The organism is Stenotrophomonas sp. S41, assembly GCF_016624625.1.
GTDB lineage: Bacteria > Pseudomonadota > Gammaproteobacteria > Xanthomonadales > Xanthomonadaceae > Stenotrophomonas.
In genome coordinates, this window is the sequence record NZ_JACVTV010000024.1 from 1 (window position 1) to 43,741 (window position 43,741).

Here is a 43,741-nt window from a genome sequence, read left to right on the forward strand (position 1 = left end):
GGGACGGCGGGGATCAAGTCGTTTGTGCACAAACGACTTGATCCCCTCCGTCCCCTTTTTTCAACCGAAGATGAAGCTGCCCTTCATCATCGCGAAGTGGCCGGGGAACGAGCAGAAGAAGGTGTAATCGCCGCCCTTCTGCAGGCCCTTGGTCGAGAAACGCACGCGCGCGGTTTCGCCGCCGCCGATCACCTTGGTGTGCGCCAGAACGCGCTTGTCGGCCTTGGGCAGGTAGCTGTCGGCCAGGGTCATGCGCATGCCGGCCATCGCCACCGGCTGGTAGTCGGCCGTGCGGGTCAGCACCCAGTTGTGGCCCATCGCCGTGGCCGCCAGCTTGCCGGTGTGGCGCAGGGTCAGGTCCACTTCGCTGCAATCGGCGGCCACCTTGATCTGGCGCGTGCTGAAGCTCATCTGGTCGGTGCTGTCGATGCTCACCGCACACACGCGTGCCATCGCTGACGGCGCCAGCATCAGCGCACCCAGTCCCACTGCCACCATCCAAGCCTTCATCGTTGCGTCTCCTGCGGGTTCACCGACCATTCTAGGCAGGGCCATGCGCCACCGGCTGCGACCGTCTGTCGCATGCGCACGGCAGGGTGTTCGCGCTTCCACGGCGATGGCATGCTCAGGCCATGCGGATCGACCTGTTGCTGCTCGATGTGGATGGCGTGCTGGTGCAGTACCAGCGCGCGCAGCGCGTGCTGCATCTGGCGCAGGCGCTGGAGGTGAGCGCCGATGCCGTGCAGGCGGCGCTGTATGACAGTGGGCTGGAAGCGGCACACGACAGCGGCGCGCTGGATGGCACGACCTATCTGGCGCGCCTTGGCGAACTGCTGGGCCACACCGTGGATGCGCAGACCTGGACCGCCGCACGCCAGGCCGCCAGCCATCCGCAGGACGCGGTGCTGCAGCGCCTGGAGCACCTGCAGGTGCCGCTGGCGGTACTGACCAACAATGGCGCGCTGATGGTGCAGGCGCTGCCCCAGCTGCTGCCGGGCCTGTTTCCTGCGCTGCACGGGCGGGTGTTCTGCAGTGCCGATTTCGGCCTGCGCAAACCGCAGCCGGCGGTGTTCCAGCGCGTGCTCGAGGTGCTGCAGGTTGCGCCTGCGCACACGTTGTTCGTCGATGACCTGTTCGCCAACGTGCGCGGCGCACGCGCCGCCGGCCTGCACGCGGAGACGGTGCGCGACGGGCGTGGGTTGGGGAAGGTGTTGAAGCGCTACGCGGTGCGGTGACCACCCTCTGCGCCATGATCGGGGTCAGAGCCCTCTCCGTGGGAGAGGGATCCGACCCCGGCGCCGGGATCAGCGCGCGGCCACGAACGCGGCAACCGCCGCGCGCAGGCGCTTGAGGCCTTCGGCCACTTCTTCGTCGGTGATGTTCAGCGACGGCACGAAGCGCAGCACGTCCGGGCCGGCCTGCAGGGTCAGCAGGCCCTGGTCGGCAGCATGGTCGAGGATGGCACCGGCCTGGCCGGCGAAGGCCGGGCTCAGCACCGCGCCCAGCATCAGGCCGCGGCCACGCACGCCACTGAACACGCCGAACTCTTCGCTGATGCGGTCAAAGCCATCGCGCAGCGCCTTCGACTGGCGGCTGACGTTGGCGGCGATCTCCGGCGAGGCCAGCTTGCGCAGGGCCACGCGGGCGACGGCCGCGGCCAGCGGGTTGCCACCGAAGGTGGTGCCGTGGGCGCCGAACTGCATGGTTTCGGCCACCTTCGGGCCGGCCAGCATCGCGCCGATCGGGAAGCCGCCGCCGAGGGCCTTGGCCAGGGTGACCATGTCCGGCACCACGTCATCCTGCCAGTGCGCGAACAGGGTGCCGGTGCGGCCCATGCCGGCCTGGATCTCGTCCAGCACCAGCAGGGCATCGTGCTGGTCGCACAGCTCACGCACGCGCTTGAGGAAGCCGGACTTGGCCGGCATCACGCCGCCCTCGCCCTGCACCGGCTCGAGCATGACGGCGGCCACGTCGCCGGCGGCCATCGCGGTTTCCAGCTGCACTTCATCGTTGAAGTCGATGTAGCGGAAACCACCGGGCAGCGGCTCGTAACCTTCCTGGTACTTCGGCTGGGCGGTGGCGGTCACCGCGCCCATGGTGCGGCCGTGGAAGCTGCCGCGGAAGGTGATGATGACGCGCTTGTCGGCCGGGCGACCCTTGCTGGAGGCCCACTTGCGGACCATCTTGATCGCCACTTCGTTGGCTTCGGCGCCGGAATTGCACAGGAACACGCGCTCGGCGAAGCGGCTGGCCTGCACCAGTTCCTCGGCCAGGTGCAGCGGCGGTGCGCTGTAGAACACGTTGCTGGTGTGCCACAGCTTGCCGGCCTGCTCGACCAGCGCGGCCACCAGGTCCGGGTCGTTATGACCCAGGCCACACACGGCAATGCCGGCGGCCAGGTCGATGAACTCGCGGCCCTGGCTGTCCCACACGCGGGCGCCCTGGCCTCGCTCCAGCACCACCTGGCGGGGCTTGTACACCGGCAGGTAGTAGTGCGACAGGGAGATCAACGGATCGGTAGCGGCGGTCATGGCAGTGGAGTGGGTTCAGGAACCCCCATTCTCGCCCCCCAGCCCCTGCGGCACAATGTGCGGATGCGCCCGTTTTCCGCCCCCCAGCTGAACCCCGCCACCGCTTCCGGCTGGCGCCGGACCTGGTTCGACATCATCTACCGCCACGACACCCGGCCGTCCCGCAATTTCGACCTGATCCTGGTGGTGGCCATCATCGCCAGCATCCTGGTGGTGATGATCGACAGCGTGCAGCACCTGCACGTGGCGTGGTCGGACTGGCTGTACGTCATCGAATGGGGCTTCACCGCCCTGTTCACGATCGAGTACCTGCTGCGGCTGGCGGTGGTGAAGCGGCCGCTGCGCTACGCGGTCAGCATCTGGGGCATCATCGACCTGCTGTCGATCCTGCCGGCCTATCTGTCGCTGTTCATCCCCGGCGCGCAGAGCCTGCTGGTGGTGCGCGCACTGCGCATGCTGCGGGTGTTCCGCATCCTCAAGCTGACCCGCTACATCGAGGAAAGCGGCGTCCTGCTGCAGTCGCTGTGGCGCAGCCGGCGCAAGATCCTGCTGTTCCTGTTCACGGTCATCACCATCACGATCATCGCCGGCACCCTGTGTACATCATCGAGGGCCCGACGCATGGGTTCAGCAACATCCCGGCCAGCATGTACTGGGCGGTGGTGACCATGGCCACGGTCGGCTTCGGCGACATCGTGCCGCAGACCGTGCTCGGCCGCTTCGTCACCTCGGTGCTGATCCTGATCGGTTACAGCATCATCGCCGTGCCCACCGGCATCTACACCGCCGAGCTGGCCAGCACCATGCGCGAGGCCGACATGGCCGCGCGCCGGGATGCACGCGGCTGCCCGCAATGCGGGCTGGAAGGCCACGAGCCCGACGCGCGCCATTGTCGCCGGTGCGGCAGTGCCCTGCCGGATACCTTCAACAAGTAGATCCACGCCGTCCAGACCCAGTAGATCCACGCCATGCGTGGATGAGCAACTGCACAGTGCGGACCAACGGTCCGCACCCACCAGAGTCAGTAGATCCACGCCATGCGTGGATGAGCACCCACCAGAGTCGGTACTCGTCAACGCATGCGATTGCTGGTGGTCACCAGGTCGTTGTACGCGTCCAGGATGTCCGACTGCGCGCCTTCCGGGGCCGAAGTGAGCCAGCTGCCCGAAGCCTTGCGCTCGGCGGCCAGGCCCTCGGCGCTGATCGGCTTACCCTGCTCGATGCGTTCGATGCCACGGCCGGCCTTGCGGATCAGCATGTCGGCCGAGCGCTGCACATGGCCCCACATCGGGTCGTCCTTGCCGATGCCGGCGGCCTGCATTTCCTTCACCAGCGCCTCGTAACCCGCCAGGCGCGTGCGCAGCGCGGCGACGTCCGGCTTTTCATCCTGGAAGGCCACCGCAAGCTGCTTGCCATCACCCACCAGACGCAGGTGGTAGTACGCCGGCGAACGACCCTCGCTTTCTTCGATCTGCTTCAGCTGCGCGGCACGGCGGTCTTCCTCGTTCTTTTCCAGCGCCACGTCCAGTGCGTCGCTGGCCTTGAAGAAGGCCGCATAGGCCTGCATCAGCGGTGCGTGCTGGCTGCGCATGCCTTCGCCGCCATCGCGACGGAACTCCTCGCGGCTGAAGTAGCCATCGGCCTGCTCGATCTTCGCGTACAGGGCCTGGAAGGCCTGCTGGTAATCACGCACCGGCGCATCCATCGGGATCGCCGGTGTCATCGCCAGCGCGTCGGTCAGCGGCTGGCCGCAGTACTCCACGCGGTGCGACAGCACCTTGCCCGGCGAACGCGGCTGCGCTTCCTTGCCGGTCGGGCCGGCCTCGACATCCTTGATCCAGCCGGTGTACGTCTCGAAGCCCTCGTGGATGGGCTGCTCGACGCCGTTGTAGCACTCGATGTAGGCGTTGACCTTGGCCAGGCTGGGATCGGCCAGCGACAGGCCGGTGGATTTGTTGCAGCCGACCAGGCCGGCCACGGCGCCCAGCAGCAGCACCGGCAGTACACGTACAGAAGCGTTCAATTCAGTTCCTTGCAGAAAAAAAAGAGCACCGCCTTATTGGCGGTTGCTCTGGAATACCAGTGAGTTGTATTCCTGCATCAGCTTGCCCGGCGAGCCATGCGGTGCCATGGTGGTGTCCAGCATGCGCCGCTCGATATCGCTGTACGGTGTCTTCTCCGCAACGCGCTTCAGGCGCTCCTTGCTCTCACGGCGGAAATTCTCGGCGGTGCGCTCGAAGCTGTTCCAGTCCAGCTTGCCCGGCTCCTGCTCGGCCACCTTGGCATGGGCCTCGTCGGAGATCGCGTTGAACGCATCCAGGCGCCGGCGCGCTTCGGCCACGTCGAAGCTGTCTTCAGCCATCAGGTCCATCAGCGCCTTGGCATCGCGCATGATCGCCAGGCGGTAGAAATTGCGGGTGCGGCCTTCCTGCGCTTCCACCTTGGCCAGCTGCGAATCCTGCAGGCGATCGTTCTCGGCATCCAGCGCGTCGCTGAACACGCTGCTGGCTTCGACGAAGGTACCGAATGCAGACATCAACGGCGCATGCAGCGCCTTGCCGCGCGCGAAGCCATCGTCTTCGTAGTCATCACGCTGGTAGTAGTCGGCCGCTTCGTGGGTGATCGGCTGCAGTGCATGCAGTGCATCGAGATAGCCCTGCGCGGCCTTGTCCAGCTCCGGCAGCGACGGCTGCGCGGCGATGGCTTCCGGCAGCGTCTTGTCGCAGCCTTTGAGGTCGCTGGCGGTCAGGTCCGGCGGACCGATCGGGCGTTGCTCGCGACCGGTCGGGCCGGCCTTGGGGTCCTTCATCCACACCGTGTACGGGCCGATGCCCGCGTGGATCTTGCGGTCCACATCGTTGTAGCACTCGATGTAGCCGTTGAGCTTGCCCATCAGGGCCTGGTCGCTGTCGGTGTCGACGGCGGCGGTCTCGCCCTTGCCTGCAGTGTCGGCGGCATCGGCCGGGGCCGCAGGCTTGCCACCACAGGCGGCCAGGACAAGGGACAGCGAAGCAGCCAGGGTGGCCGCACGAAGCATCGGTCGCATAGAGAAACTTCCTTGTTGAGAGAGTTGATGAAAACGATTCCAGCCACCCATTCTACCCAACCCGGGCAGTGGCCATCCTTGACCACTGCCTCAGAAGCACGCGCCGCCGATCAATCCAGGAACAGGTCCGGCAGCAGCGGACGCGACGCGTCCACGGCGTACCCGGACAGATCGGTCACCCCGGCTTCGCCCAACACCTCGTCATCGATCAGGAAGCGGCCATGGAAACCGGCGGCCTCGCGCACCAGTACCGCATGCGCGGCATCGGCCATGATCTGCGGCGTACGGCAGCCCGCCGCATCGACGCCGGGGATCATGTTGATCGCATCGGTGGCGATGACGGTGCGCGGCCACAGCGCATTGACCGCCACGCCCTGCGGGCCGAACTCCGCAGCCAGGCCCAGGGTGACGAAGCTCATGCCCATCTTGGCCAGCGTGTAGCCGGTATGCGGGCCCCACCACTTCGGTTCCAGGCTGGGCGGCGGGGCCAGGGTGAGGATGTGCGGATTGGGCGCCTGCAGCAGGTACGGCAGGCACGCCTGCGCGCACAGGAAACTGCCGCGCGAATTGACCTGCTGCATCAGGTCGAACCGCTTCATCGGCGTATCCAGCGCGCCGCGCAGCCAGATCGCGCTGGCGTTGTTGATGAGGATGTCGATGCCACCGAAGGTATCCACCGTCGCGGCCACGGCGGCCTTCACCTGGTCCTCTTCGCGGATGTCGCACTTCAGGGCGAGGCCCTGGCCGCCGGCCGCGGTCACGGCTTCGGCGGCGCTGTGGATGGTGCCCGGCAGCTTCGGGTTGGGCACCGACGACTTCGCGGCGATGGCCACGTTGGCGCCGTCGCGCGCCGCGCGCAGTGCGATGGCCAGGCCGATGCCACGCGAGGCACCGGTGATGAAAAGGGTTTTGCCCTGCAGACTGCCCACGTTCCACACTCCAGCGTACAATGAGCCGCTAGTATGCCGCGCCGACGCGGAGTTCACCGCGCGTTGACGATACTGGCCCCCCCGGTCACACGCACGAGGTACACGCCATGCGCCGTTCCCGTCTGCTGCTGCCTGCCCTGGGCCTGGCCCTGCTCACCGCCTGCCAGGGCCGTGCGCCGGAACCCGGCACCGAACCTGCCACGGGTGATGCGCCCGCCGCCAACAAGGCCGCCGATGGCTCACTGCGCTGGAGCGAGTCGGTGGTCTGGGATGGCGACCTCAACGCCTGCCGCCAGGGTGAGAACAGCGCAACGCGCGAGTGCCTGGCCGAGACGATGAAGTCCGCCGGCGCCAGCGCCGATGCCGTGGCCGCTGCAGACCAGCTGTCCACCGGCGGTGAGTTGGCCTACGTGACGGCCTGGCATGAACACGATGGCCTGGGCGTGGCCACGGTGGAGTATCCGTTCCGCGCCAACACCAATGAAGGCACGCGCCTGGTGGATGCCGGTGGCAAGCGCATCGATGTCGACGCGGTGCAGCTGGACGACACCCTCCGCGCCGACCCGGGCGTACAGGCCGTGCTGGCCGCGCATCCGCAGGCCACGCCGTTCGCGCCCGCACAGGCAGCAGGCACGGCACCGCTCGATGGCGGCGGCATCCGCCTGCTGTACCGCACGCCGCTGCGCGACTGCCATGCCTGTGCGGATGTCGGCCAGCTGCAGATCGGTTATGACTTCGACGACAAGCGCAATTTCATCGGCCAGCAGGTGGTGCCGGCGGCGCCGTGATGCCATAACGTTGCGTACCCGCCGGGCATGGCCCGGCGCTACCGATCCGGAGCGTGCCCTTGAGGTAGCGCCGGGCCATGCCCGGCGACAGGCAAGACGTGGCACCTGCCGTAGAGTCGAGCTTGCTCGACTGCTCCTGGCGCCTCAGTCGAGCAGGCTCGGCTCTACTCCTGGCCCTTCAGTCGGGCAAGCTCGACTCTACTCCTGGTACAGAACCTCGATGGCATCACCACGGGCAAGACGTCTCACCTGATCCAACGTATCCACCGCCATGACAGAGTACGTAACCTCCACACCGGAGTGCAGGCGTCCCTCGGCAGTGTCCTCATCAGTCTCTACTGATATCAGCTTGCGGATTCCGGCGAATCGATAGAGGGACGGTCTACCGTCTTCACCCATCAGGCGGCCGCTCAGATCCTCATAGTCAGAGGCAAGCGCTTTCGCATTGTCGAGAGCTTGCTCTTCGCTATCCGCACTGAGGAGATAGACGTTCTCATGGACAAGAATCGAGTCCTGCCCTTCGCATTCGTAGTAAAAAATGGCGTGCGCGCAGTACCACATGGATCACCCCAATCAATTGCCTGATGCGGAAATCAGCGCGTCGGGCCGCGAGAGGCCCGCATCATCCAGCGCTATCCAATCAACCCCAACTCTCTCCGGAACAGCACCAGCAGAATCCAGACGATGTAGTAGGGAAACAAGACCGTAACGTAAGCCCGCAAACGCCTGGCACGCGCTCGCTGCGTCGAAGAAAGCAACGCGAACTGCTTCAATTCCCCCAGCACAAGAGGAATGACAACACTACGCGACGCGTAGCCCAGAGTCGGCGACCCCATATTGCGCCACGCGTCCGGCAGCTCCAACCGCAGCCTTGCAAGGAACACCCTGAGCTCGACCAGATATATGAAATTGAAAACAACGGCAACGGGCGCTGAGAGAACCAGAAAATCAATCACCATTACTTTATTCCTGATGCCCAGATGAATTGATTGCAGGGCCTATCCGAGGTATCGGCAGGACGCCATCCGAGTAGGAGATCGAACAGTCTTTGTACTCGGCACAGAATTCACGCATGCCTGTGAGCGTTCGCAACCGCTCCACATTTTCCAGGCCTGCGAATCTTCCAGCGACGACATGCTCGGGAACAACGCCGTCACCGACAACGATCTTCGGCGAGCGCTGGAAGATGGCCTCGACGCGATAGTAGCCCGCTTCAAGCAACGGCTCCTGCTCGTCCGCCCCCCTGGAAAAAACGATGGCTGAAGCCAGGTCGTTGATCTCTGCGGAATCGCGGCTTGCGAACAGAACCTTGGCACCATGACCAGGATGGAAGAGAACGACCGAGACGCTGCGCCCTTCAAATGCATCTGGAGCAGAGAACAACTCGACCGCGGAGACCACACAGGCCCCAACCGACATGCGATGCGCGCAGCGGTCAACGGGCGCGGCAGCAACGTTGTCATGGCTACTGCCCTTGCAGGCAATCAACACTCCGCACAGCACAACGGCCATGATCCATACGCGCCCCCTCATGTGATCTTCCTTGATGAGTCATTCAGCAAACGATGCACAGGCACCCCCTTCATCTATAGCGGGTGCCTTCCCGAGTACACAAGACGATCAGTCGGCTTCTTTTCCGCCGAAAGCAGAAAGGCATCAAGATAGTCCGGCACATACCAATCATCCCAAGGCGCAAGACCATAGAAGGCATTTGCAAACTCTTCCACGATCCCCGAGCCTCGAATTCTGGCGCCAATGAATCCGCTCCTGCGCAGCGTCTCATAGGGGGCCGCGTCGACCACGCCCCCTGTATCGCGAAGATCGACCACCTTCCAACGACCCGAATCCAGCAGATCGCGGGTTACAAAAACGGCCGAAAACAGTGCATCCAGGCCCAGAGGGGGGATGTCCCCACCGGCCCAAGCGCCTTTGAAATCAAATAGAGCGATCACCGCACTATTCAAAACGTGCGCCTCACGCCCGATGACCTGGCCAACACACAAATCACCATCCTCAAGCGGAAGCAGAAAGACGCTTCCGATGTCCCACTTCTGCTTTGCACGGACTGACACCCCTCCCCCTCCTGGGCCGCGCGGCCCTGCCAGACAATGAATTGATTCACGCCATCCCCTTGCGTCCGCATGCGCACCCGCACCACGCGGGCCGGCTCGACGCTTCGCAACAGATCCCGTCTTCAGTCGTAGGCCTGCACCTGCTTCTTCAGAAGGTGCGGTACGATCCATCGATGCACCGGCGCCACCGGCAGCATGTACACCCGCCCAAACGCGTTGTGGGTATGCACGATGGTGGCCACTTCCAGCACGTCGCCCTGCCACTGCAGCGCCAGCTGCACACGCAGGTGGCGGTCGTTGTCCTCCAGCACGATGGCGTCCTCATCCAGCGACTGCAGGGTGAAGATGCCCAGCCGCTGGCCCGGTCGCGGTGCGATGGTCTCCTGCACCGCGCGCAACGAGCCCAGGTCCTTCATGCCGAGCAGGCGCATGCCGCGGTTGCGCAGCGCCATCAGGCCATCGAACCAGCCGGGGATGGTCGCGGCCATGTCCCTATAGGCCTGCAGCGCGCTGCGGCCATCGCGCCGGGTGCTGGCCTGGCAGGCGTGCACGAAGCTGGCGCCGGGCAGCTGCGCGCGCAGCACGCTGGCCGCACTCGGCGGCGCGGTCACCACCTGCGCGGCGGTCACGGCTTCGGCCCCTGCCCTTCGTTGTCTTCCCAATGCAGGATGCGGCGGGTGACGAAGCGGTAGACCGGCTTGCCGGTGGCGAACCACAGCTCGCGCACCCAGGAGGTGCGCTTGAGCACGCGCTTCTCCACCGGGGTGAGCGACTCGCGGCAGTACATGCGCTTGTGCTTGAGCAGGTGGCGCAGGTCTTCGCGGGCCAGCAGGCGCATCCAGCGCGAGCGCGGGTTGCCGATCACCGCCAGCTGGAAGTCGATCAGCGCCGGGCGGCCGTCCTCGGTCACCAGCCAGTTGGCTTCCTTGGCCAGGTCGTTATGGGCCACACCGCGCCGGTGCAGCTGCTGCAGCAGGCGCCGCGCGGCACGGAACCAGGCCAGGTCGCCCCGCGGCGGACGCTGGTACATGGCATCGCCGGCCATGAAGCTGCGGTCGAGATGGCGGCCATCCCAGTCCAGCAGCTGCGGCACGTCGGCCATGCCCTCGATATGTCGCAGCGCGCGTGCTTCGCAGCGTGCCAGCCACCACGCCGGCACGCGCAGCCACAGCGGCGTTGCGCCCAGGTCGCGGCGTACGAAGGGGCCCTGCGGCCCCTGCACAAGCAGGATGCGGCCGAAGCTGTCGGCCTTCAGGGCATGCGTTGGAGCGTCGGTCGAGTGCGGCATGCGCCCATTCTAGGCGATGGCGCTGGTTGCAAACGGTCACCAAGCCGCTGGGAACCAGTCACCTTCACGCCTCTATAATCGGGCAATGGACTCTTCATGGATCGACGCCACCCTCGCGTGGATTGCCGCCCATCCCGTACTCGCGGGCGCGGTTATTTTTCTGATCGCCTTCTGCGATGCGGTCATCATTCTCGGCGCCATCGTGCCGGCGCTGCCCCTGCTGTTCGCGGTGGGCGTGTTCATCGGCCTGGGGCAGATCTCCGGGCCGTATGCCGTGGCCGCGGCGGCGCTGGGTGCGTTTGCCGGTGATGGCATCAGTTACTGGATCGGCCGCCGCTGGGGCGACCGCCTGCGCGGGGTCTGGCCGTTCAGCCGCTATCCGCAGCTGCTGGACCGCGGCGAGAACCTGTTCCGCCGCAATGCCTTCAAGAGCATCCTGATCGCGCGCTATGTCGGCGCCATCCGGCCGTTCGTGCCCGCCATCGCCGGCATGCTGAAGATGCCGGCCAGCCGCTACGTGCAGGCCAGCGGCATCGCCAGCCTGTCGTGGGCGGTGCTGTTCCTGGCGCCAGGCTGGATCCTCGGCGAAGCCTATGACGCCGTCGCCGCGGTTGCCGGGCGCCTGGTCGTGGTGGTCGGCCTGCTGGTGGTCATCCTCGGCCTGGTCTGGGCCATCGTGCTGTACGGCTACCGCTGGTCGGCCGCGCGCATGGACCACTGGCTGGCGCGCCTGCTGGACTGGTCCAACCGCCACCCCACGCTGGGCCGCTACACGGTCGGCGTGCTCGATCCGAAGCGCCGTGAATCGGTGCCGCTGGCGATGCTGGCGCTGATGCTGCTGTTGCTGGGCTGGGGCTGGTTCGCGCTGCTGACCGTGGTGGTCGCCCATGGCGAACCGCTGGCCATCGACCTGCTGGTGCACCAGGCCATGCTGGCCCTGCGCAACCCGTTGGCCGACTACCCGATGGCCGCACTGGCCTCGCTGGGCGCGTGGCAGGTGCTGATGCCGGCCACTGCGGCGGCGATGGGCTACCTCGTCTGGCGCCGGCGCTGGATGGCGGCCGCGCACTGGCTGGCCGCACTGGCCTTCGGCTTGGCCCTGACCAAGCTGCTGGGCACCACCGTGGACGTGGTGCGCCCGGTCGATGCCAGCAGCGGCTTCGGCTTCCCCTCGGTGTCGGTGACCATGGCCACCATCACCTTCGGCTTCTTCGCGGTGCTGATCGCCCGCGAAATGCCCGGCCGCACCCGCGTCTGGCCGTACCTGGTGTCGGGCATCGTGGTCAGCCTGATCGGCTTCTCGCGCCTGTACCTGGGCGCGCACTGGCTGAGCGACGTCATCGGCGGGATGCTGTTCGGCACGTTCTGGCTGCTGGTGCTGGGCATCGCCTACCGCCGCCGCTTCAACCGCTCGTTCTGGGTGAAGCCGGTGGCGTGGCTGTTCTACGGCGTCTTCGCAGTGGCGGCGATGTGGTACGCGCCGCGCAACATCCCGGTGAAGCTGGAACGCTTCGAACCGACCCTGCCGGCACCGGTGGCCATGGACATGCAGGCCTGGTGGCAGCACGACTGGGCCAAGCTGCCGGCGCGCCGCAATGAGTTCGACGATGACCAGCGCTGGCCGCTGGATGTGCAGGTGGCCGGCCCGCTGGCACCGCTGCAGGCGCAGCTGGAAGCGCGTGGCTGGACCGTGCAGGCGCAGGCCGGCTGGGAAGAAGCCCTGCTGATGCTGGACAAGAACACCGGCGCCGACGAACTGCCGGTGCTGCCGGCCACGCTGGAAACGCGCGTGGAAGCGCTGTTGATGGTGCGCCAGGGTGCCAAGCCGGATGAGCGCTATGTGCTGCGCCTGTGGCCGGCACCGGGCCAGCTGCAGCCGGGCAACGTGCCGCTGTGGCTGGGCAGCGCGCAGAGCCTGCGCTACGAGCGCCACTTCGAGTGGATCGGCATGTGGCACCCGGTGCGCGGCATCGACCCCGCGTTCAACGCGGTGAAGGACGCCGTGCGGGACATGCCGCAGCACGAGGACGTGCACGCCGAAACCGGGCTGCCGGTGCTGCGGTTGAAGACGCAGCCGTGATGGATGCGCCGGGCATGGCCCGGCGCTACCGGAACGTGGACGTCAACGTGATGCATCCGCCGGGGGGGGGGCCCGGGGGCCCGGGGGGGGGGGGGGCCGGGGGGGCCCCCCCCCCCGCGGCGTAGATCCACGCCACGCGTGGATGGCTGCTTACGGCATCCACCCCAGCAACTGCTGCAACCGCTGGTGCGGGTCGTCCATCTGCAGCAGCTGCAACCGCTGCTGCTCACCCAGCGGCAGCAGTTCGGCCAGCCGCCAGCCGACCCAGCTGGCCTGGTCCAGCAACGCCGGGTTGGCCGGCGCGTAGGCTTCACCCGCCTGTTCGATGATGTGCCCCAGCACCGTGGCCAGCAGCGCATGCTGCGGCTTCAGTTCGTCATCGGGATCTTCCTCGCACCAGCGCACATCGGCCACGACCAGGCCGTTGTCGCGCACGCGGGTACGCTCGACATGGAAACGCCGGGTGCCGCGCAGGCGCAGCTGCAGCACGCCATCGGCGCCGACATCGAAGTCCTCGATGCGGACCTGCACGCCGTAGGCCGCCGGGATGGCCGGCTCCCCTACTTCCTGCCCCTCCAGGATCAGGCAGACACCGAAGCCCTCGCCGCTGCGGCCGGTGTCGCGCACCAGGTCCAGGTAGCGGCGCTCGAACACGCGCAGGCCAACCGCCGCGCCGGGCACCAGCGTGGTGTGCAGCGGAAACAGCGGCAGCGAAACGTCGGTGCTCATCGGGCCTGCAGGGCGGCGAGGAAGCGGCGCGGCGCGCCGTCGAAGCCACCGTTGGACATGAACACCACGTGGTCACCGCTGCGCACGCTGGACTGCAGCTGTGCCAGCAGCGCATCGGTATCGGGCACGGCATGGGCCTGGCCACGCACGGCGGCGATCACCGAAGCGGCATCCCAGGCCAGTTCCGGCCGATGCAGGAACACCACTTCGTCGGCCAGCGCCAGCGACGGTGCCAGCGCCTGGGCGTGTGCGCCCAGCCGCATCGAGTTGCTGCGCGGTTCCATCGCCACCACGATACGCGCGTCGCCGACCTTGGCGCGCAGGCCGTCCAGCGTGGTCGCGATCGCCGTGGGGTGGTGGGCGAAATCATCGTAGACGGTGATGCCGTCATGGCTGCCGATCACTTCCATGCGGCGCTTGACGCTGCGGAAGCGGGCCAGCGCGGGGATCACCTCGGCCGGGGCCACGCCCACCGCATGCACGGCGGCCAGCGCGGCCAAGCCGTTGAGCACGTTGTGGCGGCCCAGCAGCGACCAGTGCACATCACCCAGCGCCTGCCCACGGTGATGCACGCGGAAGGCGCTGCCATCGGCGGCCAGCAGCTCGGCATGCCATTCCAGCGACGGGTCGAAACCGAAGCGCTCGACCGGGGTCCAGCAGCCCATCTGCAGCACCTTGGCCAGGTGCGCGTCCTCGCCATTGACGATCAGGCGGCCGCGCGCGGGCACGGTGCGTACCAGGTGGTGGAACTGGCGCTCGATGGCTTCCACGTCCGGGAAGATGTCGGCGTGGTCGTATTCGAGGTTGTTGAGGATGGCCACCAGCGGCCGGTAGTGCACGAACTTGCTGCGCTTGTCGAAGAAGGCGGTGTCGTACTCATCGGCCTCGACCACGAACTCGCGGCCTTGGCCCAGGCGGGCGGAGACGCCGAAATCCTCGGCCACGCCACCGATCAGGAAGCCCGGCGAACGCCCGGCGCTTTCCAGCAGCCAGGTCAGGATGGTGGTGGTGGTGGTCTTGCCATGGGTGCCGGCCACGGCCAGCGTGTCGCGGCCCGGCAGCACCTGCTCGGACAGCCACTGGGCACCGGAGATGTAGCGCTGGCCGGCATCGAGCACGGCTTCCACGGCCGGGTTGCCGCGCGACAGGGCGTTGCCGATCACCACCTCGGCGGTGCCCGGTGGCACGCTGTCGGCACGGTAGCCCTGGTCCAGGACGATGCCCAGCTGCTCGAGCTGGGTGGACATCGGCGGATAGATGGCCTGGTCGCTGCCACTGACCGTATGGCCCAGTTCCCGCGCCAGGGCGGCCACGCCACCCATGAAGGTGCCGGCGATTGCAAGGATATGTACGCTGCTCATGACCGGGGATTGTGACCGATCACGGCTGTATAGGGCCATTGTCGGCAGCGGGGTCAGACAACTCCTACACCGCTTGTGAGAAAAGTCCAATCGTCTGTCAGGGAATTCCTGATAGCGCAGGTATGTGAACCCGTACACAATTCTGGAAGCCAGCCGTAGTACCCGAACCGGTCCTACTCCCCAAGAGGCCATCCCCAAGGGAGCTCATGCTGCGGAGCCCTGAGCAAGCTCATCGCTGGCACCTATGAAACGAAACAGGCCTGGTCCGCGAGGATCAGGCCTGTTTCGTTGTCGCTGCACGGCGGCCGGCGCAGGGCCGGCCAACCGCCATCAGCCCTTGATCGCCGCCAGGATGCGGGCTTCGATCTCGTCCAGGTCACCGACGCCATCGACGCGGGCCAGGGTGCCACGGCCGGCGTAGAAGTCGACCACCGGGGCGGTCTGGTCGTTGTAGACCTGCAGGCGCTGGCGCACCGCTTCCGGGTTGTCGTCGGCGCGGCCCTGTTCCTGCGCGCGGCCGGCGATGCGCTCGACCAGCAGCTCGGTGGCCACGTCCAGCTGCACCACGGCGTCCAGCGGCTGGCCGATCTTGGCCAGCAGGCCGTCCATCGCATTGGCCTGGGCCACGTTGCGCGGGTAGCCGTCCAGGATGAAGCCCTTGGCGACATCGGCCTGGGTCAGGCGCGACTCCAGCATGCCCAGCAGGATGTCATCGGACACCAGGTTGCCGGCATCCATCACCGCCTTGGCCTGCTTGCCCAGCTCCGAGCCCGCGGCGATTTCCGCGCGCAGCATGTCACCGGTCGAAATATGGGCGATGCCCAGCTTTTCCTTCAGGCGCGTCGCCTGCGTCCCCTTGCCCGAACCGGGCGGTCCCAACAGAACCAATCGCATTGACCTGACTCCAACGTGTTGAAAACAAAGAAGGTTCGCGCCCCGGACGGACCGGTATCGCTGCACCGCAATAGCGCCACTTTAGCGCATACGGGTAATGTCTCTGCAATGTCCCCCTCACCGAGCAGGTAGAAGCATGCGCAACGGCACCCTCCTCTACGCCCAGTCCGGCGGCGTCACGGCGGTCATCAACGCCACCGCGGCGGCGGTCATCGAGCAGGCCCGCGCCAAGGGCATCAAGGTCCTGGCCGCCCGCAACGGCATCCTTGGCGCCCTCCGCGAGGAGCTGATCGACACCAGCAAGGAGAGTGCCGCCGCCATCCGCGCCCTCGCCCACACCCCGGGCGGCGCCTTCGGTTCGTGCCGGGTCAAGCTGAAATCGCTGGAGGCCGACCGTGCCCGTTACGACCGCCTGCTGGAGGTGCTGCGCGCCCACGACGTGCGCTGGTTCCTCTACAACGGCGGCAACGATTCGGCCGATACCGCGCTGAAGGTGTCGCTGCTGGCCAAGGCGTCCGGCTACGACCTGACCTGCATCGGCGTGCCCAAGACCATCGACAACGATTTGGCCGTGACCGACACCTGCCCGGGTTTCGGCTCGGCGGCCAAGTACACCGCGGTCTCGGTGCGCGAGGCCGCGCTGGACGTGGCAGCGATGGCCGAGACCTCCACCCGCGTCTTCATCTACGAGGCGATGGGCCGCCACGCCGGTTGGCTGGCCGCCGCCGCGGGCCTGGCGGGCAATGGCGAGGACGAGGCTCCGCACATCATCCTGCTGCCCGAGCGTGCCTATGACGAGGCGACCTTCCTGGCCAAGGTCAAGGCCGTGGTCGAGCGCGTCGGCTACTGCGTGGTCGTGGCCTCCGAGGGCATCGCCACCGCCGATGGCCGCTTCGTCGCCGATGCCGGTGGTGGCAAGGATTCCTTCGGCCATTCGCAGCTGGGCGGCGTCGCCGCGCATCTGGCCGGCCGGGTCAAGGACCAGCTGGGCCTGAAGGTGCACTGGGCCCTGCCCGACTACCTGCAGCGCTCGGCCCGGCACCTGGCCAGCAAGACAGACTGGGAACAGGCGCAGGCGGTGGGCAAGGCCGCCGTGCAGCTGGCGCTGAAGGGCCAGAACGGGGTGATGCCGGTGATCGTGCGCAGCAGCGACGCGCCCTACCGCTGGAAGATCGAGGCCGCACCGCTGGCGAAGATCGCCAACCACGAGAAGAAGATGCCGGCCGGCTTCATCCGCCGCGATGGTTTCGGCATCACCGCCAAGGCACGTGCCTACCTGTCGCCGCTGATCAAGGGCGAAGCCCCCCTGCCCTACGGTGCTGACGGCCTGCCGAAGTACGTCACCCTGAAGAACGTGGCGGTGAAGCAGAAGCTGCCCGCGTTCGAGGGCTGAGCCACGGTCGGGGCGAGGGAGGAAGGCGATGGCACTGCGCGTTGTTCGACTCGGCAGCCCGCGCGCGCCCGGCGAGGGCCTGCGCATCGGCACGGTGCGGCGGCCGCCACGGGGCGTGCCGCGCAGCGAGTTCGCCCGCCAGGATTGGTATGACGTGTGGTTCCCGACGCTGTCGCCCAGCCCGGCGCTGGTGAAGCTGGCGCACGGGGCGAAGACTGCGGCGGACTGGAAGGCCTTCTTCCGCCACTTCAAGGCCGAGATGAAAGCGCCCGAGGCCGCCCATGCGCTGGATCTGCTGGCGGCACTGTCGCAGCACAGCGACATCGCCGTGGGCTGCTACTGCGAAGAGGAGGCGCATTGCCATCGCAAGGCGCTGCGCGAGCTGCTGGTGGCACGCGGAGCGAAGCTGGCCGAGGGATGATGGCGCGCTGCGGTAGATCCACGCCATGCGTGGATGCGACATCGGTGCCGACCAACGGTCGGCACCCACCGGGCAGGTTCCGTCATCGGTGCCGACCCAAGGTCGGCACCCACCCGTATCAATTACAGGCCTTGCCTTCCACCTGCAGCTGCGCGGCGAACATCGTCACCTGCGGGATCTTGCCGGCGGCCGCCTGCTTCTTCGCTTCTTCCAGATAGATGCGCGACTGGCCCTGGCCATCCAGCGCCTGGGTGTTGTTGACCGGCAGGCGCCACACCCGCACCACCGCCTGCTGTGCCGGGCAGGCGGCATTCGGCACGCGGATCACGTCGTTGAGCTTCCAGCCCTTGTCGGCACTGGGCTGTGCCTTGGCGTAATCGACGAAGCGCGCACGCGGCTGGCACTGCTCGCTGGTGCGCACGGCGGAGAAGCGGTACGGCTCGGCGGCCTGGCCGGTGAACACGCCTTCCAGGCGTGCACAGGCCTCGGGAATCTGCCGCAGCGTATGCACCGCACCTACGGCCTGGGGGGCGCCGACCGCCCGCTGCAGTTCGGGGGTTTCCGCAGCCAGGGCCGGCAAGGCCGGGACCAGGGCGGCAAACATCAGCAGGGACAGGCGCATGGGGAATCTCCGTCAGGACTGTGCGCAGGCTTGCAGAGGGTGGCTTAACGGGGTGCAAAGGGTCTGTGGCTCTCAAAGCATGCCGCTGCGCTCGCCGGGGCATGCCAGTCGAGCAAGCTCGACTCTACGGGGGCCGGGACGCATACTGCGGGCACCAGGGAATGCTGAACACCGCCATACGTCGGACGACCGTTTCGGTCGGCACGGGTTGGTTCCAGGCTGCAACCCGTCGTCCCCCTCGTGGTGCCGTTCATCGCCACTGGATGCTCACCATCCATTCTGCGGAGGGGTCTGATGCTGGAACGTCATGGGCTGTCACTGGCGCTGGGCTGCGCCATTCTCGCGATCCTCTACGGGATCATCTCGGCGCGCTGGATCCTGCGCCAACCCACCGGCAATGAACGCATGATCGCGATCGCCACCGCGATCCAGGAAGGCGCGCGCGCCTACCTCAACCGCCAGTACCTAACCATCGGCGTGGCCGGCGTGGTGCTGTTCGTGCTGGTCGGCGTGTTCCTCAGCTGGTACACGGCCATTGGTTTCGCGGTCGGCGCGGTGCTGTCCGGCGCGGCCGGCTACATCGGCATGAACGTCTCGGTACGCGCCAACGTGCGCACCGCCGAGGCCGCGCGCAACGGCATCAGCGCGGCGATGGACGTGGCGTTCCGCGGCGGCGCCATCACCGGCATGCTGGTGGTCGGCCTCGGCCTGCTGGGCGTGGCCGGCTACTACGCACTGCTGCTGCGCATGGGGCTGCCGATGGAACAGGCGCTGCACGCGCTGGTCGGCCTGGCCTTCGGCTCCTCGCTGATCTCGATTTTCGCCCGCCTCGGCGGCGGCATCTTCACCAAGGGTGCCGACGTCGGCGCCGACCTGGTGGGCAAGGTGGAAGCCGGCATCCCCGAGGACGACCCGCGCAACCCGGCGGTGATCGCCGACAACGTCGGTGACAACGTGGGCGACTGCGCCGGCATGGCCGCCGATCTGTTCGAAACCTATGCGGTCACCGTCATCGCCACGATGCTGCTGGGCAGCCTGATGCTGAGCGAGGCCGGTGCCAATGCGGTGCTGTACCCGCTGGTGCTGGGCGGGGTGTCGATCATCGCCTCGATCATCGGCGCGCTGTTCGTGAAGGTGAAGCCGGGCGGCTCGATCATGGGCGCGCTGTACAAGGGCGTGATCGTCTCCGGCGTGCTGGCGGCGATCGCGTTCTATCCGATCACCACCGGGCTGATGAGCGACAACGTGCATGGCCCGCTGGCGCTGTACGGCTGCGCGCTGATCGGCCTGGTGCTGACCGGCCTGATCGTGTGGATCACCGAGTACTACACCGGCACCCAGTACAAGCCGGTGCAGCATGTGGCGCAGGCCTCGACCACCGGCCACGGCACCAACATCATCGCCGGCCTGGGCATCTCGATGAAGTCCACCGCGCTGCCGGTGGTGGCGGTGTGTGCGGCGATCTGGGGGGCGTATGCGCTGGCCGGCCTGTACGGCATCGCCATCGCCGCGACCGCGATGCTGTCGATGGCCGGCATGATCGTGGCGCTGGATGCGTACGGCCCGATCACCGACAACGCTGGCGGCATCGCCGAAATGGCCGAGCTGCCTTCGGACATCCGCGACATCACCGATCCGCTGGACGCCGTGGGCAATACGACCAAGGCGGTGACCAAGGGCTATGCGATCGGTTCGGCAGCGCTGGCCGCGCTGGTGCTGTTCGCCGACTACACCCATAACCTGCAGGCGGCCAACCCCGGCCAGGAATTCCGCTTCGACCTCAGCGACCACACGGTGATCATCGGCCTGCTGATCGGCGGCCTGATTCCCTACCTGTTCGGCGCGATGGCGATGGAAGCGGTCGGCCGTGCGGCCGGTGCGGTGGTGGAGGAAGTGCGGCGCCAGTTCCGCGAGATCCCCGGCATCATGCAGGGCACCGGCAAGCCGCAGTACGACAAGGCCGTGGACATGCTGACCCGCTCGGCCATCCGCGAAATGATCGTGCCTTCGCTGCTGCCGGTGGCCGTGCCGGTGGTGGTGGGCCTGCTGCTGGGACCACGCGCGCTGGGTGGCCTGCTGATCGGCACCATCGTCACCGGCCTGTTCGTGGCCATTTCGATGACCACCGGCGGCGGTGCCTGGGACAACGCCAAGAAGTACATCGAGGATGGCCACTTTGGCGGCAAGGGCAGCGAGGCGCACAAGGCCGCGGTGACCGGCGACACCGTCGGCGACCCGTACAAGGACACCGCCGGCCCGGCGATCAATCCGCTGATCAAGATCATCAACATCGTGGCGCTGCTGCTGGTGCCGCTGCTGTAGATCCACGCCATGCGTGGAGGGGGTTGTCGCCACGCCCCGTAGAGTCGAGCTTGCTCGACTGCTTTTGGCCTGCACCGCAAGAGCAGTCGAGCAAGCTCGACTCTACGGCCTGGAACCCCGCATCCGCAGGGCGACAATCACCACCACGGCAATTCCCCAGCACACGTAGATGGGCGTATCCCACCCGTCATAGGTGCTGTGTGGGCTGGAGATGAAGGCCAGCGACGCCAGCCACGCGCAGAGCACGCCGGGCAGGCGCGCGCCACGCCAGATGCAGAACGCAGCAAACACCAGCAGCGGCCAGGTAAAGATGACGGCGGCCGTGAACGGTGCCAGCGAGACAAAGGCCACGCAGGCGGCGAAGACCACGCTGCACCAGGCAAGCACCCGCAGGGTCCGTGTTGTCACTGCAGCCTCCGGTCATCCATTGACGGTCGTGTCGATGATAGCGATTCCCGCTGGGGTCGGAGCCCTTTCCTGCGGAAAGGGATCCGACCCCGTTGCCGACCCCGCTGCCGGTCAGCGGCCGCGCAGGTAGAACGCGACCGGCACCATCACTTCCACCGGGTCGCCGGCCACCTCGGCCGGCGGCGCCGGCACGGGGCTGGCGCGCTGCACGGTCTCCAGCGTTTCCTGGTCCAGCAACGCGAAGCCACTGCCGCGTTCGATGCGCGCGCCGGATACGCGCCCATCGCGGTACACGGCGAACCGTACGTAGACCACGCCCTGCTGGCGCAGCCGTTCGGACTGGCGCGGATAGCGCCGGTGCTGCTGCAGATGGCCCAGCAACCGGCCCTGCCAGGTGGCGTTGGCGCGGCTGCGCTCGCCGGCCGTGGTCTGCTGCGCTGCGTAGCGCTCGCTGGCTTCGGCGGGAACCTCCGGTGGTGCCGTGCTGCGCTCGACAGTGGCGTCCGCGCTGTCCTGCGCGGTGCTGGCCGGCACCTGCGGCTTCGGCACCACGTCGCCCTTCGGCTGCGGCGGCACCTTCGGCGCGGGCGCGTGTTCGCGAACGGTCTCGCGCTTCTGCTGTTCCTGCTGCAACGGCCCGGTCGGCAGCGCGCGCGGCGGTGCCAGCGGTGCCTGCACGGTCGGCGCAAGCTCCAGCATCAACGCGGCCGGCGGCGCCACCGGGGTGACCGGTGCCGCGCGCGCCTGCCACCACCACACCCCGCCAATCAGCACGGCGTGCACCAGCAGCACGATCGCCAGGCTGGTCGCCCAGCGCCGCAGTGTGTTCATCGCGCGCCCTGCTCCAGGCCGACGAGGGCCACCTTCAGGTAGCCCGCCGCGCGCAGTGCATCCAGGGTCGCCATCAGTTCGCCATAGGCCACGCGCTGGTCGGCACGCAGGTAGATGCGCTGCTCGGCGTCACCCTGCGTCGCCGCCTGCAATGCGGCACCCAGCCCGTCGCGCGCCACCGGCTGTTCGCCCACGCGCAGCGACAGGTCGGCCTGCACGGTCACGTACACCGGCGCCTGCTCGCTGGGCGTGGCCTGTGCGCTGCTGGCCGGCAGCTGCACCGGTACCGAGACGGTGGCCAGCGGTGCGGCCACCATGAAGATGATCAGCAGCACCAGCATCACGTCGATGAAGGGCGTGACATTGATCTCGTGCGCTTCTTCGGGCGTGTCGTCGCGGTCGGACGCGGTCCTGATCGCCATTCAAAGCACCGCGCGCAGGGCGCTGGCCGGTGCACGCGTGGCGGCACGGTCCAGGTCGCGCGACACCAGCTGCTGCACGGCCGCCGAGAGATCGCCGAGCAGACCACGCAGGCCGGCCAGCACACGGCTGAAATGGTTGTAGACCAGCACCGCCGGAATCGCCGCGACCAGGCCCAGCGCGGTGGCCAGCAGCGCCTCGGCGATGCCCGGCGCAACCACGGCCAGATTGGTGGTGTTGCTGTGGGCGATGCCGATGAAGCTGTTCATGATGCCCCACACGGTGCCGAACAGGCCCACGAACGGCGCCACCGCCCCGATGCTGGCGAGCACGCCGATGCCACGCCGCTGCACGCGCGCGGTCTCCAGTTCCAGCCGGTCCAGGCGCGAGGCGACGCGCTCCTTTATGCCGTCGCGGCTGTCCAGATCCTGCGACAGGCGCAGTTCGCTGCGGGCCGCGTGCAGCATCGCCGCAGCAGTGCCTTCGGCGAGCGCGGCATCCGCATCGTCAGCGGGCAGGCTCGGCGTCTCCAGCAGCCGCGCACGTGCCGCACGCAGCGCGCGCGCCTGCCGTGACAACTCCCAGCCCTTGGCCAGCAGCACGGTCCAGGTGGCCAGCGAGGCGACGGCCAGCGCGATCATCACGGCTTTGACCACCACGTCGGCGGCCAGGTACATGCCCCACGGAGTGAGGGCGGGAGCGGCCAGGGGCGCAAGGTCAGCAGGCAGCATCGTCGGGGGTTCCATCAGAATCGGGAGTAGACGCGCGGCGGCGGGCCGCACGCGTTTCGGCATCGCCCACGTCCACCAGCGGTGTGGGATCAAGCCGTGGTGCCGGCCGGCTCAGCACGTAGCCGGCGCTGGCCGCGAAGAACAGGCCCACGCCCAGCAGCAGGCGCCAGGAGGGGTGCGCACCCCAGCAGAACAGGACGAAACCCACGGCCATGCCGGCGCTGGCAAAGGCCTTGCCCTTGCGCGACACCGCGCCCTGCTCGCGCCACAGGCGCAGCGAGGGGCCATAGCGCGGATGGGCAAGCAGGCGCTGCTCGAACTTCGGCGAACTGCGGGCGAAGCAGCCCACCGCCAGGATCAGGAAGATGGTGGTGGGCATCACCGGCAGCAGTGCACCGATCACGCCCAGGCCGACCATCAGCCAGCCCAGCGCGAACCAGAGCCAGCGCATCAGCGGTGGCCGCTCATGCGCCGAATTCCACTTCAACGTGGCCATGCACGCTGCGGAAGGCGGCGTCGGCCGCATCGATCACCTGCTGTTCCTCTTCGGCCGACAGCGGCACCGCGTCCAGCGCCGCGGTGAACTCGCGCCAGTGGCGGGCGGCACCATCGGGGTGCGCGGCCAGGTGGCGGGCGCCGAAGTCACGGTCCAGGCCCAGCGCGGCGGCCATCTTGTACAGCACGGTGCCGCCCAGGTTGGAGCCTTCGGCCACGTACAGCCAGCCCAGCGCGGCCGGCAGCGGCAGGTCGGCGGCCAGCGGCGCCATGTCCTGGCCGGGCAGGCTCTGTTCCAGGTCCTGCAGGTCGCTGCGCACCTGCTGCAGGCGGCGGCGTTCATGCAGGGCCGGCAGCAGTGCGTCCAGCGCAGGGCTGGCATACAGCGCGTCGATGCTGCGATGGAAGCGGTACTGCACGCGCAGGAAGCGGGCGAAGTTGCCGCGGTCGGCGAAGATGTCGCCGGCCATGATGCGCTTGTCGAGGGCGCCATGGCTGTCACGGGTGGCGGCCTTCAGGCGCACGCTGCGGCTGTCGTCGGGGGAAGTTGTCGCGGTCATCGGGGAGTGCCAGGGGGAAGCGTCGATCATGAGACGTGCCGCGAGGGGCTTCCCCCAAGACGGCATGCGTCGATAATGCAGCTTACCTTTCCCCTGCCAGGCAGTTTCCGATGATCACCACCGAACCGAGCATGACCAACCTGTTCCTGCAGCTGGGCCTGGACGCCAGCGCCGAGGCCATTGCAGGGTTCATCGCCCAGCACCAGCTGGCCACGGAAGTGGAAGTGGCCGATGCGCCGTTCTGGAGCGATGCGCAGCGTCAGTTCCTGGCCGAGTCGCTGCAGGCCGATGCCGCCTGGACCACCGTGGTGGACGAGCTGAATGAGGCGCTGCACGAAGATGCCGTGAAGGCCGCGCGCGGGCTGTAAGCGCTCGGGAAGAAACGCCGGGCATGGCCCGGCGCTACCGACGTGCCGGGGTCAGAGCCCTTTCCGCTGGAAAGGGATCCGACCCCGGTCTGTCAGTACTTCCAGGTGATGGCCAGGCGCGCGGTGCGGCCCGGTGCCGGCATCACGCCCAGGGCCAGCGGGTCCAGGTAGTAGCGGTCGGTCAGGTTGTCGACGTTGGCTTCTACCGACAGCTGGTCGTTGAAGCTCCAGCTGGCGAACACGTCCACCAGGGTGGTCGGGCGGTACAGCTGCTGGATCGCCGACAGGCCGACGTTCCATTCCTTGTCCAGCTTGCTGATCGGCCCGGCGTTGTGGACCACGCGGGTGCCGAAGGTCAGCCGCTCGTCGAACAGGCGCGAGCCGACGGTCAGGTTGACCATGTAGCGCGGCGGGTTCTGCGTGTTCGAGTACGAACCTTCGAAGCCACCATCGACGCAGTCAGGCGTATTGGCCAGCTCCTCGATCTTGCGCTGCACGCCGTAGGCACGACGCTCGGCGGCGACGTCCGGCGCGCAGGTCTTGGCCTTGAAGTAGTAGTGCGCCGACAGGTCGGCGAACAGCTTGCCGCTGTCATAGCTGGACTGGAACTCCATGCCCGACACCTTGAACTGGTCGACGTTGCGGATCAGGCCGGCCGACAGCGTGCGGTAGTCGCGGGTGATCAGGTCGTCGATACGGGTATCGAAGTAGGCCAGCTTCAGCGCCAGGCGATCGCCGGCAGTGAACAGGTCGTGGCGGATCGTGCTGGCGCCCAGTTCCCAGCTGCGCGCACGCTCGGGCTTCAGTTCGGACACCGGCTTGGCCGCGGTGAACAGGCCCAGGGTGGTCTCGAACAGGCTCGGCAGCTTGGTGCCTTCGGCGTACTTCAGGTAGACCATGCTGTCTTCGCTGAAGCGGAAGGCAACGCTGGCGGTCGGCGAGAACGCGCTGTCGCGGCGGCGGATCGGCTTGGACCAGGTCCAGCTGACCGGCACTTCCAGGTCTTCGGCAGCATCGGCGTCGTAGAAGTTCCAGCCGCCGATGTCGGCCACCGTGCCACGCTCGTACGGCGAGGCCAGCAGCGAGGCCTGGGTGAAGTCGCCGTTGGCGTCCGGGTACCAGTTCAGCAGCGCGATGCGCTTGGCCCGCCACGACGGCAGGTTCGGGTCGCCGTTGAGCAGTTCGGTGTAGCGGTACTGGCCCTGCACCTCGTACTTGTCCGGGGTGGCCAGGCGGTTGCGGTCGTGCACGTCCACGCGGTTCCAGCGGCCACCGGCCTGCACTTCCCAATGCTCGTCCGGCGCCCACTTCAGCGACGCCACGGCGCTGTATTCCTTGCGCTCGGCGTTGCGCAGGAAACGGTTGTTGACCAGATCGTCGTGCATGATCGGCGCGGAACTGCCCGGCGCGATGTCCTCATCGCTGTAGGACAGGCCGTAATCCAGGGTGAAGCGGCCGGCATCGGTGTCGAAGATCGAGGTGTTGCTGGCATCCAGGCCGAAACGCTTCTGCCGCAGCGGGTTACGGTAGGCGTCCTTGTAGCCGGGGTTGCCGCTGAAGCTCGGCGCGTCGTACCACTCGGTGCGGCGGTCGTAGTACCACGGGGTGATGCCGGTCAGATTGTTGTACATCACGCTGTCGGTATCGGTGTACCAGGCGTTGATGCGCAGGTCGACCTTGTCGCTGTCCGGGTTGAAGCGGTAGCGCGCGCTGTAGCTGTCCATGTCGACGTGGCCCGGATCCCACTGCGGCACGCGGTCGCGGTCCACGCGGATGATCTGCGAGGCCATGATCTCGCCCGCCGTGCCTTCATAGCGGCGGTAGCCCAGCTCCAGGGTCTGTACATCATCGATGCGCCAAGTGCCCTTGAGCAGCGCCGACTTCGACCGCGAGGACGTGTTGAACACTTCCGTGCGCGGCGGGTTCAGCGGTGCCAGCGTGCGCCGCGTCTGCGGAAAATCGTCGTAGCCGTGCTTGCCCGAGAAGTAGTTGCCGTTGTCGCGGTACGCATAGGCGGCGACCAGATCGAAGCGATCCCAATGGCCGGCGGCGGCGACGTTGAAGAACTGGCTGCCACTGGCGCCACGGTCGGTGCGCGGTGCGGCGTCGTAGCCCGGCAGGTTGTTGGCGCTGTTGTTGGCCAGGCCACCACGCACGCGTACGCCGACATCGCGGCCTTCGCGCAGGATGTCATCGACGTTCAGCGTTTCCATTTCCACCACGCCGCCGATGCCGCCGGAGGCGTTGGCCTGCAGGCTGGGGCCCTTGGTGATGGTCAGGCGCGAGATCAGGTCCGGGTCCAGGTAGGTCCGCTGCGACTGGCCGGCGTAGCCACGGTAGGTGTCCATGCTGGACTGGCCGCCGTCGATGATGACCGGCACGCGGCTCTGCCCCTGGATGCCACGGATGTTGACGTCGAAGCCGTTGCCCACGCGCGGGTCGCCAGCGGTGACGCCAGCCACGCCCTTGACGATGTCGCCGTTGGACGTGCCGCGGAAGCGTTCCAGCTGGGTACGGTTGATCGTGGTGGTGGAACCGACGCTGCGGTAGCTGTCGAGCAGGCGCGCTTCATCGCTGACCGCACCTCCTTCGATGTGCTCGCCGGACACGCTCAGCGTGTCGGTGACGATGACGCCGCTGCCGGCCTGGGCCGGCGCTGCTTCCAGGGTCACCGCATCGCTGCCGACGCGACGCGCGACCAGGCCACTGCCCTGCAGCAGCCGCGACAGCGCATCACTGGACGACAGCGTGCCACTGACCGCCTGCGAGGTGACACCGTTGCCGAGCGTGGCCGGATAGGCCACCTGCACGCCGGACTGGCGCATGTAGGCGCGCAGCGCGGCATCCAGCGGCTGAGCGGGAATGTCGAAGCGCAGCAGCGCGGCAGGTGCGGCCGTGCTGGACTGGGCCAGCACGGTCGGCGCGGTGCCGGCCAGGCCAGCGGCGAGCAGGGCGATGCACAGACGGGACGGGCGCAGTGCGCGGCCCGGACGACGGAAGTCGGACATGGGAAACCTGTGAGGGGAACGGAGCCGCGGGCGCGGCGTCATCCGCGCCAGGCGCGGACACAACGACGTACGTGGCGGCGGCGGGTACGTTCGTGGGGTAAGACGAATGGGGTGGTTGGAACCCCAAGGTGAATTCATCCACGCATGGCGTGGATCTACGGGTGGACGATGGCCACGCCCCACGGCAGGCGGGTGACCTGCAGGCCGGCGGTCGCGGCAAGCGCATCAAGCGCCTGTTCCGGTTGGTCGATGCGCAGCGCCGCGCTGACCGCCGGCAGGCGCGACAGATCACCGCGCACGAACGTCGGGCCACGGCGATAGCGCCCCACTTCCTGCACGGCCTCGGCCACGTTGGCCTGGTCAAGCAGCAGCTCGCCCTGGCGCCAGGCACCGACACGGTCGGCTGCCACGTCGGCCAGGCGGGTGACGCCGCTGTGCGCGCCGTAGCGCGCGCGCTGCCCCACCTGCAGGTAGGTCCAGCCGCCATCCACCGGATTGGCGACGCGCACACGACCCTGCCCCACTTCGGTTTCCACCGTGTCGTCGAGACGGGCCACGGTGAACGCAGTGGAGATGTCTTCGACCACGCCGTTGCCGGCGGCCACGCTGAAGCGTCGCTGCGCATCGGCGGTCACCTCGAACCAGGCGCGCCCCTGCAGCAGCTCGATGCGGCGCGCGTGTGCATCGAAGTGCACGGCGATGGCGCTGTCGGCATCAAGCACCGCGCGGCTGCCATCGGGCAACTGCACCGCCTGCACCTGATGGTTGCTGCGATGGTCGGCCTGCAGCCGCAGCCATGCGTCAGGTGCGGTCACCAGCAGCGCCACGGCCGCGGCGGCAGCGGCCGCCCAGTGCAGGCGACGCTGGCGTCGACGCGCACGCGCGCGGACCGGGGAACACGGTGTGGCGGCGGCCGATGCCACCGGTGCCGGCGCAAGGCTGCGCCACAGGCGCCGCTCGTGCTCAAAGGCACGGCGATGCCCCGGCTGTGCCAGCCATGCCTTGAAGTCCCGCATGCGCGCATCGCTGTGCTCGCCGGAGGCCAGGAACACGATCCAGTCCCGGGCCTGTTCGGCCACGGGGTCGTCTGCGCGGGCGCTGGAAGGGGAATGCGGGCTCATCGGCTGGCAGGCGGTCGCGGTCAGGCGCGGTGGAAAGGACGGGACCGCAGTGCGGCCCATGGATCAAGACGTGTGAAGCGCAGCGGGCCCCAAGGGCGATCGATCATCGGCCCTCGCGGGCCCAGGCCAACCGCGCCAGGGCGCTGCGTACGTGGTTCTCAACCGTGGTCACCGAGACACCCAGCCGGCGCGCGATCTCGGCCTGGGTCAGGCCCTGCAGCCGGTTGAGGCGGAAGATGCTGCGGGTCGGCTCGGGCAGGTGACCGGCCGCGTCCAGCACCCGCTGCAGCTCGTCCTGGGCCATCACCTGTTCCTCGGTGGACACCTCGTCCTCCTCTTCCCACAGGTAGTGCTCGGCCAGCAGGCGGTTGCGCCGCGTCGACTCGCGGCCATGATCGGTGGCCAGGTTGATCGCCAGGCGGTACAGGTAGGCCCGCGGGTTGTCGATGCTCTGCTGGTTGTCGACGCCACGGGCCTTGAACCAGACCGCCTGGATCACGTCCTCGGCACCACTGTCGCCGCCCAGGATGCGCTGCACCCGGCGTAGCAGCGCCGGCCGTTCGCGGATCAGCAGTTCGGTGAGGGTGGCGGCATTGGAAGGCATGCGCGAGGACGGGACGGACGGGGGCGGCGCGCATGCTACTCCGTAAATGCGAATCAGTCACGTTTGCGTATGATGGATCGCCTCAGAGGCAGTCAGTCAGCCCGTCGTAGACGCTGATCGAGGTGCCGGGCAACGGCACATCGATGGCATCGCGCGGAGGCACGGCTTCCAGCGCCTGCAGCAGGCTCTCCAGCGGCGTGCCCGCGGCCAGCGGCAACGCGCAGGCATAGCTGCGCAGGTCGACGTCGATGCTGCCGTCGCCGAGCACCGAGCTGTTGCTGCCGGCAAAGGTCCACATGCAACCGGCCACCTGGCCGCTGGCCCGCTCCACCGAGCAGCGCAGGCGCATGGCCTGCAGGTTGTAGTACTCGCCTTCGCAGAAGGTGTCGCCGCAGACGTCATCGAAGCCGGCCACCAGCGCGCGCTCGACGCTGCGGAAACGCTCCCAGCCGCTGGCCGGGTCCGGGTAGAGGCGCGCATCCACGTAGCGATCAGCGGCGAGCGCGGGCACGCTGGCCAGGCACAGCAGTAGTCCCATCATCATTCGTGGCGCGCGCATCATCCCTGCCTCCCAGCGTTGCCCGGCCCCTGCAGGCAGCCCAGCAGGCCATCGAACAGGCCCCGCCCCAGCCCCGGCAACGGGGCCTCCACCCCGTCCGGGCCTGACAGCGCCGCATGGAACTGCTCCACCGGCACGCCTGGCAGCAGATCGACCGGACAGACCCAGCGGCCGTTGTCCACCTGCACCTCGCCGGTGGCGGGCTGCACGCGCAGCTCGCTGGCCGCCACCACCCAGGCGCAGCGGGTGACCACCGCCGCCGCCAGCTGCACGGCGCAGCGCACCTGCATGACCCGGTAGTTGCTGTAGTCGCCCGCGCAGATCGTGTCGGCGCAGAGGTGGTCGAAGCCCCGCATCAGGGCCGCTTCCAGGTCGTAGAAACGGTCCCAGTTGGCTTCGCTGGTGGGGAAATCGACCAGGTCGACATGGCTGCCGGCCACCGCCGGCGGGGCAACGGACAGCAGTACGGCAAGGCCACAGCAGCGTATCCAGGTCATGACGGTACTCCTCGGGAATGAGGCTCCAGCCTGCGCCGCCCCACGCTCCGCCCCCATCGGGAAACCCCGCGGCAGCCCCTCCGCCGGGGGCCACGACGAAGGTCGGCCCCGCCCTACCCTGCACAGCGCCCGTCAAAGGCATAAAATGGTGGGCTATCCGTCCACATCCCCCACCTGGAGCACACCATGGGTCTGGAACTCGTCTCGCCCGGCAAGAACCCGCCGGAAGAAATCAACGTCATCATCGAGATCCCGAAGGACTCGGAGCCGGTGAAGTACGAAGTGGACAAGGAAACCGGCGCGATCTTCGTCGACCGCATCCTGTCGACCCCGATGCGCTACCCGTGCAACTACGGCTACGTGCCGAGCACCCTGTGTGGCGATGGCGACCCGGCCGACGTGCTGGTGGTGCTGCCGCTGCCGCTGGTCCCGGGTTCGGTCGTGCGCTGCCGTCCGGTCGGCGTGCTGAAGATGAGCGATGAGGCTGGCAGCGACGAGAAGATCCTGGCCGTGCCGGTCTCGAAGATCTTCAGCGGCTACGCCCACGTCGAAGACATCGCCCAGGTGTCCAGCCACTGGCTGGAGCGCATCGGCCACTTCTTCGAGCACTACAAGGACCTGGAAAAGGGCAAGTGGGTCAAGCTGGACGGTTGGGGTGGCGCGGCCGAGGCCAAGCAGATCCTGATCGAGGCGCACCAGCGCCACCTCGACAGCAAGGCCTGAGTCTGAACAGGATCGCTCCGGTGCCACGCGCCGGAGCGATGCTGGTCACGTTTCAACACTGCGGCCCATCACTGTTGGCGCCGTATTAGGTAAATTGCGTCACTTCACACGTCATCGACGCGCGCCGTCGAGACAGCCAGGGGAATGTGTCGTGCGTATTCTGCTAGTTGGGGATTCAGCCAGCCTGCCGGCTGAGCTGAGCGAGTTCATTGCCGATCTTGGGGAAGAATGGCAGCCGCTGACCGCCTTCGATGGCCACACTGCGATGTCCGCGGTGGCAGCGCAGGGCGTGGATGCGGTGATCGTCTGCCCGCAGCTGCCCGACCTCAATGCAACCACGTTGCTCGGTCAGATCCGCACGCTGCGGCCTGAAACCATCCGTATCGCACTGGTCGATGCCCAGCACGGCAACCGGCCGCCGCCGGCGCGCCTGATCGGCGTGGCCCACCGCTTCCTGCCGCTGCCGCTGGCGCCGGAAGTGCTGCTGGAAGCACTGACCAGCCTGGAAGAGCTGCGCGAGGTGCTCGACAGCCCGCGCCTGCGCGATGCCATCGGCCGTATCGAGAAGCTGCCCTCGCCGCCGCACCTGTACCTGAGCCTGACCCAGGCGCTGGAGCATGACGACGACACCGACAGTGCCGACGTGGCCAAGCTGGTGGCCGCCGATCCGGCGATCGCGGCCAAGGTGCTGCAACTGTCCAATTCGGCGTTCTTCAGCCAGGGCCGCACCATTGCCGACCTGCGCACTGCGGTGACCCGCCTGGGCCTGGCCACGCTGCGCGACCTGGTGCTGGCCAGCGAAGTCTTTTCCGCGCCGACGCTATCGGCTGCAGAGCGCAATTCGCTGCAGCAGCGTGCGCTGATGGCCTCGCGCCTGGCCGCGCGCCTGCTGCCCGAATCCAGCGCGGAGCTGGGTGCGACCGCCGCCCTGCTCGCCGATATCGGCCTGCTGCTGCCGGGCGTGCGCAATGAGCGCAGTGAACCGGCGCTGGCCGACGATCCGCGCCCGGGCCATGCCGAAGCCGGTGCCTACCTGCTGGGCCTGTGGGGCCTGCCGATGCCGATCATCGAAGCGGTGGCCTTCCACCTGCAGCCGCAGCGCGCCAACACGCGCAGCTTCTGGGTGACCGGTGCGGTGCACGTGGCGCTGGCGCTGGTCAACGGCGACCCGGTGGACGAGGACTACCTGCAGCGTGCCGGCGTGCTGAACAAGCTGCCGCAGTGGCGCGAGCATGCCAACAGCCTGATGGGGCTGGTACCCACCGAAGCCTGATTCTGCCCTCGCGGCAGATCGATGGCGCGCCCGGTTGGGCGCGCCATCGGCGGATCAGCGCTGCGGGCAGGCGTCAATCACGCAGCGGCGCCATTGCGCCTCACAGAACCATTCCTTGCCGCCGGCCGCCAGGCACTCCTGGCGGACCTGCGTGCAGTACACGCCACCGCCACAGATGATGATGGTGTTCTGCGCCGAAACGGCGCCGACCAGGGTGGCGTACATCAGGACCGCGGCCGAGATCTTGCGGATGAGCGTCGACTTCATGGCCATCTCCAGGCGTCCGTCATTGGACAGGCCTGACTGTGCTGATCGCGACAGCACGAGACCGTGACTCACTGCTCTCTCCGGGTCTGTTGGGATTTCCCCTACTGCAGATTCAGAAAAACCCCATGCGCAAATGAAAAGAGGGCGGACCTTTCGGTCCGCCCTCCCGTGTTGCGTGTAGCGACGCTTCGATGGATCAGAAGCGCTGGGTGTACTTCATGTACAGGAAGCGACCCACGTCGAAGCCACCGTAGTAGGCGAACGCCGAGTTCGGGGCCGAGTACATCAGCGGACCCTTGTGATCGAACACGTTGTTGGCGCCCAGGGCGATGGTGGCATCCCACGGTGCCTTGTAGCTCACCTGCAGGTCGTGGAAGGTGTTCGAACCGGTCTTGCGCAGCGGGTCAGCCTCGCCGTTGGCGAAGTGGTTCGGCGCATTGCACCAGAACTCGCCGGTGTCGATGCAGCCTTCCTTCATGCCGGAGTAGTAGCGAGCGGTGTAGTTCACGCCGAAATCGCCGTACTGCCAGTTGACACCGAGGTTCGAACGCACGCGGAACAGGCCGGGTTCACCGACGCGACCGATCATGATGTTGTCGCCGTCGCTGTTCTGGCCCTGCTCGTCGTACTTGGCCGTGTAGCTGGTGGTCCAGTCGATGTTGAACTGACCGATGGCCAGTTCCGGCAGACGGTACTTCACGCCCAGGTCGTAACCTTCGGTTTCCATCTTGCCGAGGTTGGCGGTGCCGTAGGTGATGGCGCTGACGTGGCCGTCGTCGGCACGGACAACGTCCGCACAACGGGCCGAGTTGCCCAGCACGTAGCAGTCGCGCAGGATGCGGTCGACGCTGTCAGCAATGATCATGTCGCTGATTTCGTACTTGTACCAATCCAGCGACAGGTCCAGGCCCTGCACGAACTGCGGGCTCCACACCAGACCGAAGGTGGTGCTCTTCGAGGTTTCCGGCTTCAGGTTCGGGTTGGCACCCGAAATGAACTGGTCACCCGACTGGCACGGCAGGGTCGAGCAGACCTTGCCACCCTGGCCGACCTGGGTGTAACCGACCGGCACGCCGGCGGTGGTGCACGGGCCGTTGCCGTTGACCGAACCCGGTGCGGAGACACCGCAGGGATCGATGTACGACTCGAAGCTCGAGCTCAGGCCACCGTACAGGTCGCTGATGGTCGGAGCACGGAAGCCTTCAGCGTAGGTACCACGGACCAGCAGGCCGTCCATCGGACGCCAGGTCAGGCCGAACTTGCTGTTGGTGGTGCCACCGAAGTTGCTGTAGTCCGAATAACGGCTGGCAACGTTCAGGGTCAGTTCCTTGGCGAAGGCCACGTCGGCCAGCAGCGGCACGTTCAGTTCGAGGTAGACCTCGTTCAGATCGTACTCACCGCGGGTCGGCTTCTGGCCCAGGCCGGTGGACTGGCCCGACTGCGCGAAGGCGTCCGGCACGTAGCTGCCTTCTTCCTTGCGGTGCTCGACACCCAGGGCGAAGCCCAGGTCGCCGGCCGGCAGGGTCACGATGGAACCGGCCAGGTTGGCGGTGAAGCTGGTGGTCTTGGTGATGCCGCGGGTGGTGAAGGTCGGGAACAGGAAGTCCTGCAGGTCCTGGTTCGCCAGCGAACCCTGGCCGTCGACGCCGTAAGGCAGCAGCGGGTTCCACGGGCGGCAGGTGCCCAGCGCGATCGGGTTGGCAGAGGTACCGCACTGTGCCACGCCATCAGCGTTGATGAAGGACGGGCCCAGCGCCTGCTTGGCGGCGATCAGGCTCATGTCACCGCGGTTGGTCTTGATCGACTCGTTGCGGTTCCACAGCGCGCCGACGTCCCAATCGAAGGTCTTGCCGGCGAAGTCGAAGTAGCCGCTGACGGTCGGCGCAAAGCGCAGGGTCTTCAGCTGGCTGTCGGTGGTGCGCGGCACTTCCCACAGGCGACGGCGGAAGCTGACGTCCTGGTTGACCGGGTTGAAGGCGCTGCTGCCGCTCAGCGGGGTGTTGATGTTGCTGGCAGCGGACTGGTACGGGTAGCCGGCGATCTGCTGGAACGTCTGACGCTCGTTGTAGAGCAGGTCAGTGTTCAGGCTGATCGAATCGGTGAAGTCGTAGGTGCCGTTGATGTAGACGGACTTGCGCTTGACGCCGGTCAGCAGGGTCATCTGCTCATTGGCGTTGGCGTATTCGTCTTCGGTCAGCTCGTGGTAGTCAGCTGCGTTCTTCGGGTTGCCGCCCTGGTTCAGGGTCTGCCACACCGCATCCTTGCTGCTGCAGTTGTACAGGGTCGGGTTGCACCAGCTGCTGTTCTGGCTGATCGGGCTCCAGTCAGCCGAGGTCGAGTTCGGACCCAGCGCGCCATCGCGGCTGTACCAACGGTCCTTGGCCCACACCGGATCCTGCTTGTTGTACTCGGCCGACAGGGTCAGGCTGCCACGCTCACCGCGGGCACCGAGGGTCATCGAGTAGGTTTCGGTGTCGCCGTCGCCGTTGCCGTACTGGCCAACGTAGACCTGGGCTTCGCCACCGTCGAAGTTCTTGCGGGTGATCACGTTCACGACGCCGGCGATGGCATCCGAACCGTAGATCGAGGAGGCGCCGTCCTTCAGGATCTCGATGCGCTCAACGGCCGACATCGGGATCTGGCTCAGGTCCTGCAGACCCGAGGTGGTCGCGCCCAGGCGCTTGCCGTTCATCAGCACCAGGGTGCGCTCGGCGCCCAGGTTGCGGATGTCGACGTAGTAGCCGCCGACGTTTTCGCCCGAAGCCAGGGACTCCGAACGCGAGATTGCCGGCGAACCCGCCGAGGTCAGGTTGTTCAGCACGTCAGCGACGCTCGAGAAGCCCTGCTTTTCCAGGCTTTCACGGGTCATCGTCAGGATCGGCTGCTGGGTCTCCATGGCGGCGCCGCGGATGCGCGAACCGGTGACCGAAATACGATCGAGGTCGGTGGTGCCAGAAGCCGCTTCCTGAGCGGAAGCAAACGCCGGCGTCAGCGCCAGCGCAATGCCGGCCGGCAGGAGGCCGAGCCGCACTGCGGGATTACGGAAGTTCATCAATCTCTCCAAGGTACGTGTTAGCAGCGTGTTAAAACACCCCAGCACGTTACGATTGCGTTGCAGCGCTGTATTTGCGCGACACACCCGGAGACTTTGCCGATTGTGGCGGAAGCTTCGCGCCGTTTTCACGAAAACGCGAAGCGGAGGTGCCATAGCGCGCACGGAAGGCACGGGCGAAGCTGCAGCAGTTGTCGAAGCCACTGGCCGCAGCCACTTCGCCGACCATCATGTCGGTGTCGCGCAGCAGATCCGCCGCACGCTCCAGCCGCAGGCGTGCCGACAGCGACTGCGGGCTTTCCTCGTACAGGCTCTGGAAGGTCTTGGAGAGATACCAGCTGGAGAAGTTGGTCAGCTCGGCCAGTTCGCCGATGCGCACCACGCGGTGACTGTTGCCTTCCAGGTACAGGCGGGCGCGCTGCATGCGACCGAACACCTGGCGCTTGCGGCTGCGCGAGCGGCCCGGGCAGCGCTGCACGTTGTCCGCCAGGCTGCGCTGCAGGCCGGCCAGGTGCAGCAGCAGCGGACGCAGCGACGGCGCCGGCAGGCCATTGGCCAGTGCCTCACGCCACAGGCGCAGGCCGACGCGGGCGTCGCTGCGGCTCATCCGGCCACGGCCGGCGTACAGACCGCAGTCGGCCAGCTCGGCCAGCACCCGCAGCGCCTCCGGATTCAGGCTCAGGCCCACGCACAGGCCATTGCGGCCGGCCTGCACCAGCGGGCGCGATTCCTTCTCGAACGCGATCCACTCACCCTGGCGCAGCCGGAACCGGCCTTCCTTCGCTTCCACCCAGGAGGTGCCACGCACCTGCATCCAGACGGTGAAGTTGACGCCGGCGGTCTGCAGGCTGCCCAGGCGGGCAACGCCCAGGCAGGTCGGGGCTACATCGTCGACGGCCTTGTCGAGGGACACGGTTTGGCCGCGATCGGCCAGGGAAAGTTGACGCATGTGGGCACCACGGATTTGCCAAGTACAGGCCTCCGTTTTGCCCAATCAGGTGCTTCCGCGTCAGGAAAGTCTGACGAGATCGCCACGAATTCGCGACGAGAGCGTCACGAAGAAATTACGAAGGCCCATTGTCGTTGAAGATCAACAACTTGCTGAAGGCAGGGAACAGCGACGGCGCCGCCTTGGGCAGGTGCATGACGCCGATGTCCGCCCCGTCGGTGACCGCCAGGGCCAGATACAGGTCGTTTCCATCGGCGCTGGCGCTCAGGCCGTTGCCGGCACTGAGCCGCTGCGCATCCAGGCAGCGCTCCGGCTCCTCGTGATTGCCGCGCAGGCGCACCAGGGTGGTGGCGCAGGCATTGCTGGTACCGAGGTAATCCACGCCGCCCTGCCCGGCCACGGTCCAGGTCCGGTAGCGCCAGCGGCTGGGCCGGTCCTGGCTGATCTGCTGGACACTGGCCTGGTCCAGGGCCGGATCGATCGACCACAGCCCGCTGGCCGCCAACCGGGTGAACACCACCCGCCCGCCGCTGCGGTCGAAACGCGCCTGGGAGACGCCTTCCACGCTGGCCAGGCGCCGCCACGGCTGGCTGCTGCGGTCGAACAGGCTCAGGCGGGTGTGCTGGTCCGCGTCGCGCTCGAGCACCAGCAGCTGGTCCGGGTTCGCCCCGTACAGCACCTGCAGGGGTTGCTCGACCGGCACCGGAAGCAGCTGCAATCGCTCGTCGCGGGGCGCGATCTCATAGACCACCGCGTTGCCGTGATCATCGCGGCCCACCACCAGCACCTGGCGGCTGTCCTCCGACCAGTCCGGGGCCTGCCGCGCTTCCGGGCGCAGCCCCTCGATCGGCCGCAACGAATCGGGTCGCTGCAGGTCGGCCCACCACAGCGCGAAGCTGCCGGAGCGGTCGGAACTGAAGACCAGCTGGTGGCCATCGGGCGCCAGCATCGGCTGGGCGTCACGACCGCTGGAGGCAAACAGGCGCTCGCTGCCACCGGTCGTCGACATCCTGAACACGCCGAACTGGGCGCGCCGGTGCACGAAGGCGAGCATGTCGCCGCGGCGCGACACCGCCGGCCACTGCGCATCATCCAGGCCGGCATCACGCAGGGTGCGCCGTGCCACGTCCAGGTAGTACAGACGGGCTTCGCTGTCGACGCGGCGGCCGAACACGATGGTGCGGCCATCGCCTAGCCAGGCCCAGCCACGCAGCTCGGCCGATTCATTGGTCAGCTGTTCGGGCGTGCCGCCCGTGGCCGGCACGCGCCACAGATCGCCCAGCTGAGGATTGCGCACGAACACCAGCCAGCGGCCATCGGGCGAATAGCGCGGCGCATAGTCGAAATCGTCCTCGTCCACCGCGTAGTCGATCGCCCGCCACTGCCCGGTGGGCAGATCCAGCACACGGATGCCGCGATGGGCGTAGCGGCCGACCATGCTGCCGAACACCAGGCCACGGCCGTCCGGCGTCCAGTCAAAGCTCAGCAGTTCGGTGCCATCGCACCGCGTGGCCTGGCGCAGCGCGCCGCCGGTGGCACTGGCCACCAGCACCTGGCAGCTGCCGTTGGCACCAAAGCGTGCAAAGGCAATCTCGCGGCCATCCGGTGACCAGGTCGGGAAACGATCGTTGGCGCCTTCCGGCGGCGACAGCAGCTGGCGTGCCGGCGCGTTGCCCGAGGTCTGCACCTTGATCGCGTTGCCGCCCTTGCCGTCCTCGTTCGCGCCTTCATAGGCAACCTGCGAACCGTCCGGCGACAACGTGGGATAGGTCTCGAAACCGGCGGTGGCGGTGATCAGGCGATACGGGCGTTCGGGGCTGCCGATCACGCGGGTGCCATCTTCCACCGCCGCATCCACCGGCGAGCTCACCGGCGACGGACGCCGCACCAGCAACACCGTCAGCACCAGCAACGCGAGCAGCATCGCCACGCCCAGCGCCAGCAGCAGGCGACGACGCCAGTAGCGCCAGCGACGGCGCGCCGCCGCATTCGCTGCCGGCTGCAGCACCGCCATGGGTTCATCAACGGCCAGCGCTTCGGGCGATGCCGCGTCCTCCGCACCTTCAGGCACGGCATCGGCCAGCACCTGCACCGGCACCAGCAATCGATAGCCGGTCTTGGCGATGGTTTCGATGTAGGTCTGGCCGTTGTCCTGGTCGGTGCTGAACGCCTTGCGCAGCTGCGTCACGGCCTGGGTCAGCACATCATTGGTCGGCAGCGTATCCGGCCACACTTCCGCGAACAGCTCTTCGCGGGTGACCACGCGACCCGGTTGCCGCAGCAGCACGCGCAGCACGCCCAGCGCTTTCGGCGTGAGCCGGCGCGGGCGACGCACACCCACGACGTCAACCTCGCGCGAGGACAACGTCACGGTGCAATCGCCGATCCGTATGCGGTCGGCTTCAGGCGGCTGGGTTTCGCTGGTCATGTGTTGCTAAAGGTCTGAAACGGGCCACGGAGGCAACTGCCAATCGACACGATTCCGTCCGAGGCACAGCGAGAAGCCAGATTCCGCAAAAAGCATCGGCGCATACCGCAAAAAAAACGAAGCGCGCGAATATTAGCCTATGCAGGTTACCTCGCCTATGCGTGGTGGACATCAGGCTCTCTCTCGCCGACGCATTCACATAAGCAGCAACATCATTCGCGCCCCTTTGGGCGCGAAATTTTTATCTGGGGTTCATTTTCACAGACGCCGGATCATGGTCAATCCGACCAGTCGCGAAACCACCAGAGCGACGTACATAACACCGGAAAACTGCTCCAGCATGACCAATGCGCGTGCCTGTGGATGCAGCGGAACGACGTCGCTGAGCCCCACCCCGGACAGCAAGCTGAAGCTCAGATAAAGCAGTTCCATCCAGCTGCGCTGCGGACCCTCTCCACTGCCCTGGAAACTGCCCGGATACCACTGCTGGCAGACCGCAAATGCGAACGCGAATCCCCACGCGAGCAACGTGAACGTAGCACCAACGGCAAACAGTTCATCGCGGGTGACCTTATGGTCCTGCAGCATGTAGGCGATCAGCGCGCCTGCCGTATAGAAATACAGCAGGCTTTCCAGCAGCTGCGCCGTGGTTCCGAGCGCGGGTCGGTCCAGCAGTGCCGCGGCAATGGAAAACACCACCGACGGGATGGCCAGCAGCAGCGCCAGCCACGTTCCCAGTGGGCTGCGCTGCACCACCCACAGCGCAAGCCCCAGCACCGCCATGCCGAACACACCCAACGCGGCGCGCCCGCCTGCGGTGTCATCCAGTGCCGGATACAACATCACCGCGATCAGTTGTGCGCCCAGCAGCCAGGCCGACGGATGACGGCGGGCGATGGCCAGCCAGCGGGTGGTGATGGCAACGGGCATGGCGTGCTTCCCTGTGTGGTGGCGCGAGGATAGCCGGTGCAGCGTGGATGCGTGGTGGTAGCGCCGGGCGCTACCGCTGCCACCCCGCTTCGGCATGGTCACGCACATCCTGGGTGATCTTCATCGAGCAGAAGTTCGGACCGCACATCGAACAGAAGTGCGCCTGCTTGTGCGCATCCTTCGGCAGCGTCTCGTCATGGAACGCTTTGGCCTTTTCCGGATCCAGCCCGAGGTGGAACTGGTCTTCCCAGCGGAACTCGAAGCGCGCCTTGCTCAACGCGTTGTCGCGCACCTGCGCACCCGGATGGCCCTTGGCCAGGTCTGCCGCGTGCGCGGCGATGCGGTAGGCCATGATGCCGTCGCGCACATCCTGCCGGTTGGGCAGGCCCAGGTGTTCCTTCGGCGTGACGTAGCAGAGCATGGCCGTACCGAACCAGCCGATCATTGCCGCGCCGATGGCACTGGTGATGTGGTCGTAGCCCGGTGCGATGTCGGTGGTCAGCGGCCCCAGCGTGTAGAACGGCGCTTCGCCACATTCGTGCAGCTGCTTGTCCATGTTTTCCTTGATCAGCTGCATCGGCACGTGGCCGGGGCCTTCGATCATGGTCTGCACGTCATGCTGCCAGGCGATCTTCGTCAGTTCGCCCAGCGTTTCCAGCTCACCGAACTGCGCCGCGTCGTTGGCATCGGCGATGCAGCCCGGGCGCAGGCCATCCCCCAGCGAGAAGGTCACGTCGTAGGCCTTCATGATTTCGCAGATGTCTTCGAAATGCGTGTAGAGGAAGTTCTCCTTGCGGTGTGCCAGGCACCACTTGGCCATGATCGAGCCGCCGCGACTGACGATGCCGGTGACACGTTTGGCGGTAAGCGGCACATAGCGCAGCAGCACGCCGGCATGGATGGTGAAGTAGTCCACGCCCTGCTCGGCCTGTTCGATCAGCGTGTCGCGGAAGATTTCCCAGGTCAGCGCTTCGGCGCGGCCGTCGACCTTCTCCAGCGCCTGGTAGATCGGCACGGTACCGATCGCCACCGGCGAGTTGCGGATGATCCACTCGCGCGTTTCGTGGATGTGCTTGCCGGTGGACAGGTCCATCACGGTGTCGCCGCCCCAGCGGATGGCCCACACAAGTTTCTCCACTTCCTCGGCAATGCCCGAGGACACCGCGCTGTTGCCGATGTTGGCGTTGATCTTGGTGAGGAAGTTGCGGCCGATGATCATCGGCTCGCTTTCCGGGTGGTTGATGTTGTTGGGCAGCACCGCGCGCCCGCGGGCGATTTCATCGCGCACGAATTCGGGGGTGATGATGCTCTGGATGGCGGCGCCGAACGACTGCCCCGGATGCTGCTGCAGCAGCGCCGCATCGCGGATCGCCTCGAGCCGCTGGTTCTCGCGGATGGCGACGAATTCCATTTCCGGCGTGATGATGCCGCGCCGTGCGTAATGCATCTGGGTGACGTTGGCACCGGCACGCGCGCGCCGTGGCAGGCTGCGCGCGGGGAAACGCACGGGGTCGAGCTTCGCATCGTGTTCGCGGTCGCGACCGAACGCCGAGCTCAGGCCATCGAGCTGTTCGGTGTCGCCCCGCTCCTCGACCCAACCGCGGCGCAGCGCCGGCAGGCCTGCGGAGAGATCGATCTGCACCTGGGGGTCGGTGTAGGGACCGGAGGTGTCATACACCGTGACCGGCGCGTTCTCGCCGCCGCCAAACAACGCGGGCGTGCGGGATAGCACGATTTCGCGCATGGGCACGCGCACATCGGGGCGCGAGCCCGGCACATGGATCTTGCGCGAACCGGCGATCGGCTGGATCACCGATTCGGAGAGTTGCTGGGCCTGCTGCTGCAGGGCGGAGAGCTGTGCGTTCATCGGGCATCGTCCAGGAAAGGTCAGGGACGAAGCGGCGGCGCACTGCGCACCGCGCCCGGACGGTCCTTGGGCGGACTCCGGGCACGGCAGCACTGCAAAGCTTCCCTACGCCGGTATGAGCCGGATCAGGTTCCAAGGGACTATCTCAACCGCGACCACCAGGCCGCGGTACCCCCGCTTCTTGCTGCGCATTAGAGCACGAAGGTGTGGGGACAGGGGTCAGAGCCCGTTGCTGGGCAACGGGATCCGACCCACCGTTAACGGAACGATGACATTCCGTTCAGTAACGTGATGCGGTGCCGCATGCGTGGCCCTCGCTGCAAGCTCTGGCTCGCTCCCCTCAATCCCTTGATCGGAGAAGCTCCTTCATGGTGTTTCGCGTTTCCATCGCACTGGTCCTGCTGCTTGTGCTGCTCGCCGGTGTCGCACCTGGCCCCTTCAACAGCGTCGTGCAGAGCATCCTCGGCGAACTCATCCGCGGCATCGGGTGGCTCTACCTGCTGGTCGTGTTCCTCGCCTTGGTCTTCCTGATGTACCTGGCGTTCGGTCGCTTCGGCAACCTGCGCATCGGCGGCGAAGATGCCGAACCCGAATTCTCGCGTGCCAGCTGGATGTCGATGCTGTTCGCCGCCGGCATGGGCATCGGCCTGGTGTTCTGGGGCGCGGCCGAACCCATCTCGCATTTCAGCAAGCCACCGGAAGGCATCGCCCCGCAGAGCATGGACGCCGCGCGCGCTTCGATGCGGTACGCGTTCTTCCACTGGGGCCTGCACCCGTGGGCGATCTACGCACTGATCGGCCTGGCGATGGCCTGGTTCCAGTTCAACCGCAACGGACGTGGCCTGGTCAGTGACATGCTGCAGCCGATCATCGGCCGCCACCATCGCGGCTGGATCGGCAAGGTGGTGAACGTCGCCGCCGTCGTCGCCACCGCCATTGGCGTCGCCACCACGCTGGGCTTCGGCACCATCCAGATCGCTGCCGGCGTGCAGCGCATCTTCGGGCTGCATGCGGGCGTGCCACTGCAGCCGACCATCATCGCGGTGGCCTTCGTGCTGTACATGGCGTCCACGCTCAGTGGCGTGGACAAGGGCATCAAATGGCTGTCCAACTTCAACCTGGCGCTGGCGGCGCTGCTGCTGGCCCTGGTGCTGGTGCTCGGCCCCACCGGTGCGATCTTCAATACCTTCACCACCACGCTGGGCTCCTACCTCAACCAGCTGGTGACGATGAGCCTGCGCATGTCGCCGTTCTCGTCGAGCACGTGGGTGGCCGACTGGACGATCTTCTACTGGGCGTGGTGGATCTCCTGGGCGCCCTTCGTCGGTTCGTTCATCGCCCGCATCTCGCGCGGTCGCAGCGTGCGCGAGTTCGTGGTGGGCGTGGTGCTGGCACCGACGCTGCTGGGCTTCTTCTGGTTCTCGGTATTCGGCGGCACGGCCATCTGGTCGCAGATCTTCGGCCACGCCGATCTGGTGCAGGCGCTGGGCAATGGCTACGAGACGGTGCTGTTCACCCTGTTTGACAGCATGCCGATGCCGTTGCTGCTGTCGTGCATCGCGCTGGTGCTGCTGATGATCTTCTTCGTGACCTCGGCCGATTCGGCCGTGCTGGTGCTGGCGAGCATGTCGACCGACGAGGCGGGCGATCCGCCGCTGAAGCGCAAGCTGGCCTGGGGCGTGGGCATCGCGCTGATAGCCGGTGCGCTGCTGCTGGCCGGCGGCCTGGATGCGCTGCAGGGGATGATCACGATCGCGGCATTGCCGTTCGCGCTGTTGATGGTGCTGGTGATGGTGTCGCTGTACCGGGTGCTGGACCAGGAGTACACGCGGGAGCGGCGGCAGGCGCAGCGGCAGCGGCACATGATCGATGCGTGGATTGCGCGGGAGATGGCGGCGCAGGAGGAGACGCAGGCGGAGGCGGCGCGGGCGCAGGATCAGGGTTGAGGGTGTTTTGCAGGGCTTGCAGCCCTGCACCTGCTCAATGCAACGGCTACGGCCGAAGCAGGAGCGGCTCTGGGTTGATGCTGGTTTGGCGGGGAGGGGACAGCTGGCGGGACACGCCGCAAGTACGTCCCTGTAGGCTCGGCCACGGCATCCATGCCGTGGACGGTCCCGCCAACTGTCCCCTCCCCGCCTCCGACAATTTCCCGGTGACGGCAGTAGATCCACGCC

General features: G+C 67.2%; 42 protein-coding genes, 1 pseudogene and 1 riboswitch. Of the genes and pseudogenes, 11 read left to right on the forward strand and 32 right to left on the reverse strand.

The genetic code is table 11. The annotated features are described in order from the left end of the window. Positions 1-60: 60 nt before the first annotated feature. Complete coding sequence (gene azu / locus IAE56_RS07495; RefSeq protein WP_200752077.1) at positions 61-510, reverse strand: azurin; 450 nt, start codon at positions 508-510, stop codon at positions 61-63. Between the two features lie 122 nt (positions 511-632). Here azu and IAE56_RS07500 point away from each other — a divergent pair, with 122 nt between their 5' ends. Next, positions 633-1,235 (forward strand): HAD-IA family hydrolase, encoded by a 603-nt coding sequence (locus IAE56_RS07500; RefSeq protein ID WP_200752078.1) that lies wholly within the window; start codon positions 633-635, stop codon positions 1,233-1,235. Between the two features lie 69 nt (positions 1,236-1,304). Here IAE56_RS07500 and IAE56_RS07505 read toward each other — a convergent pair whose 3' ends face one another. Further along, positions 1,305-2,531 carry an acetylornithine transaminase gene (locus IAE56_RS07505; protein ID WP_200752079.1) on the reverse strand — a complete coding sequence of 409 codons (1,227 nt, stop codon included), beginning with the start codon at positions 2,529-2,531 and terminating at the stop codon, positions 1,305-1,307. 63 nt (positions 2,532-2,594) lie between these two features. Between IAE56_RS07505 and IAE56_RS07510 the strand changes: the two are divergent. After that, positions 2,595-3,466 (forward strand): annotated as a pseudogene (locus IAE56_RS07510) (ion transporter). A 137-nt stretch (positions 3,467-3,603) separates the two neighbouring features. On the opposite strand, the gene IAE56_RS07515 reads toward IAE56_RS07510, so the two are convergent. The 3 genes from IAE56_RS07515 to IAE56_RS07525 all read right to left on the reverse strand — a co-directional run bounded on the left by IAE56_RS07515 (position 3,604) and on the right by IAE56_RS07525 (position 6,506). Further along, positions 3,604-4,554 (reverse strand): YiiG family protein, encoded by a 951-nt coding sequence (locus IAE56_RS07515; protein ID WP_200752080.1) that lies wholly within the window; start codon positions 4,552-4,554, stop codon positions 3,604-3,606. A gap of 33 nt (positions 4,555-4,587) precedes the next feature. After that, a complete protein-coding gene (locus IAE56_RS07520) occupies positions 4,588-5,577 on the reverse strand; it encodes a YiiG family protein (protein WP_234455951.1) in 990 nt (329 codons plus the stop codon). 110 nt (positions 5,578-5,687) lie between these two features. After that, complete coding sequence (locus IAE56_RS07525) at positions 5,688-6,506, reverse strand: NAD(P)-dependent oxidoreductase (RefSeq protein ID WP_164074017.1); 819 nt, start codon at positions 6,504-6,506, stop codon at positions 5,688-5,690. A gap of 107 nt (positions 6,507-6,613) precedes the next feature. Here IAE56_RS07525 and IAE56_RS07530 point away from each other — a divergent pair, with 107 nt between their 5' ends. Continuing rightward, positions 6,614-7,294, forward strand: coding sequence for a hypothetical protein (locus IAE56_RS07530; RefSeq protein ID WP_200752082.1), 681 nt, complete (start codon positions 6,614-6,616; stop codon positions 7,292-7,294). A 198-nt stretch (positions 7,295-7,492) separates the two neighbouring features. Here IAE56_RS07530 and IAE56_RS07535 read toward each other — a convergent pair whose 3' ends face one another. From IAE56_RS07535 to IAE56_RS07560, 6 genes are all read right to left on the reverse strand, one after another. Further along, positions 7,493-7,855 (reverse strand): DUF4288 domain-containing protein, encoded by a 363-nt coding sequence (locus tag IAE56_RS07535; RefSeq protein ID WP_200752083.1) that lies wholly within the window; start codon positions 7,853-7,855, stop codon positions 7,493-7,495. A gap of 71 nt (positions 7,856-7,926) precedes the next feature. Beyond that, positions 7,927-8,253: a hypothetical protein gene (locus IAE56_RS07540; protein ID WP_200752084.1), complete on the reverse strand. Its 327-nt coding sequence runs from the start codon at positions 8,251-8,253 to the stop codon at positions 7,927-7,929. A 4-nt stretch (positions 8,254-8,257) separates the two neighbouring features. Continuing rightward, complete coding sequence (locus IAE56_RS07545) at positions 8,258-8,806, reverse strand: hypothetical protein (RefSeq protein ID WP_200752085.1); 549 nt, start codon at positions 8,804-8,806, stop codon at positions 8,258-8,260. Between the two features lie 74 nt (positions 8,807-8,880). Further along, a complete protein-coding gene (locus IAE56_RS07550; RefSeq protein ID WP_200752086.1) occupies positions 8,881-9,366 on the reverse strand; it encodes a hypothetical protein in 486 nt (161 codons plus the stop codon). 122 nt (positions 9,367-9,488) lie between these two features. Continuing rightward, positions 9,489-9,995 carry a DUF2867 domain-containing protein gene (locus IAE56_RS07555; RefSeq protein ID WP_200752087.1) on the reverse strand — a complete coding sequence of 169 codons (507 nt, stop codon included), beginning with the start codon at positions 9,993-9,995 and terminating at the stop codon, positions 9,489-9,491. After that, positions 9,992-10,654, reverse strand: a complete 663-nt coding sequence (locus tag IAE56_RS07560) for a serine/threonine-protein kinase (RefSeq protein ID WP_200752088.1) — start codon at positions 10,652-10,654, stop codon at positions 9,992-9,994. The genes IAE56_RS07555 and IAE56_RS07560 overlap by 4 nt, the downstream gene beginning before the upstream one ends. A gap of 85 nt (positions 10,655-10,739) precedes the next feature. On the opposite strand from IAE56_RS07560, the gene IAE56_RS07565 reads away from it, so the two are divergent. Beyond that, positions 10,740-12,734: a bifunctional DedA family/phosphatase PAP2 family protein gene (locus IAE56_RS07565; RefSeq protein ID WP_200752089.1), complete on the forward strand. Its 1,995-nt coding sequence runs from the start codon at positions 10,740-10,742 to the stop codon at positions 12,732-12,734. A 150-nt stretch (positions 12,735-12,884) separates the two neighbouring features. On the opposite strand, the gene IAE56_RS07570 is transcribed toward IAE56_RS07565, so the two are convergent. The 3 genes from IAE56_RS07570 to IAE56_RS07580 form a co-directional block, all read right to left on the reverse strand. Further along, positions 12,885-13,463: an LON peptidase substrate-binding domain-containing protein gene (locus tag IAE56_RS07570; protein ID WP_200752090.1), complete on the reverse strand. Its 579-nt coding sequence runs from the start codon at positions 13,461-13,463 to the stop codon at positions 12,885-12,887. Further along, positions 13,460-14,824 (reverse strand): UDP-N-acetylmuramate:L-alanyl-gamma-D-glutamyl-meso-diaminopimelate ligase, encoded by a 1,365-nt coding sequence (gene mpl, locus IAE56_RS07575; RefSeq protein ID WP_108769901.1) that lies wholly within the window; start codon positions 14,822-14,824, stop codon positions 13,460-13,462. The genes IAE56_RS07570 and mpl overlap by 4 nt, the downstream gene beginning before the upstream one ends. A gap of 330 nt (positions 14,825-15,154) precedes the next feature. Further along, positions 15,155-15,718 (reverse strand): adenylate kinase, encoded by a 564-nt coding sequence (locus IAE56_RS07580; protein ID WP_079223114.1) that lies wholly within the window; start codon positions 15,716-15,718, stop codon positions 15,155-15,157. A gap of 136 nt (positions 15,719-15,854) precedes the next feature. Here IAE56_RS07580 and IAE56_RS07585 point away from each other — a divergent pair, with 136 nt between their 5' ends. Further along, positions 15,855-17,111, forward strand: coding sequence for a 6-phosphofructokinase (locus IAE56_RS07585; protein ID WP_108769902.1), 1,257 nt, complete (start codon positions 15,855-15,857; stop codon positions 17,109-17,111). Between the two features lie 28 nt (positions 17,112-17,139). Further along, positions 17,140-17,532: a DUF488 family protein gene (locus IAE56_RS07590; protein ID WP_200752091.1), complete on the forward strand. Its 393-nt coding sequence runs from the start codon at positions 17,140-17,142 to the stop codon at positions 17,530-17,532. A 118-nt stretch (positions 17,533-17,650) separates the two neighbouring features. On the opposite strand, the gene IAE56_RS07595 is transcribed toward IAE56_RS07590, so the two are convergent. Continuing rightward, a complete protein-coding gene (locus tag IAE56_RS07595) occupies positions 17,651-18,154 on the reverse strand; it encodes a hypothetical protein (protein WP_200752092.1) in 504 nt (167 codons plus the stop codon). Between the two features lie 294 nt (positions 18,155-18,448). On the opposite strand from IAE56_RS07595, the gene IAE56_RS07600 reads away from it, so the two are divergent. After that, a complete protein-coding gene (locus tag IAE56_RS07600) occupies positions 18,449-20,476 on the forward strand; it encodes a sodium-translocating pyrophosphatase (protein WP_164074029.1) in 2,028 nt (675 codons plus the stop codon). A gap of 102 nt (positions 20,477-20,578) precedes the next feature. On the opposite strand, the gene IAE56_RS07605 is transcribed toward IAE56_RS07600, so the two are convergent. The 6 genes from IAE56_RS07605 to IAE56_RS07630 form a co-directional block, all read right to left on the reverse strand. Next, positions 20,579-20,884, reverse strand: coding sequence for a hypothetical protein (locus tag IAE56_RS07605; protein WP_325167178.1), 306 nt, complete (start codon positions 20,882-20,884; stop codon positions 20,579-20,581). Between the two features lie 111 nt (positions 20,885-20,995). Then, positions 20,996-21,715 carry an energy transducer TonB gene (locus IAE56_RS07610; protein WP_200752093.1) on the reverse strand — a complete coding sequence of 240 codons (720 nt, stop codon included), beginning with the start codon at positions 21,713-21,715 and terminating at the stop codon, positions 20,996-20,998. Continuing rightward, complete coding sequence (exbD, locus tag IAE56_RS07615) at positions 21,712-22,137, reverse strand: TonB system transport protein ExbD (RefSeq protein WP_200752094.1); 426 nt, start codon at positions 22,135-22,137, stop codon at positions 21,712-21,714. Before exbD ends, IAE56_RS07610 begins: the two co-directional genes overlap by 4 nt. Next, entirely contained in the window at positions 22,138-22,866 is a 729-nt protein-coding gene (gene exbB / locus IAE56_RS07620; RefSeq protein ID WP_200752095.1) for a tonB-system energizer ExbB, read from the reverse strand. Beyond that, positions 22,853-23,317 carry a YbaN family protein gene (locus IAE56_RS07625; protein WP_108769910.1) on the reverse strand — a complete coding sequence of 155 codons (465 nt, stop codon included), beginning with the start codon at positions 23,315-23,317 and terminating at the stop codon, positions 22,853-22,855. Before IAE56_RS07625 ends, exbB begins: the two co-directional genes overlap by 14 nt. Positions 23,318-23,330: 13 nt before the next feature. Then, positions 23,331-23,921, reverse strand: coding sequence for a biliverdin-producing heme oxygenase (locus IAE56_RS07630; RefSeq protein ID WP_200752096.1), 591 nt, complete (start codon positions 23,919-23,921; stop codon positions 23,331-23,333). Positions 23,922-24,031: 110 nt separating this feature from the next. Here IAE56_RS07630 and IAE56_RS07635 point away from each other — a divergent pair, with 110 nt between their 5' ends. Next, positions 24,032-24,289: a DUF2789 domain-containing protein gene (locus tag IAE56_RS07635; protein ID WP_108769912.1), complete on the forward strand. Its 258-nt coding sequence runs from the start codon at positions 24,032-24,034 to the stop codon at positions 24,287-24,289. Positions 24,290-24,381: 92 nt separating this feature from the next. Here the strand turns inward: IAE56_RS07635 and IAE56_RS07640 are convergent, their stop codons facing one another. The 5 genes from IAE56_RS07640 to IAE56_RS07660 all read right to left on the reverse strand — a co-directional run bounded on the left by IAE56_RS07640 (position 24,382) and on the right by IAE56_RS07660 (position 30,078). Further along, positions 24,382-27,297, reverse strand: coding sequence for a TonB-dependent receptor (locus tag IAE56_RS07640; RefSeq protein WP_200752097.1), 2,916 nt, complete (start codon positions 27,295-27,297; stop codon positions 24,382-24,384). A gap of 155 nt (positions 27,298-27,452) precedes the next feature. Next, complete coding sequence (locus IAE56_RS07645; RefSeq protein ID WP_200752098.1) at positions 27,453-28,418, reverse strand: FecR domain-containing protein; 966 nt, start codon at positions 28,416-28,418, stop codon at positions 27,453-27,455. Positions 28,419-28,521: 103 nt separating this feature from the next. After that, positions 28,522-29,022 (reverse strand): RNA polymerase sigma factor, encoded by a 501-nt coding sequence (locus IAE56_RS07650; RefSeq protein WP_108769915.1) that lies wholly within the window; start codon positions 29,020-29,022, stop codon positions 28,522-28,524. 82 nt (positions 29,023-29,104) lie between these two features. Further along, positions 29,105-29,560, reverse strand: a complete 456-nt coding sequence (locus tag IAE56_RS07655; protein WP_234455955.1) for a hypothetical protein — start codon at positions 29,558-29,560, stop codon at positions 29,105-29,107. Positions 29,561-29,580: 20 nt separating this feature from the next. Continuing rightward, positions 29,581-30,078, reverse strand: a complete 498-nt coding sequence (locus tag IAE56_RS07660; RefSeq protein ID WP_200752100.1) for a hypothetical protein — start codon at positions 30,076-30,078, stop codon at positions 29,581-29,583. 186 nt (positions 30,079-30,264) lie between these two features. On the opposite strand from IAE56_RS07660, the gene ppa reads away from it, so the two are divergent. Beyond that, positions 30,265-30,801 carry an inorganic diphosphatase gene (gene ppa, locus IAE56_RS07665; RefSeq protein ID WP_005410935.1) on the forward strand — a complete coding sequence of 179 codons (537 nt, stop codon included), beginning with the start codon at positions 30,265-30,267 and terminating at the stop codon, positions 30,799-30,801. A gap of 151 nt (positions 30,802-30,952) precedes the next feature. After that, entirely contained in the window at positions 30,953-32,074 is a 1,122-nt protein-coding gene (locus IAE56_RS07670; protein WP_108769918.1) for an HDOD domain-containing protein, read from the forward strand. A gap of 54 nt (positions 32,075-32,128) precedes the next feature. On the opposite strand, the gene IAE56_RS07675 is transcribed toward IAE56_RS07670, so the two are convergent. The 6 genes from IAE56_RS07675 to thiC all read right to left on the reverse strand — a co-directional run bounded on the left by IAE56_RS07675 (position 32,129) and on the right by thiC (position 41,567). Next, positions 32,129-32,341 carry a hypothetical protein gene (locus IAE56_RS07675; RefSeq protein ID WP_200752101.1) on the reverse strand — a complete coding sequence of 71 codons (213 nt, stop codon included), beginning with the start codon at positions 32,339-32,341 and terminating at the stop codon, positions 32,129-32,131. Positions 32,342-32,537: 196 nt separating this feature from the next. Further along, positions 32,538-35,393, reverse strand: coding sequence for a TonB-dependent receptor (locus IAE56_RS07680; protein ID WP_200752102.1), 2,856 nt, complete (start codon positions 35,391-35,393; stop codon positions 32,538-32,540). A 49-nt stretch (positions 35,394-35,442) separates the two neighbouring features. After that, positions 35,443-36,342, reverse strand: a complete 900-nt coding sequence (locus IAE56_RS07685; protein WP_200752103.1) for a helix-turn-helix transcriptional regulator — start codon at positions 36,340-36,342, stop codon at positions 35,443-35,445. 115 nt (positions 36,343-36,457) lie between these two features. Continuing rightward, positions 36,458-38,770, reverse strand: a complete 2,313-nt coding sequence (locus IAE56_RS07690) for a winged helix-turn-helix domain-containing protein (protein WP_200752104.1) — start codon at positions 38,768-38,770, stop codon at positions 36,458-36,460. Positions 38,771-39,028: 258 nt separating this feature from the next. Beyond that, complete coding sequence (locus IAE56_RS07695) at positions 39,029-39,700, reverse strand: ion channel (RefSeq protein WP_200752105.1); 672 nt, start codon at positions 39,698-39,700, stop codon at positions 39,029-39,031. Positions 39,701-39,770: 70 nt separating this feature from the next. Further along, complete coding sequence (gene thiC, locus IAE56_RS07700; protein WP_200752106.1) at positions 39,771-41,567, reverse strand: phosphomethylpyrimidine synthase ThiC; 1,797 nt, start codon at positions 41,565-41,567, stop codon at positions 39,771-39,773. Between the two features lie 84 nt (positions 41,568-41,651). Next, positions 41,652-41,753, reverse strand: a riboswitch (TPP riboswitch). A gap of 182 nt (positions 41,754-41,935) precedes the next feature. Here thiC and IAE56_RS07705 point away from each other — a divergent pair. Continuing rightward, positions 41,936-43,513: a BCCT family transporter gene (locus tag IAE56_RS07705; protein ID WP_200752107.1), complete on the forward strand. Its 1,578-nt coding sequence runs from the start codon at positions 41,936-41,938 to the stop codon at positions 43,511-43,513. Positions 43,514-43,741 lie beyond the last annotated feature (228 nt).

Excerpts from the sequence above, each read along its gene's own strand:
- IAE56_RS07570 (WP_200752090.1), bottom strand. The coding sequence starts at position 13,463 with ATGAGCACCGACGTTTCGCTGCCGCTGTTTCCGCTGCACACCACGCTG.
- IAE56_RS07580 (WP_079223114.1), bottom strand. The coding sequence starts at position 15,718 with ATGCGATTGGTTCTGTTGGGACCGCCCGGTTCGGGCAAGGGGACGCAG.
- IAE56_RS07695 (WP_200752105.1), bottom strand. The coding sequence starts at position 39,700 with ATGCCCGTTGCCATCACCACCCGCTGGCTGGCCATCGCCCGCCGTCAT.
- IAE56_RS07500 (WP_200752078.1), top strand. The coding sequence starts at position 633 with ATGCGGATCGACCTGTTGCTGCTCGATGTGGATGGCGTGCTGGTGCAG.
- IAE56_RS07520 (WP_234455951.1), bottom strand. The coding sequence starts at position 5,577 with ATGCGACCGATGCTTCGTGCGGCCACCCTGGCTGCTTCGCTGTCCCTT.
- IAE56_RS07660 (WP_200752100.1), bottom strand. The coding sequence starts at position 30,078 with ATGACCTGGATACGCTGCTGTGGCCTTGCCGTACTGCTGTCCGTTGCC.
- IAE56_RS07650 (WP_108769915.1), bottom strand. The coding sequence starts at position 29,022 with ATGCCTTCCAATGCCGCCACCCTCACCGAACTGCTGATCCGCGAACGG.
- IAE56_RS07635 (WP_108769912.1), top strand. The coding sequence starts at position 24,032 with ATGATCACCACCGAACCGAGCATGACCAACCTGTTCCTGCAGCTGGGC.
- azu (WP_200752077.1), bottom strand. The coding sequence starts at position 510 with ATGAAGGCTTGGATGGTGGCAGTGGGACTGGGTGCGCTGATGCTGGCG.
- IAE56_RS07685 (WP_200752103.1), bottom strand. The coding sequence starts at position 36,342 with ATGCGTCAACTTTCCCTGGCCGATCGCGGCCAAACCGTGTCCCTCGAC.
- IAE56_RS07640 (WP_200752097.1), bottom strand. The coding sequence starts at position 27,297 with ATGTCCGACTTCCGTCGTCCGGGCCGCGCACTGCGCCCGTCCCGTCTG.
- IAE56_RS07680 (WP_200752102.1), bottom strand. The coding sequence starts at position 35,393 with ATGAACTTCCGTAATCCCGCAGTGCGGCTCGGCCTCCTGCCGGCCGGC.
- IAE56_RS07690 (WP_200752104.1), bottom strand. The coding sequence starts at position 38,770 with ATGACCAGCGAAACCCAGCCGCCTGAAGCCGACCGCATACGGATCGGC.
- IAE56_RS07585 (WP_108769902.1), top strand. The coding sequence starts at position 15,855 with ATGCGCAACGGCACCCTCCTCTACGCCCAGTCCGGCGGCGTCACGGCG.
- IAE56_RS07655 (WP_234455955.1), bottom strand. The coding sequence starts at position 29,560 with ATGGGACTACTGCTGTGCCTGGCCAGCGTGCCCGCGCTCGCCGCTGAT.
- IAE56_RS07610 (WP_200752093.1), bottom strand. The coding sequence starts at position 21,715 with ATGAACACACTGCGGCGCTGGGCGACCAGCCTGGCGATCGTGCTGCTG.
- IAE56_RS07590 (WP_200752091.1), top strand. The coding sequence starts at position 17,140 with ATGGCACTGCGCGTTGTTCGACTCGGCAGCCCGCGCGCGCCCGGCGAG.
- IAE56_RS07645 (WP_200752098.1), bottom strand. The coding sequence starts at position 28,418 with ATGAGCCCGCATTCCCCTTCCAGCGCCCGCGCAGACGACCCCGTGGCC.
- ppa (WP_005410935.1), top strand. The coding sequence starts at position 30,265 with ATGGGTCTGGAACTCGTCTCGCCCGGCAAGAACCCGCCGGAAGAAATC.
- IAE56_RS07625 (WP_108769910.1), bottom strand. The coding sequence starts at position 23,317 with ATGCGCTGGCTCTGGTTCGCGCTGGGCTGGCTGATGGTCGGCCTGGGC.
- IAE56_RS07675 (WP_200752101.1), bottom strand. The coding sequence starts at position 32,341 with ATGAAGTCGACGCTCATCCGCAAGATCTCGGCCGCGGTCCTGATGTAC.
- IAE56_RS07545 (WP_200752085.1), bottom strand. The coding sequence starts at position 8,806 with ATGGCCGTTGTGCTGTGCGGAGTGTTGATTGCCTGCAAGGGCAGTAGC.
- IAE56_RS07595 (WP_200752092.1), bottom strand. The coding sequence starts at position 18,154 with ATGCGCCTGTCCCTGCTGATGTTTGCCGCCCTGGTCCCGGCCTTGCCG.
- exbB (WP_200752095.1), bottom strand. The coding sequence starts at position 22,866 with ATGCTGCCTGCTGACCTTGCGCCCCTGGCCGCTCCCGCCCTCACTCCG.
- IAE56_RS07565 (WP_200752089.1), top strand. The coding sequence starts at position 10,740 with ATGGACTCTTCATGGATCGACGCCACCCTCGCGTGGATTGCCGCCCAT.
- thiC (WP_200752106.1), bottom strand. The coding sequence starts at position 41,567 with ATGAACGCACAGCTCTCCGCCCTGCAGCAGCAGGCCCAGCAACTCTCC.
- IAE56_RS07630 (WP_200752096.1), bottom strand. The coding sequence starts at position 23,921 with ATGACCGCGACAACTTCCCCCGACGACAGCCGCAGCGTGCGCCTGAAG.
- IAE56_RS07705 (WP_200752107.1), top strand. The coding sequence starts at position 41,936 with ATGGTGTTTCGCGTTTCCATCGCACTGGTCCTGCTGCTTGTGCTGCTC.
- mpl (WP_108769901.1), bottom strand. The coding sequence starts at position 14,824 with ATGAGCAGCGTACATATCCTTGCAATCGCCGGCACCTTCATGGGTGGC.
- IAE56_RS07530 (WP_200752082.1), top strand. The coding sequence starts at position 6,614 with ATGCGCCGTTCCCGTCTGCTGCTGCCTGCCCTGGGCCTGGCCCTGCTC.
- IAE56_RS07535 (WP_200752083.1), bottom strand. The coding sequence starts at position 7,855 with ATGTGGTACTGCGCGCACGCCATTTTTTACTACGAATGCGAAGGGCAG.
- IAE56_RS07560 (WP_200752088.1), bottom strand. The coding sequence starts at position 10,654 with ATGCCGCACTCGACCGACGCTCCAACGCATGCCCTGAAGGCCGACAGC.
- IAE56_RS07505 (WP_200752079.1), bottom strand. The coding sequence starts at position 2,531 with ATGACCGCCGCTACCGATCCGTTGATCTCCCTGTCGCACTACTACCTG.
- IAE56_RS07540 (WP_200752084.1), bottom strand. The coding sequence starts at position 8,253 with ATGGTGATTGATTTTCTGGTTCTCTCAGCGCCCGTTGCCGTTGTTTTC.
- exbD (WP_200752094.1), bottom strand. The coding sequence starts at position 22,137 with ATGGCGATCAGGACCGCGTCCGACCGCGACGACACGCCCGAAGAAGCG.
- IAE56_RS07600 (WP_164074029.1), top strand. The coding sequence starts at position 18,449 with ATGCTGGAACGTCATGGGCTGTCACTGGCGCTGGGCTGCGCCATTCTC.